This window comes from Pseudoclavibacter soli DSM 23366 (assembly GCF_000423505.1).
Taxonomy (GTDB): domain Bacteria; phylum Actinomycetota; class Actinomycetes; order Actinomycetales; family Microbacteriaceae; genus Pseudoclavibacter_A; species Pseudoclavibacter_A soli.
Genome location: NZ_AUIC01000003.1, coordinates 288,358 through 346,028 on the forward strand (window position 1 = coordinate 288,358; position 57,671 = coordinate 346,028).

At 65.6% G+C, this 57,671-nt stretch carries 46 protein-coding genes, 1 tRNA gene and 1 pseudogene (2 of these 48 only partly in view); 25 read left to right on the forward strand and 23 right to left on the reverse strand.

Features of this window, described 5'->3' with window-relative positions:
• The 9 genes from G557_RS0101355 to G557_RS0101390 all read right to left on the reverse strand — a co-directional run.
• Nucleotides 1–42 carry the beginning of an FAD:protein FMN transferase gene (locus G557_RS0101355; protein ID WP_036960259.1) on the reverse strand. Its footprint begins 927 nt before the window's first position, so the window shows 42 of its 969 coding nt (coding positions 1–42); the start codon lies at nucleotides 40–42; its stop codon lies off the left edge, out of view.
• Nucleotides 39–275, reverse strand: coding sequence for a ferredoxin (locus G557_RS0101360; protein WP_028244672.1), 237 nt, complete (start codon nucleotides 273–275; stop codon nucleotides 39–41). The genes G557_RS0101355 and G557_RS0101360 overlap by 4 nt, the downstream gene beginning before the upstream one ends.
• Complete coding sequence (locus G557_RS0101365) at nucleotides 262–1,428, reverse strand: NADH-ubiquinone oxidoreductase-F iron-sulfur binding region domain-containing protein (protein WP_028244673.1); 1,167 nt, start codon at nucleotides 1,426–1,428, stop codon at nucleotides 262–264. The genes G557_RS0101360 and G557_RS0101365 overlap by 14 nt, the downstream gene beginning before the upstream one ends.
• Entirely contained in the window at nucleotides 1,425–2,021 is a 597-nt protein-coding gene (locus tag G557_RS10895) for a ferric reductase-like transmembrane domain-containing protein (protein ID WP_084626895.1), read from the reverse strand. The genes G557_RS0101365 and G557_RS10895 overlap by 4 nt, the downstream gene beginning before the upstream one ends.
• Complete coding sequence (locus G557_RS13190; RefSeq protein ID WP_051224031.1) at nucleotides 2,018–2,404, reverse strand: hypothetical protein; 387 nt, start codon at nucleotides 2,402–2,404, stop codon at nucleotides 2,018–2,020. Before G557_RS13190 ends, G557_RS10895 begins: the two co-directional genes overlap by 4 nt.
• Nucleotides 2,405–2,626: 222 nt before the next feature.
• Nucleotides 2,627–3,892 (reverse strand): GmrSD restriction endonuclease domain-containing protein, encoded by a 1,266-nt coding sequence (locus G557_RS0101380; protein ID WP_084626896.1) that lies wholly within the window; start codon nucleotides 3,890–3,892, stop codon nucleotides 2,627–2,629.
• A gap of 354 nt (nucleotides 3,893–4,246) precedes the next feature.
• Nucleotides 4,247–4,435, reverse strand: coding sequence for a zinc-ribbon domain-containing protein (locus G557_RS14410; RefSeq protein ID WP_156877039.1), 189 nt, complete (start codon nucleotides 4,433–4,435; stop codon nucleotides 4,247–4,249).
• Between the two features lie 148 nt (nucleotides 4,436–4,583).
• The gene (locus G557_RS0101385; protein ID WP_245542740.1) at nucleotides 4,584–6,977 is read right to left on the reverse strand and encodes an AAA family ATPase; all 2,394 of its coding nucleotides are present in this window, start codon (nucleotides 6,975–6,977) and stop codon (nucleotides 4,584–4,586) included.
• 71 nt (nucleotides 6,978–7,048) lie between these two features.
• On the reverse strand, nucleotides 7,049–7,420 hold the full coding sequence (locus G557_RS0101390) for a PH domain-containing protein (protein WP_028244676.1): 372 nt from the start codon (nucleotides 7,418–7,420) through the stop codon (nucleotides 7,049–7,051).
• Between the two features lie 93 nt (nucleotides 7,421–7,513).
• Between G557_RS0101390 and G557_RS0101395 the strand changes: the two genes are divergently transcribed.
• Nucleotides 7,514–8,437, forward strand: a complete 924-nt coding sequence (locus G557_RS0101395) for a NaeI family type II restriction endonuclease (RefSeq protein WP_028244677.1) — start codon at nucleotides 7,514–7,516, stop codon at nucleotides 8,435–8,437.
• A gap of 178 nt (nucleotides 8,438–8,615) precedes the next feature.
• Nucleotides 8,616–9,472: pseudogene (locus G557_RS14065) on the forward strand (integrase core domain-containing protein).
• On the opposite strand, the gene G557_RS0101410 reads toward G557_RS14065, so the two are convergent.
• Nucleotides 9,469–10,464: a DNA cytosine methyltransferase gene (locus tag G557_RS0101410; RefSeq protein WP_028244678.1), complete on the reverse strand. Its 996-nt coding sequence runs from the start codon at nucleotides 10,462–10,464 to the stop codon at nucleotides 9,469–9,471. The pseudogene G557_RS14065 and the gene G557_RS0101410 sit on opposite strands and share 4 nt — an antisense overlap.
• Nucleotides 10,465–10,599: 135 nt before the next feature.
• On the opposite strand from G557_RS0101410, the gene G557_RS0101415 reads away from it, so the two are divergent.
• Nucleotides 10,600–11,607, forward strand: coding sequence for an HNH endonuclease (locus G557_RS0101415; protein WP_028244679.1), 1,008 nt, complete (start codon nucleotides 10,600–10,602; stop codon nucleotides 11,605–11,607).
• A gap of 398 nt (nucleotides 11,608–12,005) precedes the next feature.
• Here the strand turns inward: G557_RS0101415 and G557_RS0101420 are convergent, their stop codons facing one another.
• A complete protein-coding gene (locus tag G557_RS0101420) occupies nucleotides 12,006–13,277 on the reverse strand; it encodes a type II toxin-antitoxin system HipA family toxin (protein WP_028244680.1) in 1,272 nt (423 codons plus the stop codon).
• Nucleotides 13,270–13,563 (reverse strand): helix-turn-helix domain-containing protein, encoded by a 294-nt coding sequence (locus G557_RS14070; RefSeq protein ID WP_084626901.1) that lies wholly within the window; start codon nucleotides 13,561–13,563, stop codon nucleotides 13,270–13,272. Before G557_RS14070 ends, G557_RS0101420 begins: the two co-directional genes overlap by 8 nt.
• A 537-nt stretch (nucleotides 13,564–14,100) precedes the next feature.
• Here G557_RS14070 and G557_RS0101435 point away from each other — a divergent pair.
• Together G557_RS0101435 and G557_RS0101440 are read left to right on the forward strand one after the other, a co-directional pair.
• Nucleotides 14,101–15,054, forward strand: a complete 954-nt coding sequence (locus G557_RS0101435) for a GIY-YIG nuclease family protein (protein ID WP_028244681.1) — start codon at nucleotides 14,101–14,103, stop codon at nucleotides 15,052–15,054.
• Nucleotides 15,055–15,229: 175 nt separating this feature from the next.
• Nucleotides 15,230–15,586, forward strand: coding sequence for a DUF2200 domain-containing protein (locus tag G557_RS0101440; RefSeq protein ID WP_245542741.1), 357 nt, complete (start codon nucleotides 15,230–15,232; stop codon nucleotides 15,584–15,586).
• A 51-nt stretch (nucleotides 15,587–15,637) separates the two neighbouring features.
• Here G557_RS0101440 and G557_RS0101445 read toward each other — a convergent pair whose 3' ends face one another.
• On the reverse strand, nucleotides 15,638–16,942 hold the full coding sequence (locus G557_RS0101445; RefSeq protein ID WP_028244683.1) for a Fic family protein: 1,305 nt from the start codon (nucleotides 16,940–16,942) through the stop codon (nucleotides 15,638–15,640).
• A gap of 317 nt (nucleotides 16,943–17,259) precedes the next feature.
• Between G557_RS0101445 and G557_RS0101450 the strand changes: the two genes are divergently transcribed.
• The 4 genes from G557_RS0101450 to G557_RS0101465 are packed head-to-tail and all read left to right on the forward strand — an operon-like array spanning nucleotide 17,260 to nucleotide 24,080.
• Complete coding sequence (locus tag G557_RS0101450; RefSeq protein WP_028244684.1) at nucleotides 17,260–18,711, forward strand: DUF3375 domain-containing protein; 1,452 nt, start codon at nucleotides 17,260–17,262, stop codon at nucleotides 18,709–18,711.
• Nucleotides 18,708–19,427, forward strand: coding sequence for a DUF4194 domain-containing protein (locus G557_RS10910; protein WP_051224037.1), 720 nt, complete (start codon nucleotides 18,708–18,710; stop codon nucleotides 19,425–19,427). The genes G557_RS0101450 and G557_RS10910 overlap by 4 nt, the downstream gene beginning before the upstream one ends.
• Nucleotides 19,424–22,819 carry an ATP-binding protein gene (locus G557_RS0101460; RefSeq protein WP_051224039.1) on the forward strand — a complete coding sequence of 1,132 codons (3,396 nt, stop codon included), beginning with the start codon at nucleotides 19,424–19,426 and terminating at the stop codon, nucleotides 22,817–22,819. Before G557_RS10910 ends, G557_RS0101460 begins: the two co-directional genes overlap by 4 nt.
• Nucleotides 22,803–24,080: a Wadjet anti-phage system protein JetD domain-containing protein gene (locus G557_RS0101465; RefSeq protein WP_028244686.1), complete on the forward strand. Its 1,278-nt coding sequence runs from the start codon at nucleotides 22,803–22,805 to the stop codon at nucleotides 24,078–24,080. The genes G557_RS0101460 and G557_RS0101465 overlap by 17 nt, the downstream gene beginning before the upstream one ends.
• 90 nt (nucleotides 24,081–24,170) lie before the next feature.
• Here the strand turns inward: G557_RS0101465 and G557_RS10915 are convergent, their stop codons facing one another.
• Nucleotides 24,171–25,550, reverse strand: a complete 1,380-nt coding sequence (locus G557_RS10915; protein ID WP_425414026.1) for a phosphomethylpyrimidine synthase ThiC — start codon at nucleotides 25,548–25,550, stop codon at nucleotides 24,171–24,173.
• A 109-nt stretch (nucleotides 25,551–25,659) separates the two neighbouring features.
• On the opposite strand from G557_RS10915, the gene G557_RS14415 reads away from it, so the two are divergent.
• On the forward strand, nucleotides 25,660–25,944 hold the full coding sequence (locus tag G557_RS14415; RefSeq protein WP_425414028.1) for a transposase-like zinc-binding domain-containing protein: 285 nt from the start codon (nucleotides 25,660–25,662) through the stop codon (nucleotides 25,942–25,944).
• Here G557_RS14415 and G557_RS0101475 read toward each other — a convergent pair.
• Nucleotides 25,907–25,983 (reverse strand) — tRNA-Pro (locus G557_RS0101475). The genes G557_RS14415 and G557_RS0101475 overlap by 38 nt on opposite strands.
• 176 nt (nucleotides 25,984–26,159) lie before the next feature.
• Between G557_RS0101475 and G557_RS14180 the strand changes: the two genes are divergently transcribed.
• The 3 genes from G557_RS14180 to G557_RS10930 all read left to right on the forward strand — a co-directional run bounded on the left by G557_RS14180 (nucleotide 26,160) and on the right by G557_RS10930 (nucleotide 30,771).
• Entirely contained in the window at nucleotides 26,160–28,307 is a 2,148-nt protein-coding gene (locus G557_RS14180) for an AAA family ATPase (RefSeq protein WP_211220500.1), read from the forward strand.
• Nucleotides 28,267–29,193, forward strand: coding sequence for an SIS domain-containing protein (locus G557_RS14185; RefSeq protein ID WP_211220501.1), 927 nt, complete (start codon nucleotides 28,267–28,269; stop codon nucleotides 29,191–29,193). The genes G557_RS14180 and G557_RS14185 overlap by 41 nt, the downstream gene beginning before the upstream one ends.
• 93 nt (nucleotides 29,194–29,286) lie before the next feature.
• Nucleotides 29,287–30,771 (forward strand): polysaccharide deacetylase family protein, encoded by a 1,485-nt coding sequence (locus G557_RS10930; RefSeq protein WP_051224045.1) that lies wholly within the window; start codon nucleotides 29,287–29,289, stop codon nucleotides 30,769–30,771.
• Here the strand turns inward: G557_RS10930 and rraA are convergent.
• Together rraA and G557_RS0101505 are read right to left on the reverse strand one after the other, a co-directional pair.
• Nucleotides 30,753–31,265 carry a ribonuclease E activity regulator RraA gene (rraA, locus tag G557_RS10935; RefSeq protein WP_051224048.1) on the reverse strand — a complete coding sequence of 171 codons (513 nt, stop codon included), beginning with the start codon at nucleotides 31,263–31,265 and terminating at the stop codon, nucleotides 30,753–30,755. The two genes, G557_RS10930 and rraA, sit on opposite strands and share 19 nt — an antisense overlap.
• Before the next feature lie 70 nt (nucleotides 31,266–31,335).
• Complete coding sequence (locus G557_RS0101505) at nucleotides 31,336–32,832, reverse strand: helix-turn-helix domain-containing protein (RefSeq protein ID WP_051224050.1); 1,497 nt, start codon at nucleotides 32,830–32,832, stop codon at nucleotides 31,336–31,338.
• Between the two features lie 139 nt (nucleotides 32,833–32,971).
• On the opposite strand from G557_RS0101505, the gene aceA reads away from it, so the two are divergent.
• From aceA to G557_RS10955, 5 genes are read left to right on the forward strand one after another with little or no spacing between them, the layout of a single operon-like run.
• Nucleotides 32,972–34,282 carry an isocitrate lyase gene (aceA, locus tag G557_RS0101510; RefSeq protein WP_028244689.1) on the forward strand — a complete coding sequence of 437 codons (1,311 nt, stop codon included), beginning with the start codon at nucleotides 32,972–32,974 and terminating at the stop codon, nucleotides 34,280–34,282.
• A gap of 41 nt (nucleotides 34,283–34,323) precedes the next feature.
• Nucleotides 34,324–36,000 carry a malate synthase A gene (gene aceB / locus G557_RS10940; protein ID WP_051224053.1) on the forward strand — a complete coding sequence of 559 codons (1,677 nt, stop codon included), beginning with the start codon at nucleotides 34,324–34,326 and terminating at the stop codon, nucleotides 35,998–36,000.
• 1 nt (nucleotide 36,001) lies between these two features.
• A complete protein-coding gene (locus G557_RS10945) occupies nucleotides 36,002–37,429 on the forward strand; it encodes an MFS transporter (RefSeq protein ID WP_245542742.1) in 1,428 nt (475 codons plus the stop codon).
• The gene (locus tag G557_RS10950; protein WP_425414029.1) at nucleotides 37,374–38,441 is read left to right on the forward strand and encodes a cation:proton antiporter; all 1,068 of its coding nucleotides are present in this window, start codon (nucleotides 37,374–37,376) and stop codon (nucleotides 38,439–38,441) included. Before G557_RS10945 ends, G557_RS10950 begins: the two co-directional genes overlap by 56 nt.
• A 21-nt stretch (nucleotides 38,442–38,462) precedes the next feature.
• The gene (locus tag G557_RS10955) at nucleotides 38,463–39,431 is read left to right on the forward strand and encodes an acyl-CoA thioesterase (protein ID WP_036960679.1); all 969 of its coding nucleotides are present in this window, start codon (nucleotides 38,463–38,465) and stop codon (nucleotides 39,429–39,431) included.
• 4 nt (nucleotides 39,432–39,435) lie between these two features.
• Here G557_RS10955 and G557_RS0101535 read toward each other — a convergent pair whose 3' ends face one another.
• Nucleotides 39,436–40,284, reverse strand: coding sequence for a CPBP family intramembrane glutamic endopeptidase (locus G557_RS0101535; protein WP_084626902.1), 849 nt, complete (start codon nucleotides 40,282–40,284; stop codon nucleotides 39,436–39,438).
• A gap of 80 nt (nucleotides 40,285–40,364) precedes the next feature.
• Here G557_RS0101535 and G557_RS0101540 point away from each other — a divergent pair, with 80 nt between their 5' ends.
• Both G557_RS0101540 and ppsA read left to right on the forward strand, forming a co-directional pair.
• Nucleotides 40,365–41,186 (forward strand): pyruvate, water dikinase regulatory protein, encoded by an 822-nt coding sequence (locus G557_RS0101540; RefSeq protein WP_028244691.1) that lies wholly within the window; start codon nucleotides 40,365–40,367, stop codon nucleotides 41,184–41,186.
• 71 nt (nucleotides 41,187–41,257) lie between these two features.
• Nucleotides 41,258–43,642 (forward strand): phosphoenolpyruvate synthase, encoded by a 2,385-nt coding sequence (gene ppsA, locus G557_RS0101545; RefSeq protein ID WP_028244692.1) that lies wholly within the window; start codon nucleotides 41,258–41,260, stop codon nucleotides 43,640–43,642.
• Nucleotides 43,643–43,910: 268 nt separating this feature from the next.
• On the opposite strand, the gene G557_RS0101550 is transcribed toward ppsA, so the two are convergent.
• From G557_RS0101550 to G557_RS0101565, 4 genes are all read right to left on the reverse strand, one after another.
• The gene (locus G557_RS0101550; RefSeq protein ID WP_028244693.1) at nucleotides 43,911–44,753 is read right to left on the reverse strand and encodes an HpcH/HpaI aldolase/citrate lyase family protein; all 843 of its coding nucleotides are present in this window, start codon (nucleotides 44,751–44,753) and stop codon (nucleotides 43,911–43,913) included.
• Between the two features lie 126 nt (nucleotides 44,754–44,879).
• Nucleotides 44,880–47,120 (reverse strand): heavy metal translocating P-type ATPase, encoded by a 2,241-nt coding sequence (locus tag G557_RS0101555; protein ID WP_028244694.1) that lies wholly within the window; start codon nucleotides 47,118–47,120, stop codon nucleotides 44,880–44,882.
• Nucleotides 47,121–47,189: 69 nt separating this feature from the next.
• Nucleotides 47,190–49,727: a glycoside hydrolase family 65 protein gene (locus tag G557_RS0101560; RefSeq protein WP_051224059.1), complete on the reverse strand. Its 2,538-nt coding sequence runs from the start codon at nucleotides 49,725–49,727 to the stop codon at nucleotides 47,190–47,192.
• Entirely contained in the window at nucleotides 49,724–50,467 is a 744-nt protein-coding gene (locus tag G557_RS0101565; protein ID WP_028244696.1) for an HAD family hydrolase, read from the reverse strand. The genes G557_RS0101560 and G557_RS0101565 overlap by 4 nt, the downstream gene beginning before the upstream one ends.
• A 90-nt stretch (nucleotides 50,468–50,557) precedes the next feature.
• On the opposite strand from G557_RS0101565, the gene G557_RS10960 reads away from it, so the two are divergent.
• The 4 genes from G557_RS10960 to fdxA all read left to right on the forward strand — a co-directional run bounded on the left by G557_RS10960 (nucleotide 50,558) and on the right by fdxA (nucleotide 54,901).
• A complete protein-coding gene (locus G557_RS10960) occupies nucleotides 50,558–52,105 on the forward strand; it encodes a DEAD/DEAH box helicase (RefSeq protein ID WP_084626903.1) in 1,548 nt (515 codons plus the stop codon).
• 160 nt (nucleotides 52,106–52,265) lie between these two features.
• A complete protein-coding gene (locus G557_RS0101575) occupies nucleotides 52,266–53,849 on the forward strand; it encodes an MDR family MFS transporter (RefSeq protein ID WP_028244697.1) in 1,584 nt (527 codons plus the stop codon).
• Between the two features lie 10 nt (nucleotides 53,850–53,859).
• Nucleotides 53,860–54,528, forward strand: coding sequence for a TetR family transcriptional regulator (locus G557_RS13205; protein ID WP_156877043.1), 669 nt, complete (start codon nucleotides 53,860–53,862; stop codon nucleotides 54,526–54,528).
• 49 nt (nucleotides 54,529–54,577) lie between these two features.
• On the forward strand, nucleotides 54,578–54,901 hold the full coding sequence (gene fdxA / locus G557_RS0101585; protein WP_028244698.1) for a ferredoxin: 324 nt from the start codon (nucleotides 54,578–54,580) through the stop codon (nucleotides 54,899–54,901).
• Between the two features lie 2 nt (nucleotides 54,902–54,903).
• Here fdxA and G557_RS10970 read toward each other — a convergent pair whose 3' ends face one another.
• A complete protein-coding gene (locus G557_RS10970; RefSeq protein ID WP_084626904.1) occupies nucleotides 54,904–57,471 on the reverse strand; it encodes a DEAD/DEAH box helicase in 2,568 nt (855 codons plus the stop codon).
• Between the two features lie 39 nt (nucleotides 57,472–57,510).
• On the opposite strand from G557_RS10970, the gene G557_RS0101595 reads away from it, so the two are divergent.
• Nucleotides 57,511–57,671: the beginning of an NUDIX domain-containing protein gene (locus G557_RS0101595; RefSeq protein WP_051224064.1), read on the forward strand. 346 nt of this gene lie beyond the right edge of the window; 161 of the gene's 507 nt are visible here — the first part of the coding sequence; the start codon lies at nucleotides 57,511–57,513; its stop codon lies off the right edge, out of view.

Below are 57,671 nucleotides of genomic sequence, written 5' to 3' on the forward strand. Positions count from 1 at the left end.
GCTCCACTGCTGCCAGGCCTGTCGAGCGACGGGCGCGTTCATAGCCACCCCGCTGAACCGGTCACGATGAACGCGGCAAGCGGGCACTGCCGTTGGGCCTGCCTGGCGTCGTCGAGTTCATCAGCGCGCAGCGGCCCGGCGTCGTCGATGATGGCAAAGCCCCACGGATCGGCGCTCATGCGTGCGGCCAGAAGTTCATGGCAGATGCCGCGACCGCGGCATCTGGTCCAGTCGACCGCGATGCCTGCGGCGACCTCTCGTTCAGGCGCGCCCATGTGCACTGCACCTCCCCCGTGAGTGCAGAGCCCGCTCGTCGGCGAGATCGGCCATGGCGGTCAGGGCGAGCCGCACCGCACCATCGGGATGGTGACAGGCACCGCGCCCGGCGATCATGCGCGCCAGCCGACCGGTGGACCGATCGTTGCCGACCAGCGCATCCCCACGGAAGCTCTCGGCCAGTGCGGGCAGCCCGAACACGCACGGGCCGCACTGACCCGCCGCCTGTGCAGCCAGCCACTCAAGTATGCCCGCAGTGGCATGCAGTGGGCAGATGTCGGGCGAGAGCACATGCACGGCACCGCATCCCCACGTCACCGCCGGGTCAATCGGGGCATCGAGCCGCACCCAGCGACCGGTGAGGCCGCCGATCAGGGCGAGACGCGCATCCGTCATCTCGCGAAGCATACCCTGCAGTTGCCCAATGCCGCCCGAGACCTCCACCACAGCCGGTCGCCAGACCGCGCCGGTGATCGTCGCTAGTCGGGTCTCATCGCCTGGGCGCACCGTGACGCCATGGCTGGCGATCAGCGCGATGCACGCGAGGGTCTCGGCGTTGAGCACCAGCGTCGACGGATGTTCCTGGGTCAACGGGTGCAGATGGAACTGCGGCCGGGTGTCGCGCGAACCGGTGCGGGCGGTGCGAGCCACCGCAGAGGCCTCCCCGGAGGTGAACAGTGGACCCTCCTGGTGCACACGCACGCGTTGCCCACGTTTTCGGGCAATGTCGCGCATGCTCGGCACCAGGTCGGCTGCCGCCACCAGATGCGCATGACGGGCCCTCGTCGCGTTGCGCACGATCTCGAGCCCGTCGAGCACCAACTGCGGCACGTGGCGGGCGAGGGCGTGGTCCTTCGCGCTCCAGGGTTCCCCCTCGCTCAGGTTGCCGATCACGACCGGTGGCTGCGGCTGCCGCAGCACAGCGTCGAGCTTGCGCCACGTGGGAAACTCCGCCCCGCCGCGGCCACGCAGATCGGCGTCATGCAGCAGGCGCACAAGTGCTGTCGCGTCGTTGCGTGGCAGAGGCTGCCGAGGGGCACCGGCACCGTACAGTTTTCTTGAGCGTTCACCCAGCAGTGGCCCCGAAGAGAGGAGCGTTGTCGGTCGCTGCACCTGTAGGCGAAAGCCCTCGTTCAGCAGAGTCGTGTTCATCGCATGGTCCTTTCACTGGTATCAGGCAGACGTCGGGCGGGCAGGGGCTGCAGCCCTCCGCGCCAGGCAGCGGAACGCGCTTTCAGCACGAGCGAGCAGATCCATGCCCCGCCGCCGATGCCGATGACGGTCACGACCGCGGCCCACCCGTTCACATCGCTGCCGCTGCCGATGGCGTGTGCGGCCGCCACCGGCCATAGCGCATAGGTGGCCAGGTGGATGCTGTGGAATACTCGCGGCCCGATTCGTCGCCTTGCCAGCCCGGTCACCGCGAGCGCCACCAGCACGTCGAAGGCGACCGTGCCGAGCCCCACCCAGAAAGTATCCGCCTCCGCGCGAAAGGGCAGCACGACATCGGTGATGGTCAGCTGCGCATATGGGTCGAGCAGCAGGGCGATCACGTGCACCACGACGAGTGCGACCGACACCAGCGCGGCGTCACGGTGCATTGACTGCCAGGCGAATCTCGGCACCCCGAACAGCGCCCGCCCTGAAATGGCGACCACGCCGAGCAGCAGAGCGAGGGTCAGCAGTGCGAATCCGGTGAGTCCGGAGCCTCGCCCGAGCGCCCACATCAGCGAGTCGAGCATCATGACCCCTGTGTGCGTGCATGGGTACTGCCGCTTGAGCCGCGCCCCGACGAGGCATAGCCGCCACTGCTGGAGCTCGAGCCCCCCGAGCTGCTCGAGCCGGTGCTTCCCGAACTGCCCGAGCCGGAGTCGGTCCCGTCAGACGTCGTACCAGAGTCGGATGAGCTGGAGTCTTGGCTCGTATCTGCACCAGCATTGCCTGAGTCCACGGAGCCGACGTCATCGTCTGTCTGTTCCTGGCTGGAAGCGCTCACGGCATCCTGCTGATCGTGCACAATCGCTGCGGTGAGCACGCCGGTGCCGAGTACTCCGGTGGAGATCACAAGCCACGTACCGGCGTGCGACACGCGTCGCCCCAAAACCGAATGGCGCTGAGTTGACTTCATGCTGCGCCCCTTTCTCTCGAGCTGGTGACGCAACTCTCGTAGGCATGTTCTCAGAGTTGGCTCAGACCGTCCTTCACTGTGAGTGGGCACAGAAGATTCAGGGCAGGGGCACAGCACACCTCAGCCGCCCCCATTTCAACGCCATGCGCATGTTCTCGACACAACATGCCTGCCAGTGGTGAAATCCGGCACACACCTTGCGCGCGCCAACCGCACCCGTACCTACTCGCAGGCGACGCCGTCGCCGTCCCGGTCCAGCCGCGGGGTCGCATACCCCGGCTGGCCGGCGTACAGCGGGGCCTTGCCCGCAGCTCGCACCGCTTTGCAGTTCGCGTAGTACACGCTGCCGCCCGAGTCGCTCGAGCCTCCCGAGCTGTTCGAGGCAGTGCTCCTCCCCGAGCTGGCAGTCCCGCTGTCCGTGGAGCTGCTGCCGGCAGACCCGCTGCCCGTGGAGCTGCTGCCACTCGTGCTGGTACCCGAGCTGTCCGCCTGACTCGAGCCGGCATCCTCACTCGCCTGCGCCTGCGTGGCGACGCTGGCGACCGCCGTGTACGGCGACAGCGTGCTCTGGTACGACTGCTGGTCGGGGCAGGTCTCGAGCACACGGGTGATCGCGTCATGCTCGGCCTGCGTCACCCACAGGTCGTAGGCAGCCTTGACAGACACCTGTCGGGCGACATATTCGCACCGGTACCCCTTGTTCGGCGGCAGCCAGGTGGCGGCATCGCCGGCCCCCTTGGCCTGATTGGTGGGCCCATCCACCGACTGCAGATTGAGCGGGTCGTTGGCCAGCAGCTCGCGCTGATCGCTGCTCAACTGCTGCGCGCCGGTCTGCCAGGCGTTCGACAGGGCCACCACATGATCGATCTGCACCGCGCTCGAGGTCGTGTTGCCGCGCACGAAATCGATGGTGGTGGATGTGTACACGTCGGCAAGCCTGCCCGAGAGCACCTTGCAGCCGCCGCTGGTCACCACATCGGTGAGGTCGCGGGCGAGCATGTCGTTGCGGGCATCGCAGCCATTGCGGTCGGGGTCCTTCCATCCGTCACTGAACTGGTCGCGCGCATACCCGGTCTTCGCGGCCCTGCCCTTGATCTCGAGCGTGTCGAGCACCGCGAGGGCCGTCACCCCGGTCTCGGTACCGCTGACGGCACCGCTCGACACCGTGGCACCCACCCCAGACAGCTCCTCGGTGGTCGCCTCATCTTCGGCACTGTCAGATTCAGGGTCGGCCGCAGCGGCATCTTCGGCCGGGCTCGCGCTGGATGCGGCACTCGCGCCACCGGCACTGGTGCTGCTGGTCGTGGCGTTCTGTGCGGTTCCCCCGAAAACTCCTGCCACGACGATGCCGACCGCCAGCACCACCCCGGTGATCACCGTGGGCTTGGGCCAGCGCCGGTAGCAGGCGCGGATGCCGCTGAAGATCAGACTGTAGAGGGCGACGAGCCCGATGAGGATCGCCTTGAGCACCCGGCCGAATCTGTTCATAACCGTTCGAGCATACGCGCAACCCGACGCGCAGTAGGGGTGAAAGTGTGCTGTCGGGGTGATGCAGCTTCACCCTGAGTGCACATTTCGGGATTTCTTCACCCCCACGGCGCGAGCTACCCGGGCGGGGCTCCCCTCGGAAGCAGCCGCTCCTCTCAGTTTCACCCCCACGCACATGATTTCGCCGCGACAGTCGCGCAAATGGTGAAATCGTGCACGCACCGATGAAATCGTGCGCACTCCGTCAAAGCCACCTGCACTCACCACTCGACGACACTGACGGCCAGGCCACCGCGCGCACGACTGCATCCATGCTCTCCGGCTCATGCGCCGGGTCTCGGCTGGGAGCGACGATCAGGCGACCGCGTTACCGCACTGTGCGCAGAAGCCGGCGCCCTGCGCGAGTTCCGCGCTGCATGTCGGGCAGCAGCCGGCCTGAGCCGCCGGGGTGCCGCATTCCGGGCAGAATCTGGCATCGGATGGCATGCGCGCGCCGCACGAGGGGCAGCCGGCGCGAAGCTTCGCGGCGGGGTCGATGCCCACGGTCAGGAAGATACGCCGAGGGAAATTCCTCCGGACATGGCGTTCGCTCCCTCACGTTCATGGTGCTGCGAAGACAGAACGTGCCCCGTGCGCGTGAACGGCTGGTATCGGGCAGGTGTACCAGTGGGAGCAACCGCTCAGCCCAAGCTCACTCCCCTGCCCAGGCCAGAAACTCCTCTGCGGCGATCACTGGCTTGCCCCATTGTGCTGCCTTCTTCGCCTTGCCTGACTGCGTGCCGCGCTCGGCGACGACGAGCACGTCGGTCTTGGTCTTGGTCATGTTCTCAGACAGGGCAAGCCCATGCGCCAGGGCGATCTGCTCCATCTCGCCGCGACTGACCTCGCCACGGCCGGCCAGATTCACCGTGCCGGTGAAGCACACCCGCGCACCGGGGCACAGCACGGTGTGCAGGTCGAGTGAGGAGTCGGGCTCGAAACCCTCTGGCAGCACCGAGATGCCGAAGGATGCCTCGACCTCGCGCAGTCGCGAGACCACGCTCTCGTCACGGTCGACCACGCGATCCCATGCCGCACCCAATGCATCGGCGAGCACCTGTGCCGGATCGTCCTGAGGTGTCAGAGCCCCGCCGACGGTAAACCCGGCCGCATCGACTCGCCCCGTGGGCCCGGTCGTGCGGGTGAGCAGATATCCACGACCCCCGGCATTGGAGCCGAGCGCCACCCCGCCTTCAGCCGCCGGCGTCGCTGGGTCGGACTGCTGCATCCGGCCGCCGATGTCACGCAGGGCACGCGCGCGCTCGAGTGCGGTGGGCGCAGTCAGTGCTGTGCGGTCGGATGCCGTGAGCAGTTCCGGGGCGATCTCGGCTCCCAGCGGCATCTGCTGCACGACCCCGTTGCGCTTGAGCTCGGAGTCGATGAGCCCGAGCGTTCGGTCGATGTCGACACCGACCGGGATGCGCCCGGCCAGCAGCGGGGACAGCGCCGCCCACGCCTCGGTGAGCACGGGTGCCAGCTGCACGTCTCGCGTGGTGATGCCGAACTCTGCCTGGGCCGAGTAGAGGTCGCTGGTGGGGTTGACCACCGTGGTCGCCTCGTCGCCGTCGTCGGTGACCACGGCGATCTCGATGGGACGCGGCCGGTAGCGGTCTCCCTCGTTGCCGACGAACAGCGCCGAGAGATAGACGTGAGCCGGTGCTGCACCCGCTGGCGAGCCGGCGTTGAGAAACCGCCGTACGCGAATGTCGGTCTTCAGATCGCGCGGCAGCACCTCGCGTTTGAGCACCAACCCGTCGAGGTTGGTGCACCGGCTGAGCGCGACGTAGAGCTGCCCATTGGCGAAGGTACCACCGGTGAGATCGACGACCACATGGTCGAGCGTCTGCCCCTGGCTCTTGTGAATGGTGATCGCCCATGCGAGCTTCATGGGCAGCTGTGTGAACGTGCCGATCACCTGATGCGTCAGCGACCCGCCACGCACCTCGGGGCGGGTGATCTCCCACACGTGCCGGTGCACCTCGACGAGCCGACCGTCGCGCAGTCGCACGCCCACCACCGGGTCGTCGGCGTCAGCGTCGATGCGCTCGATGCGACCGATGCTTCCGTTGACCCAGCTGCCGTCGGCCTCGTTGTTCAGCAACATCACCTGGGCGCCCACCGCCAGGTGCAGGGTGTCGTCGGTGGGATGCTCGAACCCGTCGATCTCGCCGCTCACGGTGGCCTCGAACACGGTGGGGTGCTCGGTGATACGTGCGAGCATGGCTCGGTTGCGGGCGCGCACGATGCGGTTCGTGGTGGCCAGTGTCAGCCAGTACTCGTCGAGGTCGGGCTCGAAGTCTGGCACCGTGCGCCGATTCAGCTGCGCCCGAGCCTCGTCGAGCAGGGCGCCCTCGCGCACCGCGTTGAGCAGGTCGACCAGCTGGGTGTCGCCGATCTGGCGGAACACTGTGGTCAGCTCTCTGGTCGGGAACGCAGCCGCGTCGAAGCTGTGCGCCGAGAAGAAGTAGGGTGTGCCGTAGTGCTCGTCGATGAAGGCAGCCTCCGCCTCGGTGACCACCGGAGGCAGCTGATACAGGTCGCCGACGAGCACCATCTGCACACCGCCGAACGGCTCACCGGGCCTGGGCCCGAAGCGCTCGAGAGCGGCGACCATGGCATCGAACAGGTCGGCGCGCACCATTGACGCCTCGTCGACGATGAGTGTGTCGAGCTCGGCGAGCACCTTCGCAAATCGGCCCGGCCGGTAGCGGGGGCCGCGCACCATCTGCTCGTCGACGCCCATGGGGAATGAGAACAGCCGGTGGATCGTGTACCCATCGACGTTGAGCGCCGCGATGCCGGTGGGCGCGACCGTGATCGCGCGCCGGTCGGTGTGTGCGAGATACAGCCGGATCAGCGTCGACTTGCCGGTGCCTGCACGCCCCGTGAGAAACATGTTGCTGCCCTGCTCGAGCAGCTCAAGCGCCTCGGCGAACTCGTCAGTGAGCGTCAGTGACGCATGCGTGCTGGGGTCGGCGACGGTGGATACCCCACTCGGTTTGGCCTCGCCCTGCTGCAGAGCGTGCGGTGCGGCGTGTCTGCCCAATTCATCCCCCTTGTCTCGTGGCAATTGTCGCAGAGTCTGCAGCAGCTGCCCCGCGCTGTGAGCTGGAGTGCTCAGTGCGACGACAGCACCGCCCACGCGATCAGCGAGTCGATGCGCCGCACGTCGGCCTTTCTCGTGAGTTTGATCTTCACATGCCCGGCTCGGGTCCACAGCTCGATCTCGGAGTTGAAGTCGAGCGTGCCCGCATTCTCCGACGACCACATGTTGATCGACGAGTACGGCAGCGAGTACATCTCGACCTTGCGGCCGGTCATGCCCTGGGCGTCACGCACGATCAGGCGCCCGTCGGTGAACGTCGCCGAATCTCGGAAGGTGCGGAACGACGCGATCGCCCGCTCCCCGTTGATCAGCAGCGCTTGGATGTCGCTGGGCGTCGGAATCTCCTCCTGAAGCGTCCAGCTGAGAATGTTTTCTGTTTCCATGGTGCCATCATGGCACGAGCCACCGACACGGTTTGAGTCCCGCTGCTCAACTCGGAGCCCGTCTCAAGACGCCCGAATGGATATTATAGAGCTGTGACCGCATGTGAACTACCGACAGCGAAGGACGCCGACCGTGGTGCATTCGAAGTCGCGTCCGAGTTGTTACGGTTAGACCCCGACGGATCCCGCATGGCGAAGGTGTTCCGAGCCACTTTTGATCAGTTGTATGACGGCCAGCACACGGGCCGATACAGTGTTGATCAGCTTTTTAAAACGGAGAAGACACACTTCGGCACCTTGATCGAAATCAACCTGCAGCGAGAGCTGAACCTCAGCGATGGCGAGATTCTCGATTTCAAGATCGCCGGGCACGAAGTAGATTGCAAGTATTCTCACACTGGCGCTTGGATGCTTCCGATAGAGAGTTTCGGGCAACTCATCTTGGTTACTCAGGCCAGTGACCAAGAATCTGTCTGGAGTGTCGGAGTCGTTCGCGTGACGGAGGCCAATCGAAGAACCAGCGAAAACCGTGACAAGAAGACTGGCTTGAACGCCCATGGACGCTCTCAGATCATCTGGCTCTTCAAAGATGCCCCTATGCAGCCGAACGCTCTGCTCCAACTTCCGGAAGACGTGGTGACTGCGATAATGTTGGGCACGAGCGGCCAAGCACGAGTAAACGAGCTTTTCCGCCGAGCGACCAACCGCGTCCTGACGCGCAATATCATCGCGACCGTCGCACAACAGGATGATTATATGAAGCGTGTGCGTGACAATGGAGGCTCTCGCAGCGCGCTCAGGCCTGAAGGTATTCTAATATTGAGCGGCGACTACAGCGTTCAACGAAACATCGCAATCGAGCTCGGCGCTGCAGTACCATCACCCGGCGAGCTTGTAAGCATCCAGGTAGCTCCGGCAGGTGAGACGGACGGAGCTTATATCGCTGGAACCCGCTGGTGTATCGCTCCTTCTGGTGATGCCGTCACTTCCCCCGCTCCAGTAATACCAACGAAATGAGTACACCTACTGGTTCTGATACCGAGGCGTAATGATTCGGCGACATGGCCATGATGAGTTGAGAGGTGTGGACCTCCGATCGTGAAGTGGAGCTGTTCAGCTCAACCGTTTCACGAGTTACGAGACACTCACGTTCCCCACGCTCATAATGCCCTGAACTGTTGGCCCTCGTTTCCGGATGGCACGCCTGATCGTCGATGACGAATGCCCCGTCGCCATCGTCATCGCGGCGAAGCCGTTCATGTTCTCGCCGGTCACCGCCCGGATGCGGGCGGCTCAGCTGCGGTGGGAGTGTGGCCGGAATGGCGGATCCGCTCGATCCGTCCACAGTAATGCTGGAGAAGACGCCGCTGCCCTTGTCCAAGCGGACAGTGAAGCGAGGTCGCGACTTGGGCCAGTCCAGATCGCTGGCGTGCTCGGGCAATCAGCCTCGACGGCCCACTCGGTTCTAGTGTGTTGCCGCATCAATCCGCTGTACGAGATCGCCCCGGTCGTCAGCGAGACCGGCCGACGCTCCGAGCGCGACCGAGCTGGTTCGCTGATCCACGTGGATGGTCACCATTTTCGGCAACATCCTGACGGTGGCGACTGGGCACTACGTTCGTTCATATCGTCATCAACGACCACTCCCGCGTCGCCCACGCCAAGATCCACTCGGACGAGAAGAAAGCCACCGCGATCGATATCATGCACCATACCGTCACCTAGTTCGCCGAGCGTGGCGTCACCGTCGAACGCGTCCTCTCAGGCAACGGTTCCACACATAGGTTGCATGCCTGGCGATACGCCCCTGCACGGTGCCCGGGATCCGCCCAAGCATCCCCTACCAGCCCGCAGACTAACGGTAAGATCGAGCGGCCGTCAGCGCACCCTCGCTGACGGTTGGACCCACGCCCGCTTCTACGGATCGAGATCGAACGTCGAACAGCGGTTCCCGGCTGGATCCACCACCACAATCATCACAGACGCCACTCCGCAATCGGAGCCCCGCTCATCAGTAGAATCGAAAACAACCTCCCTGGACATTACATCTAGCTAACTACGCGGAGTTTAGAACGGGTAATCTTCCTCTGCGAGTCAACCGCACCTAGTGCTTCCGCGATCGAACTTCCAACTGCCTTGGCGACGGGCGGCGGGAAGGCATTGCCGATCTGTCGATACACGGATGTTTTTCGTCCGTAAAAATGCCATTCGGGTGCGAAGCCCTGCACTCTGGCAGCCATAGCATTAGTGAGACGTGGTACATAGTCAACGGGCGCTTCCGAGCCTGGAGCCTCGTCCGCGATGCCTCTGCCGTCAACACCGAGCCGAAGCCACGCCTGCTTCGCGCGGGTCGGGCCGAGGTCAGCTCCGCCGTGCTTCTTAGACCCCCCGACAAGTGTCGGAGCAATGTTGTTAGCCCCCCTAGCCCAGGTCTCGGCTCCAGCCCAGCCTCGGGCTCCCATCAACGGGCGCAGCGTCGAGCCAACCGTGGGTGGCGTGCCAATGGCACGAGGCCACTCGAATCTGCGGAAGTTGCGACGCCTCATCGCAACAAGAATGAACCGAGGCCGCAGCTGCGGAACTCCAAATTCGCTGGAGTTCAGCAGCTGCCAGTCGGCATCGTAACCCATGCCATCAAGTGCATCTAGGATTGATTGCCGATAGGGAGCAAACCGTGCAGATGCGAGCCCCTTGACATTTTCCAGCATGACCGCAGCTGGCCTGGCCTCTCGAACAAGACGAATCGCTTCGGGAAACAGATCGCGCTCGTCATCGGCACCAAGTTGCTTGCCAGCAATTGAGAATGGAGGGCAAGGGACTCCACCGGCAATGAGGTCAATCCCCTTGTAAGCACGCCCGCTTACCTCGCGGACATCTCCTTCATGCACATCCCAGCGGGGGCGGTTCAGTCGAAGCGTCGCGGCAGCGTCCTTGTCGATCTCGACAGCAAGGGAGTGACCAAACCCAGCCATCTCTAGTCCTGAAGACTGACCGCCTGCGCCGGCGCAGATTTCCAAAACACTGAGCCGCGAAGTATATGTCATGTAGTCAATCCTCTCATCTATTCAAGCCTGCTGGAAGTTGTTCCATCGGCGAAGCAGATTATGCTCGGCCCCTGTGACACTGTCCCCGGAAGGTGGAGTACGTCTGTCGCATTGGGCCTGGGATATCCTGGCATCATGCCCTACCCGCTCGACGCATACCTGCACCTGACGCAGGCTGATGCTCGGGCCCAGTTCGAGCGCGTTCTGGCACGCACCCCCACAGCCCCCGGCGGCCGCCAGGAGGCGTTCCTGCCCATCGAGACGCTGCTGTGCTTCGGCGCCAGCTTCCGCGTCAACGGGCACGGCTACGGCGGAGCGAACATCTCCAAGGCGCCGATGCCGATCCCGCAGCTGGCGCGACTGTTCCGGCGCTCGCCCGGAAGCATCATCCGCAAGATGTCGAACCTCGACGGGTCGAGCCCCAACGGCGCCAAGAACGACGTGCTTGTGGCCCTCGAGCTCACTCGCGACGTGACGGCATATCTCGCCATCTATCAGCAGCTCCTGCTCGCGGCCCGCGCGGCCGACATCACCGCGCAGCAGCTGCCCGACTTCCTCGATCTCGTGCCACACGACGAACCGTCCGATATCGGCACCTTCTTCGAGGTGGATCTCGTGCCAGATTGGCAGATGGAACAAGCCGTGCAGATCGAACTGGACGACTGGCACAAGAAAGCCCCCGACATCCCCACGGCCGAAACCGAACGGCTGGCGCTTGCCGGCCAGCGCATCGGCCAGCAGCGCTTCGCCAAGGATGTGCTGCGCAACTACCAGCGCACCTGTGCCTTCTGCGGGTTGAGCGCCGATGCCATCGCGCACAGCAGGCACTTGCTGATCGCCAGTCATGTGAAGCCGTGGAAAGACGCCACCGGACGCGAGCGCCTCGACCCGACCAACGGCATCGCCGCCTGCCCGACGCACGATGCGGCGTTCGATCAGGGCCTGGTCACCGTGGCCGATGATCTGTCGATCGTGCGTGCTCCGCACCTACAGGCTGCCGTGGCTGCTGATGCGCAGGTGGCGCACAACTTCGGGCCCGCAGGGATGCGCGATCACCTCCTCGTGCCCTCTCCCGCTTCATCACCGGGCGGCACGTACCTGAGATGGCATCGCGAACATGTCTGGGGTAGCATCCCGCGTTGACCACCGGGCCGCTGCCTGCACCTGTGCCTGCCCCGCGGCAAAACTTGCCAGTCAGCACGCTCACTCACCACAGCTGCGGCGTGTCGTGACCAACGAACGTGCAGAGTGGCAAGTTTTGCCACGGGGCTGCATCAGCGGCCGGCCAGCCCATGCAACGTGATCGACAAGATCGCTCTCTGACCATCTGAACGCCCAGACGCAAACCCGAGCAGCGGCAATGTGAAGGTACAGGCAGCGGCGAAACGCAAATCTCACAAGCGGCAGGATGAAAGTGTGAGTAGCGTCCAGCACGTCCTCACGTGCGCCCTGAAGAAGCTGGCCGTGTCGATCAGTGCGCTGCTGGAGGCTCAGTGGGCACGCGGAACGACCCTCGAATCGCACACCACGGTCAGCCCCCCTCAGCCGCGCGGCCGCTCGCCAATCTCATCGCCAGCGCGCAGCCGACTCACATTCCACTCGAGCTGCTCGATGAGCCCTGACGAGACCTGCTGCGGCGGCTGCACCGCACCGATCGCCTCTGCCACCGATGCAAGCGTGTGTGAGATCAGAGACTCGGCGCGTGAATCGCGAATCACCGCCCAGTCCGCGATCTCCGCGCGCAGGCGATCGACCGACATGCGTCGGTGATCGAACTCGCCGTCGACGGCTAGGGCCATGTTCCAGCTGACCAGCCCCTCTTGGAAGAAATTCGGGAGCGCGTCGTAGAGCTGTGCAAGCACCGTGCCCGATGGCTGGTGCATGAGCGCTACATTTTTCGCATGCGCATCGTTGTTGCCGATCGCAACGTGATAGGTGAGTTGGCGAATCCACTCCTCCACCACTGCGTCGCCACCCGGAATCTCTGCAAGCAGCTGACCGATGCGACGAGCGCTGGCCCGGGTGGTGGCACTCGGCCAGCTCGGATCCTGGAACTTGACGTCGGTGTCGCGCCAGTCGAGGTTGAGCGCCTGAGCCAGATCCTCTTGGTGGTGCAGGCGCACGTCGTCTCCATCGACATCGCGATCGAACCGTTGGATGGCGAGGTAGGTCATCGCACCTGCCTCACCGATCCAGCTGTCATAGCGTGAGAGCCCAACGCTTCGAGCCAGCTGATGGCTGTAATACTCGTCGAAGATGCGGTGCGGGCGAGATGGCACCTGGGGCTTCAAGATGTGTGTGGAGTGCGCACGACCGTGAGGGTACGCCCACTGCCCGTCGAATCGTGCGACGAGGAGCTTCGGCTGGTACCCGGGCAACGTCGAACGACTGTCGTCGGGGATGCCTTGGTCGCTGTCCCGCAGTGCCTGCTCAAGTCGCTGCGTCAAAACCTCTTCACTCAGGGATTCATATGACGGCCGACCCGGCCGTGCATCTGCGGGGGTTCGCAGCGTCACCGCTCCGGCGATGGAACCGCCGAACTCGGTGAGCAATGCGAAAAGGTCGTCCTTGCTCACATGACGTTTCGCGGCCATCCGCTCGCGATGGTTGCCCTCAGGCACGTAACCGCCCAAGAAGTTCGAGACGGCATTTGAGACGGCAGCGCGCCCGGGAAGCGCCGTGAACGACTCGCTCAGCAGCGTCTGCTGCCGATAGTCCCGGTCGATGTCGAGCATCACCCGCGACCGATCGCGACTCACTGGGCGCACGGTGCCCACATACTGGTCATGCAGGAAGAGCTCGAGCTCAGGCATTGGATTCAGCCTCGAGCTCAGTGCCTGCTGCTGCGGTTTCTGCGGTGTCGGCAGTTTGCACCTCATCCTCGTACTCCAGCGTGAGCCGGATGCCGAGCTCATGCAGGGTGCGGAAAAGTCGCGTCGTGTACAGCGTCGGCCTGGCCGCCTCAAGATCGGCCAGATAGTCACGTGAGAACGCCAGACGTTCGGCGAGCTCGGCCTGAGTGAGGCCCTCATCTTCACGCACCGCGCGGATGACCGCTGCAACATCTGAGAGCTTGCGCGCCTGAACGATTGTCATCATGCCTCCAAGTGATTGCGGAGTTTCCTCACGCTCGTCAATGTGGGAATATTCCCAGAATAGACCATATGGGGATATTCCCGCAATGGTGCGAGCCCTGCCCACCACCTCGAGATCAGCTGCGGTGGGCCTGAGGCGAGCCCTACGTCCAACTGCAGCCCTGCCCTCGTCGCGCCGCCACGCGCACACCCCGTGGCAAAACTTGCCACCCCGCGCGCTCACTCGCCACACCTGTGGCGTGTCGTGAGCAACGAACGACAAGTTGGCGAGATTCGCTGCACGCACTCTCTGCTTGGGCCAGTACCCAGCAGAACAGCCAGCGCCGGGTATTCCAGCACCCACCTCAAGCAGCAACCGCGGCGGCAGAGGCTCGCAATACGTCACCTCCGTGTCAGTGGGTGCCTGTAGCCTCCAATCAGGAGGGGCAAGACCTCACCTCACTGCAGCACATGGCCGAGAAACACGGGCAGCGCGAGCCACAGCATCACGCGCGCGCAGCCAGCCACGTCAATCGCAGCGAGCACGAGAGAAGGGGAACACATGCAGGCACTGCACTTCACACGCCACGACATGACCGAGCAGGGGTCGGCGAGCTCACTGTTCGCCGCCAAGGGCGCACCGCGCACGGGCATCTACGTGCCCGAGTTCGCCAACGACGAGCGCTACGTCGGGCAGACCGTCGACATCGTCGCCCGCTACGCCTCCCACCGCCGGCACCACGGCGACATCGCGGCTCTGAACTTCGCACCCTGCGCGCCCGAACTGCTCGACGAGGCCGAGCGCACCACCGTGCACGAGCAGGAGCAGCACCACCGGCTGCGCAACATCATGCTCACCGACCTACCTGGCGGTGATGACGACCTCACTCTCACCTTCGACGACGAGATCTCGGCCACGCTCCCCTGGCAGCGCGAGCGCCGCGCCACGGTCGCCGACGAGGCCAACAGCCGGCGCCAGCGCTCCTGGCAGCTGCAGGCGCACCCCGAGTGGCATCAGCTCGTGGCGGTCCTGGCCCGCTATGTCGACGAGACGGTGCCCGCACCCATCAGCACATCCGGCCAATTATGGACGCTGACCGCACTTCCCGGCACCGGCCGCCGTTCCGATGATCACCGGTTGATCACCCTGAACTGTGGTCAGATGGAGACCCTGTACATTCGCGAGGTCACCATCGAGGGAGAGCCGATCGTCGCCGCGAGCTTCAATCTGCTCACCACGCAGGAGGGCTTCGACGCCATCGCCGAACGGCTTGATGCTGCCAATGCTCCTTGGGAGGCATTCATCGGCAATTACCGCGCCGAACCAGATGCGGTGTCCATTCTCGTCGAAAACTGGGGCAGCATCCTGCAGGCGCTCGAGATCCCCGAGCTGCTCGACGGCTGCTACGACCTCAACGTGCGACTGATGCGCCGGGGCGTGAGCATGTTCCGGCGCAGCCACAACACGACCCTGGCTGGGCATGTGTTCGACCGCATCGGCGCCGGAGCCAGCTGAGGCTGCGCCGGCGGGCAGCTGCCCGCCGGCAGCCGCCAGCCGTGCACGATGTCAACGCCCTGGCAGTGATTTCGCCACCGACACCTCCGAAACGGTGAAATCACGCACACCTGGGTGAAAACAGGCACGTCACTTCCGGAGGTCACGCCCCGATCCTCTGCACTACGCTGGGCGCATGAGCGATCGCATGCAGAAGCTGTTCGATATGAGCGTCTCCGAGGTGTACCCGCTCTATGTCGCCAAGATCGAGCGCAAAGGGCGCACCGTCGCCGAGCTCGACGCGGTCATCTCCTGGCTGACCGGGTTCGACTCCGCCAACCTGCATGAACGCCTTCGATCAGCAGTGACTTTCAGAGAATTCTTCGCCTGTGCCACCGTTCCGGCCGAGGCGAGTCGCATCACCGGCATGATCTGCGGAGTGCGCGTCGAGCAGATCGAGCATCCACTGGCGCGAAGCATCCGACAGCTCGACAAGCTGATCGACGAACTCGCAAAAGGCCGCCCGCTCGAGAAGGTGCTGCGGCAGAGCTGAACCGTGTGCGCGAGCGTGAGGTGACGCTAGATGGCGCCCGCGCACCTTTCCTCACTCATGTTCGCCGTGCAGGCGCACCACGTCATCCGCGGGCGCGGCCGGGGCTCGTCGAGGCTGCACCACCGCAGTGTCCCGTCCGCCGGCCAGGTTCCGGCGCCCGACGAGAGCCACGAGCCCCAAGTGCGCATCGGAGGTGAACGCGACCGTGTTGCCGTGCTGGTCTTTGACGCGTTTCAGCACCCGGGCATCCTGCAGCTGGCCGAGTGCGCGGCCGGCCGCCACACGAGACACCCCGAAACGCTCCGAGATCGTTGCCGCCGTCACCACCGGTGCTTCGGCGAGGATGCCCAGGATGCTCCAGACCACGGCGTCGGTACGAGGCCTGACCGGGGTGAGCCCCGCAGCCTCGCGCCACGCGATGAGCCGCCGCCGCAGCTCACCGTCGAGATCGTTCACCTGCTGCGTCAGCAGCACCGCATTTCCCGCAGCGAGGGAGAGTGCCTCGGCAAAACCGGTGACCCAGTCATCCAATTGCTGGGGCTGCCCACGGAAGGCGGTGAGTCCGCTGACATAGGCATCCGTGTGCGCAGCAAAGACCGTCGACACCGGCACGATCAGATGCCGTGCCACGCCGGCCCGTCGCAGCAGGGCGTGGATGAGGGCGCGCCCAGTTCGCCCGTTTCCGTCGGCGAAGGGGTGGATGGTCTCGAACTGCGCATGTGCGACGGCTGCGCGAACCACCGGGTTCACCGCCGACGACGGGCCGGCCTCGGCATTGACGAATGCGAGCAGGTCATCAAGCAGCGGACGCACCCGCTCTGGCGGAGGAGGGACGAACTGCGCGCGCAGCGGACTGTAACCGGTGCCACCCACCCAGTTCTGCACATCTCGCACTCCCTGCAGCGCAGCCGGTGCCACCGATCGCTGCAACTGCTCGAGATCATCGATGGTGATCACATGCGCCGGGTCTCCCATCGTCGTCACCGCTGACTCGGTGGCTCGCACATTCCCCAGCACTGCCCGAGCCGCACTGCCTCCGCGGCCGAGCACCTCTGCCAGCGCCAGCCGCTTGGGAGTGACGTTGATGCCCTCGATGTACGAGGATGAGATCGACTCCGAGCGCACCAGCAGGTGGTGCAGAAAGGATGCCTGGGCTCCGACCCGCTCATCGGCTCGAGTCACAGCCTGCAGGGCTTGGTCGGCAGCGGCGAGCGTCGAGGATGACAGCTCGAACTCTCGATCGGCAATCGTGTCGGGGACGAACGCGCGATAGCGTCCGGCGCGACGATCCTTCTTCGAAAGGCCGCTCAACTCGTCGTCGGCCGGAGCCCAGAGGAGGTCGATGTATTCAGGCACAGAGTTCACCTCCTCCGCTTGTCATGAACTTTCCTGCAAGTAAAGTTTACGACAACAGTGAGCCGGGAACGTCCGGCGTGGGCGCAACGCGCAGGAACAGTCAGCTCAGCGTCTCATCGAGCAGGGTCCGCAGCCGTTGGGAGTCACGCTGCACCGTCGTCCAGACGGCCTCCTGATCGCCTCCGATCGCACGGGTCCCGCGAAGATGTCGGCGCTCCCCCGTAGACTTGCCGCGTGCACGCCGGCAGCGCACGCGGCACATCCTGAACGCGCTGGGCGACCAGCAGCCGACCGACGCCGACCGAGAGGGGGCCGTGATGTCCGCAGTCTCCCGTGCCCTCGAGCTGCGACGTCTGGTCGACGAGCACGCGTCGCTGCGCATGCTGCGCATGACCTCCCTGCCAGTGGCCGCCGCCGTGCTCGCCGAGCATATGAGCGCCACGACGCGCATGCCTGTCGATGACCTGCACGAGCTCGTCGACGCCGATCTCGATCGGCTGCGCGAGCACTTCCCCGAGCTCGCGCTCACCGGTCGGGCCTACTGCACTGAGTGGAGGCAGGCAGGTCTGCTGCGTCGGCGCCCGGCGGAGGCCGCACGCGGCGAGACCTATGAGCTGACCCCCGCCGCACTCAGTGCCCTGCGCTATCTCTCCGACCTGCAGGATCCTCGCACCACGGTCACCGAGTCACGTCTGGTCAGTCTCGCCGCCCAGCTGCACGGGCTCGCGCTCGAGACCGACCCGGACACCTCTCGCCGTATCGTCGCTCTCGAGCGTCAACGCGATGAGCTCGAGGAGCGCATCCAGCGCATCCGCCGTGGCGAGGAGCAGACGCTCGATGCCGAGCGGGCCCGCGAACGCGTCGACGACATCCTCCAGCAGGCGCAGGCGCTGCCGACCGACTTCGCCCGGGTGCGCGACCGGTTCGAGCAGTTGGGGCATGACCTGCGCGCCCGCATCCTCGACTCCGACGACGCCCAGCGCAGCGTGCTCGATGACATCTTCCACGGCGTCAACCTGATCGCCGACAGCGAGGCGGGTCGCACCTTCCAGGCGTTTGCCGCACTCGTGCTCGACCCGGAGCGCTCCGAGGCATTCGCCGACGACATCGACCAGGTGCTCTCGCGCGATTTCGCCGAGGGGCTCGAGCGTTCCAGTCGTCGCGAGCTGTCCGGTCTGCTGCGGCAGCTGAAGATCTCCAGCCGAGACGTGCACCGTGCGCTGACCGATTTCGCACGGGGGCTGCGCCGCTTCGTGCAGTCGCAGGAGTTCCAGCGCGAACGCGAGATGCGCATCCTGCTGCGCCAGGCGCTGGCCGAGGCGGTGCCCGCGCTGGGTGCCGTGTCGCCGTTGCACAGCATGGGTGAGCTGTCGCTGACCGGCATGACCTTTTCGAGCATCAGCCAGCCGCGCGTGCACGATCCGAGTGTGGCCGTGGCCTCGACTCCGCTGGCTGAGAACGCGGCCAGCCCACTTGACCTGGCCGAGCTGCGGGCACTGGTGCGCGAGTCCGAGATCGACTTCGCTGAGCTCATCACCGATGTCAACGACAGCCTGGCCGCTGCGGGCGCGCCGGTGTCGGTCGGCGAGGTGCTGGCACGACATCCGGCCACGCAAGGGCTGGCCAGTGTGGTCGGCCTGCTGACGCTGGCCGTGGGGCAGGGCGTGGTCGATCGCACGGCCAGCGAGCATGTCGGATGGTCGGGGCAGGATGGTTGCCAACGCACGGCGACCGTCGTGCGGCACGAGTTCCATGGGAGGGTGCGATGAGCGACGAGACACGACCGGGCCCGACTGAGGCCGTGCCCGAGGGCGCGGAGCACGCACCGGCCTGTATCGGGCTGTGGCCGGGTGATTCGGGCACGCTGGCACCCGACTCGCGCCGTGCGCTGGCGACGCTACTGGCCGGCCCCTATCTGTCGGCGACCACTCGCCGCAATCAGTGGTTGGCGCTGCTGGCCGACGAGCACGCCATCCGTTCGAGGCTGAACGACCTGTTCGTCGAGCTGGTCATCGACCACGACGCCGAGGTGGCGTTCGTGCGTCAGGTCCGCTCAGACGAGATCGAGGTGCCGACGGTGCTGCGCAGCACCTCGCTGAACGTGATCGACACCGCGATGCTGCTCGTGCTGCGTCAGATGCTGCTGACCAGCAATGAGCGGCGAGTCATCGTCGACGCCGACGAGGTGTTCGAGCAGCTCGAGGTGTATCGCGATGACACCGACGAGCCGATCTGGCGCAAACGCGTGCACGCCTCCTGGGATCGCATGCGCAACCGGCTGCGCGTGCTGCACGACGCCGGAGACGATCGGGCCGAGATCTCACCGGTGATCCGATATCTGATCGACGATGACCGGGTGCGGGCGCTCACCGAGCAGTACCGCGAACTCGCCCGCACCGGAAGGCTTTCGAGCAGCGAGCCCGACACAGGAGCAGACGCCGAACCACAGCCAGACACCGCCACCGACGTGCAGGAGGCCCGATGAGCACCGACACTCCCCTGTTCACCGACCCCGCGCTGGTCGAGCACACGCAGGATCCTGTGTCGGCGACCCTCGGCCAGTGGCGGCTGTCCGAGGTGCAGCTGGTCAACTGGGGCACCTTTCAGGGGTTCACCACGCTGCCCGTCGCCCGCCGAGGTCATCTGTTCACCGGCCCCTCCGGATCGGGCAAGTCGTCGCTGCTCGACGGCATCGCCACGGTACTCACCCCGGTGACCTCGCTGCGCTTCAACCTCGCCGCCCAAGGCAGTCGTGACCGAGACGACCAGCGCTCCCTGATCAGCTACGTGCGCGGCGCCTGGTCGCGCACCACCGACGACACCCAGGATCGCATCGTGTCGGCTTACCTGAGGCCCGACACCACGTGGAGTGCCGTCGCACTGCGCTTCGACGACGGGCAAGGCGCGTCGATCACCCTGGCTCGACTGTTCTTCTTGACCGGCACCGGCACAGCCGCCAGCGACCTCAAGCAGCAGTACCTGATCTGCCGCGACGCCCTCGACCTGCACGAGATCGCCCCGGCAGCAGAGCAGAATCTCGATCTGCGCGCCATGAAACGACTCGTCCCCGGGCTCGACTCCTACAAACCCGGGGAATACTTCGCCCGGCTGCGCACATTGTTCGGCATCGAACAGGAGAACGCCCTCCGGCTGCTGCACCGTACGCAGTCGGCCAAGAACCTCGACAGCCTCGATCAGCTGTTCCGCGACTACATGCTCGACATCCCCAGCACGTTCGACCGGGCAGACGAGGCGGTCCAGCAGTTCACCGAACTCGACGCGAGTTATCAGGCCGTGGTGCAGCTGCGCCTGCAGCGCGACCACCTCGTGCTGCTGCGCGGGCAGTCGGAGGTCTACGATGCAGCCGAGGCGGGCATCCACCGGCTCACCGCACTCGAGGCCGCACTGCCGGCGTATCAGCGCCGGCTGCAGCTCGACCTGCTCGAGACGCAGCGGCAGGCACTGGTGCCCGAGATCGCACGACTGCAGGGTGAGACGACCGCGCTCCAGGGGCGTGTGTCCGCAGCCGACGAACTCGTCGCCGCGACGACGCGCCGAGCCGCTGAACTCGGTGACGGTGATCTGCAACAGCTGCAGCATCGCATCGATGAGGCGACCCAACGGCTGCAGCAGGTCGAACAGCGACGCCAGGTACTGCAACGCCAACTCGGCGAGGTGGGCATCTCGACCGTGCCTGCCACTGCCGAGGAGTTCGCCGAGCTGCGCGAAACGATCACCCGAGAACTCGCCGAGCTTGATGGGTCCACGGCCGACGGCGGCGCAGCCGACCGCACCTACGACGTCTTCGATGCCGCGTCCAGGGCGATTCGCGACCACAAAGAGGTGCTGCACCAGATCGAGATGCTCAAGAGCGAGCAGAGCACCATGCCCACGCAGCTGCTGGAGGTGCGCCGTCTGCTGGCCGAGCATCTGTCGACCACCCCGCGGGCGCTGCCCTTCGCAGCCGAACTGCTCGAAGTGCGCGACGAGCACGCCCCCTGGACCGGTGCGATCGAACGGGTGCTGCGACCGCTGTCGCTGACCCTGCTGGTGCGAGACGAGCACCTGGCCCAGGTGCGCACCTGGGTCGACGGGCATCATCTGGGCACGCGGCTGGTCTATCAGGCGGTGCCGACGACTGCTCCAGAGCCCCGCCCGGTCTCCGACGAGCGATCCCTGGTGGCCCGGGTGCGCGTGGCCGACGGGCCATTCGCCCAATGGCTGCGCTGGCGACTGGGCGAGGCCTACGACTTCACCTGCGTCGATTCCCCGGCCGAGCTGGGCGATCATGCGCGTGCGATGACGATCACCGGCCAGCAGCACAGCGGCCATGGGCGCTATGAGAAGAACGACCGACTGCGTGTGGATGACCGACTGCAGTGGGTGCTCGGCGACCGTCGCCGCAAACTCGACCTGCTGCTCGAACGCGCCGCCGAACTGCGCGAGCGTCGTCGGGTTGCCGAGCTGACCCGCAATGCCGCGCAGCAGGCGATCGAGCACCGGGCCCGCCGAGCCGGAACACTGTCGACGCTGCGCGACCTGCGCTTCGACGACCATGATCTGGCCTCGGCCGAGAGTACGGTGGCGCACTTGCACCAGCAGTACGACGAGCGGGTGCGCCCAGACTCGCAGCTCGCCGAGGCGGTGCAGCGCCGGCGTTCAGCCGAGCTCGACCGCGACCGGCTGCGCGCTCACCACGCCGACACGCTGGCGAAGCTCTCCACGGCACGACACGACCTCGACGGTGTCGAACAGCGCATCGCCCGACTCGCCCGGGCGGCAGCCTCGGCAGAGGCGGACGGCTCCGATACCCAGACCGGCGGCGGGGTGCCCGACGAGGCCACCGTGGCCGAGCTGCACCGACGATTCCATGCACGCCAGCGCCGGCTCGACGCCGATCAAGTCGCCGACACCGGGGCGCAGATCGCCAGGCAGCTGCGCGGTGAGATCGACGCCGAGCAGAGCACTGCCGCCAAGGCGGCAGAGCGCATCGTGGCCCTCGAATCGGAGTTCCGGCAGCGGTGGCCCGATGCCGCCGCAGATCTCACCGTCACCGTCGAAGACCGTGCCGGGTATCTGAACCGACTCGACGACATCATCGCTCGGGGGCTTCCCGAGCATGAGCGCGACTTCCTCGAACTGCTGCACCAGCGGTCCACCGAGCTGATGGGGTTCCTGCGCGACGAGATCCGCAGCGCCCCCGACGAGATCCGCCTGCGCGTCGATCCGGTCAATGAGGCCCTGGCGCATTCCGAGTTCGACCACGACCGCCACCTGCGCATCCGCGTCAAGCCCCGTCGCACCCAGGCAGCCGCAGACTTCCTCACCGATCTCGATGAGGTGCTCGGCCAATCATGGGTCGACGACACCATGGAACTCGCCGAGCACCGCTTCGCAAAGCTTGCCGGGCTGATCCGCCGGTTCGCATCCAGCGAGCACATTGACCGTGTCTGGCGCACCCAGTGCCTCGACACCCGGCAGCACGTGAGTTTTCTCGCCGAGGAGGTCGACGCCGCCGGCCAGGCACAGGCCACCTACGACTCGGGCGGGGCGATGTCGGGCGGGCAGCAGCAGAAACTCGCCATCTTCGCGCTGGCCGCGGCGCTGCGCTACCAGCTCTCCGGTGCTGATGGGGCGTTGCCGAGCTATGGCACCGTCGTGCTCGACGAGGCCTTCGACAAGGCCGACAGCAGCTACACGCGCATGGCACTCGACGTGTTCCAGACGTTCGGGTTCCACATGGTGCTGGCCACTCCGAACAAGCTAGTGACCACGATCGAGCCCTATATCGGCGGGGCGACCGTGCTGGCCAACCCCACCCGACAGCAGACGGTCTTCAGCGAACTGACCTGGGAGCACGATGCGCAGTCTGAGTGAGGCCCGAGGCCTGGTGCGTGAGCGGCTGACCCGTAACCTGACGAAGTGGGCAGCCGCCCTGGCGCAGGAGGGTGCGGCGTTGAGCGTGCACGTCGCACTGCAGCCGCCAACCGAGGCACAGGCCCGTGACGACGCCGCAGCAGCCGCTGCATGGGCGCGCGAATGGGCTCAGGCCGAGACACAGCTGCCTGCAGGTGCGACCCTGCACTGGACGACACGCACCTGGCGCCGGCTCGGCACCCAGCGCATCCCCACCGCACTCGATCTCGTCGGCCGCGACACCATCGGCGCGTTCGTCGGCGCCGCACCGCAGCGAGACCTCAGAGCCCTTGTCGAGCGCGATGCCGCGCTGCGCAGCCTGCTCGAGGAGTTCAGCGCCGCGACGGCTGAACCACAGACACCCCTTGCCCTTCACGAGCAGCAGCGCAATGGCGCGCCCGAGGGCGGGCGGCCCCGGCCAGGCGCTGGTGAAGACACCAGGACAGTGACCACGGTGCTGCAGCGGGTCGGCTCAAGTGTGCTCGCTCTGGACGACGACGACTTCGGCCGTCTGCGCGAGGTGGTCGCCTGGCTGCTGGAGCATCCGGGCACGGCGCTTCGCCCACGGCAGCTGCCGGTGCGCGGGGTCGACACCAAGTGGTTCGGACGTCACCGCGGCACGGTGGCAAAGCTGGTCGAGGTCATGCACCCCGGGCCTTTGCCCATCGTCGACGCCGACCCGCGCATCCGACTGCGCGTGCTCGACGATGCGGTGATCGGCTCGCAGCTGGTCGCATCCGCGCTGCCGCACGATCTGGCCGCACCGCCCGACGAGCTCGCCCGACTGCCACTGCACCCCCAGGTGGCCTTCGTGTTCGAGAACCTCGAGAGCGTGCTGGCCATGCCCGCATGGGCTGGAGCCGTGGTGGTCCACGGCGGCGGGTACGCGGTCGATCTGCTCGACCGGCTGCCCTGGCTGCACCGCACGCCCATCGTCTACTGGGGCGATCTCGACTCCCATGGGCTGGCCATCCTCAACCGACTGCGGCAGCACCTGCCGCAGGTCCGAAGTGTGTTGATGGATGCCGACACGCTGCGCACCCATCGTGACCTGTGGGTGCCGGAGCCCACGCCATCCACCGCCACGCTTGAGCACCTGACCGATGCCGAGCTGGGCGCACTGCAGGTGCTGCACGACGAGGGCGACGTGCGCCTCGAGCAGGAGCGCATTCCGTGGCGGCTCGCGTTGGAGGCGCTGCAGATGGCGGCTGATCGCGGCTGATCGCGCACGATCTCAACACTCTGGCAGTGATTTCGCCACCCACACCCCCAAAGCGGTGAAATCCTGCACGCTTGGGTGAAATCGTGCACGTCACCCGCACACCACCGGGTCGGGCAGATACACCTGCCCACCCGCGGCCAGGAACTCGCGACTCTTGGCCTGCATCCCCGCGATCGCCGCCTGCTCGTCGGCACTGCCGTAGGTGTCGCGGATGTCCTGCGAGATGCGCATCGAACAGAACTTCGGTCCGCACATCGAGCAGAAGTGGGCGGTCTTCGCCGGCTCTGTCGGCAGCGTCTCGTCATGAAAGCGCTCGGCCGTCTCCGGGTCGAGACCCAGCGCGAATTGGTCGCGCCACCGAAACTCAAAGCGAGCCTTCGACAACGCATCGTCCCGACGCTGCGCACCCGGATGTCCTTTCGCCAGATCTGCCGCATGTGCCGCGATCTTGTAGGTGGTCACCCCAGTTTTCACGTCATCGCGGTCGGGCAGCCCGAGGTGCTCTTTGGGAGTGACGTAGCAGAGCATCGCGGTGCCATAACGGGCGATCTCGGTGGCGCCGATCGCTGAGGTGATGTGGTCGTAGCCAGGTGCGATATCGGTGACCAGCGGCCCCAGCGTATAGAAGGGTGCACCGTCGCACATGCGCTGCTGGCGTTCGACGTTCTCGCGCACCAGGTGCAGCGGGATGTGTCCCGGGCCTTCGACCATCACCTGCACGTCATGCTCCCATGCGCGATGAGTCAGCTCGGCGAGCGTGTCAAGCTGGGCGAACTGCGCAGCATCATTGGCGTCGGCGATCGAGCTGGTCACTGCGGAGTTGCCGATGTTGGCGTTGATTTTTACCGAGAAGGCTCGGCCGATGATCATCGGCTCGCTCTCGGGGTGATTGATGTTGTTGGGGATGATCGCGCGCCCGCTGGCCAGCTCGCTGCGCACGAGTTCGACGTCGCAGCCCTCGCGCAGCGCGACGAAGCGCATTTCGGGGGTGATTTCACCGCGGCGGGCATAGTGCATCTGCGTGACAGTGTGGCCGGGCTTCGCTCGCAGTGGCTGATGCGTGCGGCCGTGCCACTGCAGCGAGGGTGAACCTCTGCGCACAGCAGATCGGCCGTCGTCGACCAGCTGACTGCCGTGCTCGACATGCGGCTCGACGTCACCGCGTGCGTCGATCCAGGGCTGACGCTGTGGCGCGAGACCTACCTCGGGCACGCTGCCGGGGCCCGCCGTGCGGTAGACATCGAGTGGGGCGTTCGGTCTGCCCTGGGCATCGTCGCTCAGCGTGATGCGGGTGACCGGAACGCGGATGCCGTGCTCGGCATCCTCAAGCCAAGCCAGCGAATGCGTGTGGAACTGCTCGGTTCCCGCCGCCTGCTGGGATGTGTCGGCAACCCTCGCCGTGCTCGCGGGTTCTGCCCACTTACTGCTGGTCAGCGCGGTGCCGCTGGAGGCAAGGCGGGCTATAGGCAAGAATGTGTGGATGGGATTCTGATCTAGCCCCGTAGTGGCGGGGTAAAACGGGGATCGTTATGCCCCGGCACTTTTAACTGTGCCAAACGCCCTGAATACCACCCATTGTGTGATATGTAGCACTAAGCTCGTGAAGAACGGGAGAACTACCGCGGGAACGCAACGCTGGAGGTGCCCGACCTGCGGGGCATCATCCAGTCGAAGACGTGCTGATGTCTCCCGCCGCGCCCTGCTCGATCGGTTTCTCGCGTGGATCCTCGGGAAGCATTCAGAGGCCTATAGGCAGGCAAAGGAACGTGCACGCAAACACAAAGCCGCCCCGCTCCCAGTATCTATATGGGAACGAGGCGGCTCTCTGGTCGGGCTGACAGGATTTGAACCTGCGACCCCTTGACCCCCAGTCAAGTGCGCTACCAAGCTGCGCCACAGCCCGTGAACACGGTCGCACGAGGCGACCGCGGCTCAACCTGATCTATAGTACACGTCTTCAGGCGTTCTCCCAGTCGCTGCACAACGCGGCACTTTGCCGTGTCGCCACCGGCATGGTTGACTGAGTGCAGCAAGGCAGATGTCACTGCCGACATCTGCCATGACGCCGTGAGGAACACCATGGGGGATCAACCGCTGTACAGGACGCAACCCGATGGGCCTGAGACGCCCGTCGAGCGGCTGGTTGCGGCCATGCCCGCCTCCGCAGCGCACGGCATCGTCGTCACCGGAGAGCCCGGCTCCGGCAAATCCCACCTGCTGCGTGCCTTCGAACAGGCCCTCGCCCCATCCGCCATGCTGTCCCATATCGACGTCGACCCAGACGCCGCACCCCACACCCTCTCCACCTGCGTGCAGCTGCTGCAGGCGCTCGATCTCCACGACGCCCCTGAGCTGCATCCCACGTTGCAGGCTCTGGCGGCCATCCAGATGAACGACAACACGAACCGTCCATCCTCGGCCGCTCAGTCGCCGGTGCACCTGCGACGACTGCGGCTGCTGCACCAACTCTCCCAGACCCTGCGCACACTGATCACGCCGCGGGCCAGCGCGCCGACGCATATCATGATCGACGACGCCGACCAGGCAGACGAACTCAGCCAACGCTTTCTCCGCGTGCTCTGCGGCCAGCTGGACGGCACGAACATCTTCTTGGTGCTCTCCGCTACGCGTATCCGCACGGATGACCCCCTGAAGTCCCTGCCCATCCATCGCCTCGCACCATTCACACGCACCGCACTCGAAGCGGTCGCTGCCAGCGCAGCCGTGCGCACTGCTTTGGGCACCCGTGCAGCACTTGCCTCGATCGCCGGCGGCAGCCCGGGCACACTCATGCGCATGCTGGCACTGCTCGACGAGCGCGAGCGCATGGGAGCGCTGCCACTGAACGTGCCACCGTCAGTCACCACTACACCTGACGCGCTGGCTCAGACCATGCTCGGTCGGGGGTTCACCGACGCCGAGATGCAGGCGCTGCAGATACTGTCTTGCGCGCGCGAGGTGTCGCTTCACGCATTGCCCAACGACGAGGTGCGCAGCGCGGTGCACCAATTGGCCGAAGAAGCCGTCGTCGCTGTCACTGCACAGTGCGCAGCGATTCCGCTGCAGGCGTTGCGCAGTGCAGTGCACTGGAGCATGGGCGTCGACGAGCGCCGCCGCATCCATGCGCAGCTTGCCCGGGCGACCGCAGCGACCGAGCCAGCCGATTCGCTCTTTATAGATTGGCACGCGGCACACAGCGGTGCTCCATCTGCAGAGATTCTGCAGCGCCTATTGGCGCATGCCACCACCAGCGCCACCGAAGGCGACTACCCGCTCGCTGTGGAAGTCGCCGAATGCGCGTGCAGTCTGACCGCTGACGCTCAGCGGCTCGGCGATGCTCTGCTGAACCTCATCGATGGTCTGCAACGACTCGAATACCGTGGCTACGACTCCACCGGAGTCACCCTGCACTCTCCCAACGCCGGAGCCACCACCTGTCGCACAACCGGCCGCGTCGCAGCGCTCAACGCGCTGCTCGATGACGCATGGTCAACGGCTGACCGCGGCATTGGCCACACCAGGTGGGCGACGCACGGCGAGGTCAATGAGGCCAATGCACACCCGCATCGCGATGACACTGACCGAGTGGGCGTCGTGCACAACGGCATCATCGACAACGCCGACGCACTGCGCGACGAGCTGATTATCAATGGTCACCATTTTGCGTCTGATGTCGACAGCGAGGTGATTGCACATCTCGTCGCCGATGCTCTGCAGGCCAGCGGCACCGATCTGGCCAGCGCTGTGTCGGCAGCCACCGAACGCTTACAAGGCACGTGGGCCATCGCGGCGCTCGATACCCAAACGGGAGCAATCGTGGTGACTGCCCACCGTTCGCCCCTGTTGATCGCGGTGTCAGACGACGGTGTGTTCGCCGCCAGCGACAGCAGCGCGATGCGTGAAGTCGCAGAGACTTTCACAGTGCTCGAAGATCGGGAGATCGTGGCGCTCGATGCCGTGGCCATACAACCGACAGCAGGTGCACGTGACGGGCTTCATCGCAGTTCATTCACCGTGGCAGTCGGTCACCCCAAGTTCTGCAGATGCTGCGGAGTTCGAAGACCACATGAATCACGAAATCCGCGAACAGCCGCTGGTCGCGCGCCGCGTGCTCGATGCGTATGCTCCTGCTCTGCTCGATGCACACTCGCCTTGGTCATCGCTTGCCCTGCCGACATTTCGGCGTGTGGCGATCATCGGGTGTGGCACATCGCTGAACGCTGGTGAGACCATTGCCTCGACTTTCAGCCGTCTCGGCGCAACCCCGACCAGCCTGGTAGTGGCCAGCGAATCTCAGGGAACCGTCCTCGAAGACGACACCTTGGTCATCGCTATGAGCCAGTCAGGTGAAACCGCAGACGTGCTGAGAGCCATCGACGACCTGAACCTTCGCCATGGCCATCTCGTCGCGATCACCAACACGGCCCACTCTTCACTGGCACGCCGAGCCGACGTCGTGCTCGACCGCTTGGCAGGCGAAGAGATCGGCGTCGCAGCCACCAAGACCTTCACTGCCCAAGTGGTCACAGGTATCACGTTCGCCATCTCCGCGCTTCACGCACGCGGCACCGTTCCCCGGTCGATCGTCCTGCGGTTGCTCAACGAGCTGTACGAGCTGCCAGACCACATCGAGCAGGCCATTTCGGCGGCAGAGTCCGCCGTCCCATCTGTGCTCGACTCGTTGTCTGAACACTCCGGCATGCTGTTGCTCGGCCGTGGAACCGGCGTGCCATATGCACGCGAAGGAGCGCTCAAGATCAAAGAACTCACGTATCGATGGGCAGAGGCTTTTCCTGCCGGCGGGCTTAAACACGGCCCTCTCGCCCTGATAGAGAAGGGCACTCCGGTCATCGTCGTCGACCACAGCGATCCACGTCTGCCACGAAACATCGCCGAGGTTCAGGCACGCGGGGCGAATGTGCTGCGCATCGGCGGCGCTGGCAGCAATATCCCGGCGGTGGCCGATGCCACACTCAACAATCTGGGTAGACAGCTCTGGGGCCCTCTCGAGGCTGCTGTTCCGCTCCAAGTCATCTCGAGACTGCTCGCCCGTCGACTCGGCACTGAAGTCGACCGCCCGCGCAATCTCGCCAAAGCCGTCACCGTCGAGTGACACCCCACGGCGTGCCGTCGGTTTCCCCCTAGATCGGCGGCACGCCCCCTCGTATCCCATGCACTCCCACCCGAATCAGAGTCAGGAGCCATCATGACCGCCCAAGCCACTGCCCGGGAACGCGCCACCAGGCGAGCACGCTGGTGGATCATCTTCGCCCTCGGCACCTGCGTCGCACTCGCCATCTCAGTGATCACCCTGCCGCAGTTCACCCCCGTGGGTGCGGCATCCACACCGCAGGCGGTCGCCGAGCAGCATGACGATGGAGAGGTCACGCCCCACATCTCCGCCGAGAAGCTCAACACCCCTGTTGTTGCAGCCGATTCCCGCACCAACACCACGGCGGCCCCTGTGCTCAGCATCACCTTCGACGACGGCACGCATGATCAAATCAGCGCGGCGAACATTCTGAGCGCACGAGGTCTGACGGCGACGTTCTTCGTGATCAGCGGCTACATCGATCAGTCCGGGTTCCTCACTCGTGAAGACCTCACCGGGCTCGAGGCCAATGGCAACGAGATCGGTGGCCACACCATCGAGCACTACGACCTCGCCGAAATGACCACAACCGAAATGGTGCGCGCCATTTGCGCCGACCGAGCCAACCTCATTAGTTGGGGACACCAAGTGCGCAGCCTTGCCTATCCATATGCCTCTTCGAATCGCCAAGTTCAAGAGGCGGCATCCGAATGCGGATATTCTTCGGCCCGGGGCCTCGGCCAGGTAGTCTCGCCTTTGGCCAAATGTGATTGGGAGTGTGCCCGAGCTGAGTCGTTGACCCCGCAGAATGCGCTCCTCACGCAAGCGCCAGCCATGTACACGAACACGCAGACGCTGACCGATCTGCAAGACATCGTGCGCCAAGGTCAGACGCAGGGCGCCGGCTGGACGCAACTCACCTTCCACGGCTTCTGCGAAGACGACGATGACCCGTGTTCGTCGATCGGCGTGAGTCGCACGACCTTTACACAGTTCGCCGACTGGGTTGCCGCCGAGGTCGACGCCGGGCGCCTCTCCGTGCGCAATGTCGGCAATGTGATCGGCGGAGATGCCAAAGCTGTTCCCCTGGTGAGCCGCCCTGCACCTGCTGCGGAGAGCGTCAACGCGGCACCAAACGCCACGCTCACGGCTCTCGATGACGATGGCGTCACCCCGCGATGCTGGCGCAAATACGCCTACGGCAGCAACGCCAGCGGGGTACGCTTCAGCACCCATAACGGAGTAACTGAGGCGACCGTCGCTGTCTCAGCGGCAAGTTCGGGCGATGCCAAGCTGCTCATCGCTCTCGATCAAGGCGACTGCTCCCCCAGCGTGCGCGACGGGCACCGATACCGTCTGCAGGCAACCTATCGATCAGATGTGCCGACACAGTTCGTGGTCTATGCACGTGGCAAAACCGGCGCCTGGCGATACCTGACGGCCAGCACCTGGTATGAGGCAAGTGCAGACGATCGCGCCATCGAATGGACCACTGATCAGCTGCCCGAGGGCGTCGAGGCGATCAGCTTCGGGCTCAACGTCTTCACTGATGGCTCGATCACGACGAAAAACTACGGTCTCTACGATGCCGGCAGCTGAGCAGCCCACTCGGCAAAGCGATCGGCCGGCAGAAACAGCACGCCATCTTCATCTGAGACGACCCAGTCACCGGCAGCAACCTCGACCTCGAGAAAGCGAATGGGCTCTCCCACCGTGCCGAAGCCACGTTTGACGGTGGGCACGGGCTGCGTGCCCAATGCCTTGATGTGCACCTGAGCCTGCGACAGCTCGACCGAATCGCGCACCGCTCCGGCAACCAGAATGCCCGCCCATCCATTCGCCGCCGCCAGCTCGCCGAGGTTGCCGCCGACGACCGCCCGGCGCAGCGAAGCACCTGCATCGATCACGAGCACGCGCCCCTCGCCGGGCTCGCCCAACTGCTGCCTGATCACGGTGTTGTCTTCGAACACCTGCACCGTTTGCACCGGCCCGTGCACGCGAGGTCGGGCGCCGTACTGGCGCAGCTGGGTTGCCACGGTGCGCAGCGGCAGGCTCTGGTCGTCTGCTACATCAGCGGTCAGGTAGTCGTTCATTCGTTCTCCTTTGTCAGTCGTCTCACTCAGAAAATTCACATCACGCAGGCCCGTAAACCGCACACCTCGATCATCGCTGATCGTCGGTATCGCCGTCGTGGGGCGCGTGGCGATCCAAGAATTCGTACACCGCAGTGGTGTCGACCCCCGGAAACGCCCCCTGCGGCAGCGTCGCGATCAGGTTCACGTTCGGGCGCGCTGCAGGCCAGCAGTGATCGTGCCAGCGCTCGCTGAGATCGTGCGGCGGAATGCGGCAGCACCGCTCGTCTGGGCACGTCGAGACCGCTCGGTTCGAGGTGTTGCCACCACGCATCCACCTCGCATGGGTGAAGTCGGTGCCGACCGACACCGAGACGGGGCCATTGGCAGACGCGAGCACCCGCGACGTGCACCAGAACGTGCCGGTTGGCGTATCGGTGTACTGATAAAACGGGCTGAAGTGGTCGGTCTCGCGAAACACCAGCATGCTGGTCCACTGGCGGCAGCACATCTGCCCTTCGATGGCGCCCATGCTGTCGGTCGGAAAGCACACGTCGTCGTTCTCATAGGCCTTCCAAATAGTGCCCGACTCGTGCACTTTCACGAAGTGCACCGGCAGATCGAGAAATTCGGTGGCAAGATTCGTGAACCGATGCGCCGCCATCTCGTAGCTGACCGCGAAAGTGTCACGGAAATCTTCGATCGACAGATCTTTGTGCTGCTTGGCCACGCTGAGCAACTCGATGCTCGCATCGCGCGGCATAAGCATCGCCCCCGCAAAGTAGTTGCTCTCGATGCGCTGATGCAGAAACTGCGCGTAATCGGTGGGCTCAGTGTGCCCCAGCACCTTGCTCGCGAGCGCTTGCAGCACTGCGGCGCGCGCATCGATCGACCCGATCACCGACTGCGGCAGGTAGACGCGCCCATTGCGCTCGTCGAGCACTGAGCGGGCCGAGCTAGGCAGGTCGGCAGCATAGTGGATGTCGAAACCCAGGTATTCGGCGACCGCTGCGGTCAGGCGCTGCGGCAGCGGCCCACCCGTGTAGCCGACTGCTGCGAGCAGATCGTGTGCCTCCTGCTCGATGTGGGCGAAGTGATTGCTGCGTTCGCGCATGTCAGAGCGAAGTTCGGCGTTGGCGCGCCGCGCTTCTTCAGGGGTGGCCTGGCGTTCGTCGCGCAGTTGCTCGATCTTGCGGTAGAGCCCCACGATCGTTGCCAGCGCATCATCACCCAGCCGTGGACCAACCCGTACTTTCGGCAGCCCGAGCGAGGCGAATCCGATCGAGCGCTGGATGCGTTCGAGCTCGATCTCGTGCTGTGCCCGCTCGTCGGGTGCCTGATCGGCGATGAGCTCTTCGACGGTGGTGCCGAGTGCTGTGGCTACTCGGCGAAGTGTCGCGACCTTGGGCTCACGTCGCCCGTTTTCGAGCGCCGATACCTGACTGGGTGCGCGCTCGATGGCCGCGGCTAACGACTCGAGCGTCATGCCGCGCTCTTTACGGATGCTGCGGATGCGTCGCCCGATGATCAGCGCGTCAATGCTCGCTGAGTCCTCAGTGCCCAACCCGCTCCATTGCGTGGTGGTCATGCACACATCATGGCACATGAGAAATTCTCGCTGCGCAGAAAAAGCGGAAAATTTCTCCACCGCTTTGGTCATTGGCGCTGGTCAGGGTGGCGCAGAGTTGTTGCACGACCACCGACGGTCCTGATCAAAGGAGATCACAATGTCAGAGTTCACACCCCGCCCCGGCGACCAGACGCAGACGGCAGAGCAGCTGCAGTTCGAGTGGGACAACGACCCGCGCTGGCAGGGCGTGCGTCGTGACTACACCGCCGAAGACGTCATCCGCATCCGCGGCGGTCTGCGCGAAGAGCACACCCTGGCACGACGTGGTGCCGAGAAGCTCTGGGAGCTGCTGCACGAAGACGGCGACGACTGGGTTCGCGCACTCGGTGCGCTGACCGGCAACCAGGCAGTGCAGCAGGTGCGTGCCGGGCTGCGCGCCATCTACCTCTCGGGCTGGCAGGTTGCCGCCGACGCGAATCTCTCGTCGCAGACCTACCCCGACCAGAGCCTCTACCCTGCCAACTCGGTGCCCGCCGTCGTGCGTCGCATCAACAACGCACTGCTGCGCGCTCACCAGGTCGAGTTCGGCGAGTCGGGCCCTGAGGGAGTCACCCGCGACTGGCTGGCTCCAATCGTGGCCGATGCTGAGGCTGGTTTCGGCGGCCCGCTCAACGCGTTCGAACTGCAGTCGGCAATGATCGCCGCCGGTGCGGCGGGCGTGCACTGGGAAGACCAGCTGGCCAGCGAGAAAAAGTGCGGTCACCTGGGTGGCAAGGTGCTCATCCCGACCAAGCAGCACATCCGCACCCTGCAGTCGGCCCGGTTGGCCTCGGATGTCGCGGGCGTGCCGACTATTGTGATCGCACGCACGGATGCGCTGGCCGCTGACCTGCTGACCAGCGACGTCGACGAGCGCGACCGGCAGTACACCACCGGCGAGCGCACCGATGAGGGGTTCTACCGGGTGCGCAACGGCATCGAGCCGGTGATCACTCGCGGCCTGGCGTTCGCCGAGTACGCCGACCTGCTCTGGGTCGAGACCGGCGAGCCCGACATCGAGCTGGCTCGCGAGTTCGCCAACGCGATTCACGAGAAGTTCCCCGACAAGCTGCTGGCATACAACTGCTCGCCGTCGTTCAACTGGAAGGCGCACCTCAGCGATGAGCAGATCGCCTCGTTCCAGCGTGAGCTCTCCGAGCTGGGTTACAAGTTCCAGTTCATCACGCTGGCTGGCTTCCACGCGCTGAACTACTCGATGTTCGATCTGGCTCAGGGCTACCTCGACAACCAGATGAGCGCCTACGTCGACCTGCAGGAGCGCGAGTTCGCCGCCGAGGCACGTGGCTACACCGCGACACGCCACCAGCGCGAGGTTGGCACCGGCTACTTCGATCTGATCTCGACCGCGCTCAACCCCGATAGCGCCACACTGGCGCTGGTCGGCTCCACTGAAGAAGCACAGTTCTGATTCGCGAGCCTCGCGGCCGCTACCACGAATGGGAGATCATCATGCATACCACCACAGCATTCCGACGCCCGACGAAGCCCGTGATCCGCGTCGCCGGTGAGCTGCACGATCGCTACGAAGAAATCCTCACCCCTGAGGCACTCGAGTTTCTCGCAGCCCTGCACCACCGGTTCTCGTCTCGCCGCAGCGATCTGCTCGCCCGGCGCGCAAAACGACTGAAGGCATTCTCGCTCGGCGAGAATCCCGACTTCCTGCCCGGCACCGCCGCCGTGCGTGCAGACCCGAGCTGGCGTGTCGCCGGCCCGGGCCCCGGGCTCGAAGATCGTCGCGTCGAGATCACCGGCCCCACTGATCGCAAGATGACGATCAACGCCCTGAACTCGTCGGCGAAGGTCTGGCTCGCCGACTACGAAGATGCGACCAGCCCCACCTGGGCGAACATCATCGAGGGGCAGATCAATCTGCATGACGCGATCCGCGGGCACATCGAGTACACCAGCCCCGAGGGCAAGCAGTACACGGTGCGGGATGCCCCGCTTCGTGATCTTCCCACCATCGTGGTGCGGCCGCGCGGCTGGCACCTTCCCGAAAAGCACTTGGTGTTCACTGACGACAACAACCGCACCGAAGATGCTTCGGGCAGTCTGGTCGATTTCGGGCTGCACTTTCTGCACAACGCGCAGGCGCTGATCGATGCGGGTCTCGGCCCGTACTTCTACATTCCGAAGCTCGAGAACCATCTCGAGGCGAGGCTGTGGGATGAGGTGTTCACTTTCGCCGAGAAGTACTTGGGTCTGCCCCACGGCACCATCCGCGCAACGGTGCTCATCGAGACCCTGCCCGCGGCCTTCGAGATGGAGGAGATTCTCTACGAGCTGCGCGACCATATCGCTGGCATCAACGCCGGGCGCTGGGATTACATTTTCAGCACCATCAAGGTCTTCCGCGAGCGCGGTGAGAAGAACGTGCTGCCCGACCGCTCGCAGATCACCATGGAGGTGCCGTTCACCAAGGCGTACGCGCAGCTGCTGGTGAAGACGGCGCACAAGCGCGGGGCGTACGCGATCGGCGGCATGAGCGCGTTCATTCCGAACCGGCGCGACCCAGAGGTCACTGAGCGGGCCTTCGAGAAGGTGCGTGCCGACAAGCGTCGCGAGGCGACCGGCGGGTACGACGGCACGTGGGTGGCGCATCCTGATCTGATCGCCGACGCTCAGGCCGAGTTCGACGCAGTGCTCGGCGACCGCCCCAACCAGGTCGATCGCCAGCTCGACGACGTCGTGGTCACGCAGAGCGATCTGCTGAACTTCCAGGCCACGCCGGGCGAGGTCACCGACGCGGGTCTGCGTGACAACATCTCGGTCGGGCTGCGCTACATCGAGTCGTGGCTGCGCGGCGTCGGGGCGGCTGCCATCGACAATCTGATGGAGGATGCCGCCACCGCAGAGATCTCGCGCACCCAGATCTGGCAGTGGCTGCACTACGGCACCGTCACCGCCGAAGGGCAGACCATCACCCGCGAGCATGTGCAGCAGGTGCTCGACGAGGTCGTCGCCGGGCTGCCCCGCTTCGACGGCGACCGGCTCGATGACGCCATCGCGGTGTTCACCGAGGTCGCTCTCGAAAAACCGTTCCAGGCCTTCCTCACCACGCAGGCCTACGAACGCTACCTGGCCACCGATGTGGTGGCCCCCGCCCCACTCGAACAGCGGGGCTGACATGGGCACCAGCACCGGCCGCGCGACGATCTCGCGCGGCCGGGCCTGGCTTCCGGTCGCGTCGGCACTGTTCGCCGTGGCTTGGGCAGGCAACGAGTTCACACCACTGCTGGTCATGTACCAGATGCACAGCGGGTTCAGCACGCTCGAGGTCAACGTGCTGTTCGGCGGCTACGTGCTGGGCATCATCCCGGCGCTGCTGATCGGCGGGCCGGTGGCCGACCGCATCGGTCGCCGCCCGGTGATGGCTCCGGGGCCGGTGCTGGCCATCGTCGGCAGTCTTGTGCTGTCGTTCGGAGCAGAGAGCCTGGTCGCCCTGTTCGTCGGGAGGCTGCTGTGCGGTTTGGCCCTCGGACTGGCCATGGCCGTGGGCACCACGTGGATCAAAGAGCTGTCGGCTGCACCCTTCGACCCCACGGCTGATGCCGGGGCAGGTGCCCGTCGCGCATCCATCACGCTCAGCGTCGGCTTCGGCGTGGGCGCTGCCGTCGCCGGCGCCGTCGCCCAATGGGGCCCAGCCGCCACGATGCTGCCCTATCTGGTCAACGTCGCGGTGCTGATCCCCGCGACACTTTGGATGCTCTCCAGCCCTGAGACGCAGGTACGCGCGGTGCTCTCGACCGCCACCAGGCGGGGCCATTCCAGGTTCGCGCTGCTGGCCGAAGACGGCCTCGACCCGCGTGCCCGCAGCGCATTTCTGCGCGTCGTCGCTCCCGCAGCGCCTTGGGTCTTCGGCTGTGCCGGCAGCGCCTACGCCATTCTGCCCACGCAGATGCGTCCGCTGGCTCCCGGGCTCGAGATCGGCTTCAGCGCACTGATGTGCGTGGTCGGGCTGGGCTTCGGCGTCGGCGTGCAGCCCCTGATCAAGCGCCTGGAACGCCCGGGTTCACCGCGCACACTACTGCTCGGTCTGGCCATCGCAACCGTCGGCATGGCTCTGGCCGCCGTCGCTCTGCAGGCGGGCAGTCTGTGGTTGGGCGTGATCGCCGCAGCCGTGCTCGGCACCGCCTATGGCACGGTGCTGGTCGCTGGCCTGCAATACGTGCAGCGCATCGCACCGGAGGGTCGCCTCGCGGCATTCACTGCGGTGTTCTACAGCCTGACCTATCTCGGTTTCTTCATGCCAGCCGTGCTCTCCGCGACCACAATGCTGGCACCGCAGCTGACGCATCCTCGCTTGTTCGTCGTCGGTGCCGTGCTCGCCACCGTCAGCGCAGCGCTGGTGGCCTGGGGCGCGCGACATGTACGCCGGTATGCCGCCAATGCTGCGGTAGCGTTGCCTCATGAGCCTGCCGACCCTGTTGATCATCACCGTGATCGCCTTGCTCGGCCCGGTGCTGAGCTGGGCCAGTCAGTGGCGCACGCCGGTGCTGGTGGGGCAGATTCTCGGCGGGGTGCTGATCGGATCGTCGGGGCTGCGCCTCATTGATCCGACCGAGCCGGCACTGACGCTGCTGGCCGATCTGGGCTTCGCGCTGACCATGTTCGTCGCGGGCAGTCAGATTCCGCTGCACTCCGACCAGCTGCGCGCGCAGTTAGGCCGCGCAGTGGCTCGCGCTGCGCTGGTGGCGGTATGTGCGCTCGGTGTCGGTGGCGTCATCGGTTGGATGCTGCACTCACCAAACTGGCTCATCTACGCGGTGGTGCTCGGCTCGTCGTCTGCGGCGCTGGCTCTGCCAGCGATACAACAGGGGCGGCTCGGTGGCCCACCCGTCACCGCGACCATTGCCCAGATCGCCCTGGCCGACACCTTTTCGATGATCGCGCTGCCGCTGGTGATCGGCACCGATCATGCCCTGCTCACCGCTGGAGGGGCGTTGGCTCTGGTGTTGTTAGCCACGATCGCCGTGCTCACGCTGCGGTGGGCGCGGCGCCGCGGGCTGCTCACACGAGTGCATCATGTCAGTCACCGAGAGCATCTCGCCCTGGAGCTGCGCGGCACGCTGATCGTGCTGCTGCTGTTCGCCACGCTTGCCGTGCAGTCATCGGTGTCGATCATGCTCGCCGGCTTCGCCGCCGGGGTGATCGTGGCCGCAATCGGCGAGACGCGCCGCCTCGCCCGCCAGGTGTTCGCCCTCTCTGACGGATTCTTCTCGCCCCTGTTCTACGTCTGGCTCGGCGCGTCGCTGTCGCTCGGCGAACTCTGGAACACGCCTGAGCACCTGGTGCTCGGCATCAGTCTGGCCGCCGGCGGCATCCTCGTGCACCTCGCCGGTTGTGCGTTGGGCCAGCCAGCGAGTCTCGCAATGCTCGCCGGCGCTCAGCTCGGCGTGCCGGTGGCCGCCGCCACGATCGGCACGCAGACCGGCGCGCTCAGTGCCGCGGAGTCGGCTGCGCTGGTCGTGTCTGCACTGCTCAGCGTGATCGCGCTGGCGGCAACCGTGCCGCTCGCCGCCCGCCGATTCGCGACCCACGCGCGCACGGCATCCACCAGCGCGTGACCATGCCCTATGCTGGTGCGCATGTCTGAGACCCCACCAGATCGCATCACTCTGCGCTTCATGGCGCTTCCCCAAGAGGTCACCAAATCGGGCACCTCGATCGCCGAGGGCCGCGTGCTCGAATGGATCGACCGCGCCGGCTACGCCTGTGCCGTCGGCTGGGCCTCCACCTACTGTGTCACCGCGTATGTCGGCAACGTGCACTTCACCCGCGCCATCGACCCGGGCAGCATCATCGCCGCGCACGCCCGCATCATTCACACCGGGTCGACCAGCATGCACGTGCTGGTGCGTGTCGAAAGCGCCGACGTCCGCGAGCGCGAATACCGCCATGCCTGCGACTGCATTCTCATCTTCGTGGCCGTCGGTGACGACGGTCGACCCACCCGCGTGCCTGAGTGGGTGCCCGACGATGCCATCGATGAGCGACTGCACGAAGCGGCGCTCGAGCGCATTGAGCCCCGGCGCGACATCCGCGACGCCATGGCCGCCGCCTCCTACACCGAGGCCGGCACCGCGCCCGAGTCACTCTTCCGGTTCTTGGCGGCACCCCAGCACGCGAACTGGGGCGGCAAAACCCACGGCGGCACGGTGATGCGCTGGATCGGCGAGACCGCCAACGCCTGCGGGGCCAGTTGGGCGAAGGCCAACGTGGTCGGCGTCTACTCCGGCGGCATTCACTTTCTCAACCCGATTCCGATTGGCAATATCGTCGAGATTCGCTCGCGCCTGGTGCTCACCACCCAGCACAGCATGCACGTGGCCACCCATGTGCACACCGCTGCCCCCGAAACGCCAGACGATCTGCGCCTGACCACCCGCTGCATGAGTGTATTGGTCAACGTGGGCCCCGATGGCCACGCCGCCGAGGTACCGACGTGGCGCCCCCACAGCGACGAAGACCAGCAGCTGCAAGAGCATGCCCGCGAGCTGATCAGCATGCGTCACCGCATGCATGCACTGCCGCTTGAGCTGCTCGGCGTTGACTGAGCGTTCAGCCGAGCAGACCGCTTGAGGTCAGCCAGCCGCCGGCGAGCTGCCAGCCCACAAAGGCGACTGCGTCGATCGTGAAGTGCCCGATGATCAACGTGGCCACTCCACCCCAGCGTCTGGCGAACCACACGAACACCAGCCCCATCACAACGTTGCCCACGAACGGCCCGATGCCCTGGTATAGGTGGTACGACCCGCGCAGCAGCGCAGTGGCGGCGAACACGGCAGGCCATCCCCAGGCCAGTTGCCGCAGTCGGATCACCAGCCAGCCGGCCACCACCGTCTCTTCGGAGAGCGCCGCGGCCGCAGCCGACCCCAACAGCACGATGAGGTTCCACCACGACCCATCGAGCCCCGATGGCACCACGTTGACCGTGATGCCGAGCGCGCGCCCGGCGGCGTACAGCGCAAGCCCGGGGATGCCGATCACTGCGGCCAGCCCCAGCCCGCGAACCAGCGTGCGCGGTCGGCACAACTGATCGAGGCCCAGCAGCCGTGCCCCTTGGGCCATGCCGCTGCCCGAAGCTGCCCTCCCCGCACTCGCTCCCAGCAACCAGATCACCAGGGCCACCGGAACTAGGTCGAAGGCGATGCCGGTGACCTGCACGATCGCGTCGAACCACAGCTTGGCCGAGACGGACTGGTTGAGTGTGGTCGAGGATGCTGACAGGCCACCCTCGTTGGTGGCCTTGTTGATCAGCGAGAGCAGCGCATACACCCCGGACTGTCCGAAGGTCAGCGCGAGCACGATCCAGACTTCGGCGCGCAGTCGTGCGCGCAACGGCGGATGCGCGGGTGCGGCCTCGGGCCAGCCCCGGTTCGTCGCGGTCTTCGAAAGTGCGTCTCCCATGACTGCCACCCTAGCCCGACGGCGCCGCTCAACCCGGCCATCCGTGCGGTATCGTGGAGGCACACAGACGGGAGGCCCGAATGGCTGCTGAGAACGAGGCACACTCTGTCTTCTTCATCTCTGATGGCACGGGCATCACCGCCGAGACACTCGGCAACACCCTGCTCACCCAGTTTCCCGAGCAGCGATTCGTGAGAGCGACCATTCCGTTCGTCAACAGCGTCGACTACGCGCGCAGCGTGGTGCGCCACATCGACTCGCTGTCGGTGACCCAGCCCACGCCGCTGGTGTTCTCGACCGTGGTGTCTGATGAGATTCGTGCCGAGCTGCTCAAATCGAAGGCGCTGGTGATCGATCTGCTCGGCGAGCACACGCACAAGCTCGAGCAGACCCTGCACGCCAATGCCTCACACTCACCGGGCCGTGCGCACGGCCAAGGCGATCTCGAGCGCTACAACACCCGCATGCACGCGGTAGAGTTCGCCATCGAGCACGATGACGGGCAGAGCCTGCGCGCACTCGACCGGGCCGACGTGATTCTGATCGCCCCGTCGCGCTGCGGCAAGACCCCCACGACGATGTATCTCGCGCTGCAGCACGGGGTGTTCGTGGCCAACTACCCGCTGATCCACGAAGACTTTCTCACCCAAGATCTGCCGGCTCCGCTCACCGGGCTCACCGGCAAGTGCTTCGGGTTGCTGTCGAACCCGCAACGGCTCAGTGAGATTCGCTCGCAGCGGCGGCCGAACTCCAAATACGCGTCGATCGAGCAGTGCCGCTTCGAACTGCGCAATGCTGAAGAGATGTACTTGAGGTATGAGATCCCGTTCGTGAACTCGGCGAACAAGTCGATCGAAGAGATGTCGTCAGTCATTCTGCACAGCATGAGCCTCAAGAAATAGAAAGATATCGTCGCTATACTTTTTTACGCACCGGCGACGAGTGTGTCGCCTCGAACCTCCAAAGGAGTCTTGTGTCTGAAAACGTGCTGTGGTTCACCGAGGCTGGCCTCGATGACATCGACAAAGTGGGCGGCAAGAACGCCTCACTCGGCGAGCTGATCCAGAATCTCTCGTCGGCCGGGGTGAACGTGCCGGAGGGCTTCGCCACCACCGCCGAGGCGTTCCACACTTTCCTCGAGAAGTCGGGCGTGCGCGACTACATCTTTGCGACCCTCGCTGATCTCGATGCCGACGATGTGGTGGCTCTGGCCGCTGCGGGCAAAGATATCCGCCAGAAGGTGCGCGACACCCCATTCCCCGACGATCTCGAGGCTGACATCCGCAGCGCCTTCGAGAAGCTCACCGGCTCATACCCTGACCCGGCGGCGATCTCATTCGCGGTGCGCTCATCGGCCACCGCCGAAGACTTGCCCGACGCCTCATTCGCCGGCCAACAAGAGACCTTCTTGAATGTGCGCGGTATCGACAACGTGCTCGCCGCGATCAAAGAGGTGTTTGCCTCGTTGTACAACGATCGCGCGATCGCCTACCGCGTGCACAACCACTACAGCCACGAAGATGTTGCGCTCTCTGCGGGCATTCAGCGCATGGTGCGTTCCGACATCGGCTCTTCCGGCGTGATGTTCACCCTCGACACCGAGTCGGGCTTCTCCGACGCAGTGTTCATCACCAGCGCGTTCGGCCTGGGCGAGGGCGTCGTGCAGGGTGCGGTCAACCCCGACGAGTTCTACGTGTACAAGCCCGCGCTGCGTGAGGGGCGCCCGGCCATCCTCAAGCGTTCGGTCGGCGAAAAGGCACTCAAGATGGTCTACACCGACGATCAGTCGGTCGGCCGTTCGACCGAGTTCGTCGATGTCGACCCGGCACAGCGCCGTCTGCTCAGCCTGACCGACGACGAGGTGCAAGAGCTGGCCCGCCACGCGCTGGCCATCGAGGCGCACTACGGCCGCCCGATGGACATCGAGTGGGGCAAAGACGGTGTCGACGGTCGCATCTATGTGCTGCAGGCTCGCCCCGAGACCGTGCGTTCACGCGAAACCGATGCCTCGCAGCTCGAGCGCTTCAGCATCAGCGGCAAGCGCGCCGACGTGCTCATCGAGGGTCGTGCCATCGGCCAGCGCATCGGCGCCGGCCCGGTGCGCGTGCTCAGCTCACTCGACCAGATGGCTGACTTCGCCGAGGGCGACGTGCTCGTCGCCGACATCACCGACCCCGACTGGGAACCCATCATGAAGCGCGCGAGCGCGATCATCACCAACCGTGGCGGTCGCACCTGCCACGCGGCGATCATTGCCCGCGAGCTGGGCATCCCCGCGGTCGTCGGCACCGGTGACGCCACCGTTGCGCTGGCCGAGGGCACCCCGGTCACCGTTTCCTGCGCTGAGGGCGAGACCGGCTTCGTCTACGACGGCCTGGTCGACTTCGATCTGCAGAAGACCGAGCTCGATCACATGCCCGAGATCCCGGTCAAGATTCTGATGAACGTGGGCACGCCCGACCAGGCGTTCACTTTCGCTAAGCTGCCGAACGCAGGTGTCGGTCTGGCACGCCTCGAGTTCATCATCAACCGTCAGGTGGCCATCCACCCGCGCGCCTTGCTCGAGCTCGATGACCAAGAGCCCGAGCTCAAGGCAGAGATTGAGCAGCGCATTGCCGCCTACGACAGCCCGCGTGACTACTTCGTCAAGCGCGTTGCCGAAGGTGTCTCGATGATTGCCGCTGCCTTCGCTCCCAAGCCGGTCGTGGTGCGTCTGAGTGACTTCAAGTCGAACGAATACGCCAACCTTATTGGCGGCCCGCGCTACGAACCGCACGAAGAGAACCCGATGCTTGGCTGGCGCGGCGCGTCGCGCTACGTCTCTGACGATTTCAAGGCCTGCTTCGAGCTCGAGTGCGAGGCCATGAAATACGTGCGCGATGAGATCGGGCTGACCAACGTCAAGCTGATGATTCCGTTTGTGCGCACGGTTGACGAGGCCAAGGCCGTCATCGATCTGATGGCAGAGAACGGTCTGGTGCGTGGCGAGAACGGCCTCGAGGTCTACATGATGTGCGAGATCCCGAGCAACGCACTGCTGGCCGATCAGTTCTTGGAGCACTTCGACGGTTTCTCGATCGGCTCGAACGACATGACTCAGCTGACCCTCGGCCTCGACCGCGACTCGTCGCTGGTGGCCAACGAGTTCGACGAGCGCAACCCCGCCGTCAAGCAGCTGCTGAGCTTGGCCATCAACGCCGCGAACAAGGCTGGCAAATACGTCGGCATCTGCGGGCAGGGCCCGAGCGATCACCCTGATCTGGCCGAGTGGCTGGTCGACCAGCACATTCAGACCATCTCGCTGAACCCCGACACTGTGGTTGACACCTGGCTGCAGATCGCCGAGCATCAGCGCTGAGCCTCAGCTCGACAGAGAACGCTCGGCTGCCCGCCTGTGAAAGACGGTGCAGCCGTGCGTTCTCTGCATATGGTTCAGGCTACGACGTGACGGGCGGCCAACTCCCCAAACCTCCGGGGCTTCACCCAGACCGCATCAGCACTGCTGCCGCCCCGGTTCAGGTGTCACCAAATGCGACTACGCACAGACATAACCGCACTTTGCGACACTTCTGCGACGCTTCAACACCTTCGAAGCGCTCTGCGACCCTTCAACACCTTCGAAGCACTCAGCGGTTCCAGAGCCCGTACGACTCCGCCAGCCGCGACACCTTCTTAGCACGCGACAGACGCGGGAGGTAGCTGCCGTCGCCGCCTCCGGCGCCTTGGGCATCCTTGGTGAGCAGATCGCGCGCCCAGGCGATCTCTGACGCGCTCGGCGAGAGGTGCTCGTTGATCTGCGGCGCCTGCGAGGTGCCCAGCGTGAGCTTGCCAGTCATGCCCATCTCGACAGTGACCTGGCAGGCCGTGCCGATGATGCCCGGGTCATCGCTGAGCACCGGCCCGTCGATGGGGCCGGGCAGCTCGCCCACACGCGAGGCGACCACCAGCCGCGAGCGCGCATATGCCAGCGCCAGCGGAGTGCTGCCGGCGCCGGTATCGCGCCGAAAGTCGCCGGTGCCGAACGCCAGCCGAAATGTGCCCTGTGCCTTGGCGATAAATGGTGCGTTCTCGATGCCGAGCCCCGACTCGAGCAGGGCCACCACCGGGGTGCCCGGCGTCAGTGCCTGCCCCGTTGCCGCGACCTGCTCAGGGGTCTCGGTCTTGGCGAGCATCACCCCGCGCAGCCCCTGCGAGCCGTTGAGCGCCTCGACGTCTTCACGCCACAGATCGGTGCCCGCCGGGTTGATGCGCACCCACCCAGAGAGGCCGTTGTTCAGTGCCGTGGCGACCAGTTCGCGCGCCTGTGCCTTGTCATCGTCTGGAATGCCGTCCTCGATGTCGAACACGACTGAATCGGCCTCACTGGCCAGCGCGTCGAGCATCACCTGTTCGCTGTGCGGTGCGGCGAGCAGCCAGCTGCGTGAGAGCTTGGCCGGCAGGTTCGCGGCACGTTCGTTCCTGATTCCCATGCCGCCCATGGTAGTCGCGAGCGGCACCGGTGAGCCGAGTGCGTCGCCTGCGTATACGAATTGCGCAGGATGCCCACTCGACTGCACGACCCGCTCTTCGCCGCCCGAGATGACTGCGCTTGGCAGTCAGCGCACCCGACGCAGCAGCAGGCTGTTGCCCACCACGAACACGCTCGAGAACGCCATGGCCGCGCCGGCGACCATCGGGGTCAGCAGCCCGAACGCCGCCAGCGGGATGGCTGCGACATTGTATGCAAAGGCCCAGAACAGGTTGCCGCGAATGGTGCCCAGTGTGCGCTTCGACAGCCTGAGTGCGCGCGGCACCTGTGCCAGATCGTCGGTGAGCACGGTGATGTCGGCGGATTCGATGGCGATGTCGGTGCCGCTGGCCAACGCAATGCCCAAGTCTGCCTGCGCCAGGGCCGCTGCGTCGTTGATGCCGTCGCCGACCATGGCCACGTGATGCCCGGCCTGCTGCAGCTCGGCGATGACTCGCGCCTTGTCGGCCGGTGCCACCTCGGCACGCACCTGCCCCGCGGCGATGCCGAGTCGACGGCCCACGGCTTCGGCTGCTGGCTGCCGGTCGCCAGACAACAGAATCACGTTGAGCCCGGCCTGCTGCAGCTCGCGCACCGCGCCCGCAGCTGACTCACGCACGTCATCGGTCAGGCCGATGCCAGCGCGCACCCGCCCGCCCCAGCCCACCCAGACCTCAGTCATCGCCTCGGTCTGCGCAAAGTCGTCGGCGTCACGCTGCCATGCCTCATCGAAGCCCCGCGGTGAGGCGACGAGCACGGCTTGGCCGTCGACGCTGCCGCGCACGCCAAGCCCGGCGAGCACCGTGCGATCATCGACTTGCGCGACCGTGGCGTCATCGCCCAGCACGTCGCGGGCGTGGGTGATCAGCGCCTGACCGACCGGATGCCCAGTGCCAGCCTCGAGGGCGAGCACCGCGCGCCAGACTTGTGCCCGTTCGGCAGGGTCGGCCAGGTGAGTGTCGGCCACCCGCATGCGCCCGGTGGTCAGTGTGCCCGTCTTGTCGAATACCACAGTATCGACCGTGCGGGTGGTCTCGAGCACCTGCGGCCCTCTGATCAGAATGCCCAGCTGGGCAGCTCGACTGGTGCCGACCAACAGAGCGGTCGGCGTGGCAAGGCCCAGCGCACACGGGCAGGCGATGATCAGCACCGCAACTGCCGCGCTGAAGGAGCGCGCCGGGTCTCCGGTGAGAACCAGCCAGGCGATCAGCGTGATCACCGACAGCACCAGCACCACCGGCACGAACACCTGCGAGACTCGGTCGACCATACGCTGCACCGGAGCCTTGCCGGCCTGGGCCTGCTCGACGAGGTGCACCATCTGCCCCAGCTGGGTCTGCTCCCCAACCGCCGTGGCTCGCACCACAATGCGCTGCTCGAGGTTCACAGTCGCGCCCACAACGGCGTCGCCCACCCCCACTCGAGTCGGCTGGGTCTCGCCGGTGACCGCCTGCGTATCGATGGCCGTTACGCCCGATTCAACCACGCCATCGGTGGCGATCGGCTTGCCCGGGGCCACCACGAAGCGTTCACCCACCTGCAGGCTGTCGGCTGCGATGGTGACCGGGGCATCCTGCGCGCCCCTGAGCACCGTGACCTGCTGCGGGGCCAGCGCGATCAGCTGGCGTAGCGCCTCACCTGCCTGGCGCCTGGCGCGACGCTCGGCGTAGCGGCCGGCCAGCACCAGCGTGGTGACCCCAGCCGCCGCCTCGAGGTAGATGCTGTGGCCGGGCGACATGGTCGAGGCCTGCCACGGCCACTCGTGCATGGCGGGCATGTCACCGGCGCCGCCGAGAAACAGCGCGTACAGCGACCAGGCGAACGAGGCGATGGTGCCGAGCGACACCAGGGTGTCCATCGTCATGGTGCCGTGACGCAGGTTCAGCCAGGCAGAACGGTGGAACGGCCACCCGCCCCACACCACGACTGGTGATGCCAAGGTCAGGGCCAGCCACTGCCAGTGCGTGAATTGCAGTGCCGGCACCATCGACAGCAGCACGACAGGCACAGTCAGCCAGGCCGAGACGATCAGACGCTGCCGCAGCTGGGCCAGCGCCGCCTGCTGCGGGTCTGGTGCGGCAGCAGTGTCATCGGTGGATGCCCGGCGTGCGTCGGCGTGCACACTCGCGTGATAGCCCTGGTCTTCGACAGCCGCGATCAGACTCTCAACGCTGACACCGTCGGCCAGTGAGAGGTGCGCCTGCTCGGTAGCGAGGTTGACACTCGCCTCGACGCCGTCGACTTTGTTGAGTGCGCGCTCGACACGCCCCACGCATGAGGCGCAGGTCATGCCGGTGACGTCGAGTGTGAGCTGCTGCTGTGTGTCCATCGCTCCTCCGAGATCTCTCTCAGAGTACCCCATGGGGGTATCAGCGACAAGTGCGCGCAGCCGACGCGCTCACGCCTCAGCGACCGTGTGCGGCAGCGGAATCGAGCCGGTCTGCACCGGAATCGAGGTGGTCAGCAGTGTGCCGTCTTCGCGACGCAGCTCGCCCAGCTGCGAGATATCTGGTTCGCCGGGCAGCACTGGCCCCTGCCCGTCAAGCGGCACGACGCACAGCTGGCCGGCACGCACCTCGTAGGGTCGGCCCCGCACCGTGAAGCGCACCCGGTCGCCCACCTCAACCTCGGCCCGCAGCGCATCGCGGGTCACGGTGAAACGCACCCGAGTGCTCTGTACCGTCAGCGGAAACGACAGCTCGCTCCAGCGTTCGGGCAGCCGCGGGTCGAAGGCGAGTTCGCCGGTGACGTCGCGCAGCCCGCCGAATCCAGACACCAATGCGCTCCAGAGCACCCCGGCACAGGCCATATGCAGCCCGTCGTCGGTATTGCGGTGCAGGTTGTCGAGATCGGTGAACAGTGCGTTGACGAAGTAGTCGTACGCAAGCTCCTGATACCCCACCTCAGCGGCCACGATCGACTGCACTCCGCCCGACAGTGTCGAGTCGCCCGTGGTGATCGGGTCGTAGTACTCGAAGTCGGCGAGCTTCTCATGGGCGGTGAAGGCATCGCTGCGCAGGTACAGTGCCAGCACAGTGTCAGCCTGCTTGATCACCTGGAACCGGTAGATCACCAGCGGATGGAAGTGCAGCAGCAGCGGCCGCTTGTCGAGCGGCGTGCCCGCCAGATCCCAGACCTCGCGATCGAGAAACTGCTCGTCTTGCGGATGAATGCCGAAGTGCTCGTTGAACGGAATCTCCATGTGCGCTGCCTGCTGCGCCCACCGCTCCACTTCGTCATCGGTGATGTGCAGCCGGGTGCGGGCCAGCGCGGCATCGTCTGGATGCTTGAGAGCGATCTCGGCCAGCGCATCCACCGCATACTGCAGGTTGAACTGCGCCATCACATTCGTGAACAGGTTGTTGTTGACCACCGTCGTGTACTCGTCGGGGCCGGTCACGCCGTGAATATTGAAGGTGCGCCGCCCGTTGAACCCGCGCCAGAAGCCGAGGGATGCCCACATGCGCGCCGTCTCGACCACCACGTCGATCGCCTCGCGAGCGAGAAACTCGGTGTCGCCGGTGGCTCGCACATACTTCGCGATGGCGTAGGTGATGTCGGCATCGATGTGGTACTGCGCGGTGCCGGCGGCGTAATACGCCGACGACTCCTCGCCGTTGATAGTGCGCCACGGAAACAGCGCCCCGTCGACGCTGAGCTCAACGGCTCGAGCGCGCGCCTGGTCGAGCATCTGCACGCGGGTGCGCAGCGCGTTGCGGGCAACTTCGGGGTTGCTGTAGACGAGGAACGGCAGGATGAAGATCTCGCCATCCCAGAAGTAATGCCCGTTGTACCCCGAACCGGTGAGGCCTTTCGCGGGTATGCCGCGCTGTTCAGCCCGAGCAGAGGCCTGAATCACCTGAAAGAGATTGAAGCGCACCGCCTGCTGAATCTCGGGCTGATCGGCAACGCGCACATCGGAGCGTTCCCAGAACTCATCGAGCCAGGCCCGCTGCTGGCGGCGGATTTCTTCGGCACCATCGGCCATCGCACGATCGAGCGTGCGCCCGCAGCGGTCGACCAGCTCTTGCACTGGGTAGCCATTGGAGGTGTGGTACGCCACGTATTTTGTGACCGTGGTGGGCACGCCTTCACGCGCTTCGATCTCGAACACGTTGCGCGCGCGATCGTCAGAGATCGTGCCGCTGGTCTGGTATTCGTTGCCGGTCTCGATGCGGTGATCCGCCGCAACGGCAACGGTCATGCCCGACTTCGCGACACGGTAGCCGAGCACACTGCGCAGCCCCTGCTGATCGCGGTACCGGGGTTCGAACACTCGGTGCGAGAAGGCCGCAGCCTTGCGCGGCTCGATACCTTTGCCCAGCGAGTGCTGCACCACACCGAATTCGTCTTCGCCATCTTGCCGGTTGAGAATCTGGCACGAAAGTGCGATGGGGGCATCCCCCTCGACCATGGTGACGGTGAGACGCATCAGCGCGAGATGCCGTTGCGTGAATGAGACCAGTCGCGATGACTGGATCGAGACCAGCTTGCCCTCGGGCGTGCGCCACAAGATCTCCCGGGTCAGCTCGCCACTGCGAAAGTCGAGCCGGCGGTGGTAGTCGAGAATCTCGGCCTTATCGGGGATGAACGGCTCGTCGTCGACGTACAGGCGCATGGGGCGGGCGTCGGGAGCGTTGACCATCGACTGGCCGACGGTGGCAAAGCCGAAGGCGTCTTCGGCGTGATGAATCTGCCAGGTCTCGTGCAGACCACTGACGTAGCTGCCCTGCTCGTGATTGGAGCGGCCCTCTTCATAGTTGCCGCGAAAGCCGATATAGCCGTTTGACACGGTGAACAGCGCCTCGGTGTGGCCGAAGTCGCGCTCGTCGAAGCGGTCTTCCCGCAGGCTCCACTCATCAACGGTGAAGCGGGTGCGGTCAATGTCTTCGGGGTTCCACTCCCGCCCCAAGGCCAGTCTTCCTGAGGTGCTCATGCGTCTCCCTTCGACAACGGTGCAACGTCAGCCAGCTCGGCCAGATCGTCGACCACCAGATCGGCCCCCGCGGCCAGCAGCTCGGCGCTGCCGGCACCACGGTCAACGCCGATGACCGGGGCGAAGCCGCCGGCTGCGCCGGAGGCAACGCCCGAGAGCGCGTCTTCGACCACCGCGGTATTCTCCGGGCGCACGCCCAACAGCTTTGCCGCATGCAGGTAGGTATCGGGCGCTGGCTTGCCGGCGAGCCCGAGCTGCGCGGCGACCAGCCCGTCGACCACGACCTCGAATCGATCAGCGAGCCCGGCAGCCTCGAGCACCGCGGCGGCATTGCGCGAAGAGCTGACCACTGCGACCGGCACGCCGTGCACCGCGAGCACGTCGAGCAGCGCGACCGACCCCGGGTATGGGGTCACCCCTTCGGCATCGAGCGTGCGGCGAAACAGGTCGTTCTTCAGGTTGCCGAGGCCGCACACGGTGTTGAGCGACGCCGGGTCATCAGGTGACCCCTCTGGCAGACTCACCCCGCGATCAGCCAGCACGGCGGCGACGCCGGCAAACCGGGGCCGCCCGTCGACGTGGGCCAGGTAGTCGGCCTGGGTATAGGGGCGCGCCACCCTAAAATGGTCGAAGGCCTGCTCGAAGAGAGCTCGCCAGGCGCGCTCATGCACCTCGGCAGTCGGGGTGAGCACACCATCGAGGTCGAACAGCACGGCCTGGGCCGTCACAAGACTCGTCACGGCATCTACTGTACGGCCTGTCAGATTGCCGCGGTGTGAACCATGACGCCCCCGCCTGCGGCACGCTCACGCTGATAGAATCGCCCTCTCATGTCCTCTTCTCGCCCCGCCTCAGACCTTCCCACCTTCCAGCAGTTGGGCGTGCCCAACCCGCTGGTCAAGGTGCTGGCCCGGCAGGGCATTGCGCAGGCGTTCGCCATTCAGGCTGACAGCCTGCGCGATTCGCTTGCCGGTCACGATCTGCTGGGTCGTGCGAGCACCGGATCAGGCAAGACCCTCGCCTTCGCCATCCCGCTGGTCGCCCGGCTGGGCGTCGACACCAGAGCCGACCGTGGCCACGGCCGCCCCGTCGGTCTCGTGCTCGCCCCCACCCGTGAGCTGGCCACGCAGATCGCCGAAGTCGTGTCTCCTCTGGCTCAGGCCTACGGGCTCAAAATCACCACCATCTTCGGTGGAGTCGCCCAGCGCCCACAGGAGCGCGCGCTGCAGCGCGGCGTCGACATCGTCGTCGCCTGCCCCGGGCGACTCGAAGACCTCATGGGCCAGGGCCTGCTGCGCCTCGACGAGGTCGAAGTCACTGTGCTCGACGAGGCCGATTTCATGGCCGATCTGGGGTTTCTGCCAGCAGTCACCCGCATCTTGCGCGCGACGCCCGCCCACGGCCAACGGATGCTCTTCTCAGCCACCCTCGACGGTGGCGTCGATCAGTTGGTCGCCGAGTTCCTTCACGACCCGCGCGAACACGCGGTCAACGATCTGACCGATCGCGTCGCCGGCATGACCCACCACGTGCTGCAGGTCGAGTCGTTCCAACAGAAGAAGCCGTTGGTAACCGCGCTGGCCGGTGGGCGCGGCCAATCGGTATTGTTCGTGCGCACACGACACGGGGCGGTACGCCTCGCCCAGACGCTGCGCCGCGCGGGCATCCCAGCGGTCGATCTGCAGGGCGACCTCTCGCAGGCCACCCGTGACGACCACCTCGCCAGATTCGCCAGCGGTCGTGCCCGTGTGCTGGTCGCCACCGACGTGGCAGCTCGCGGCGTCGACGTGCCCGGCGTCGGGCTCGTCGTGCACGTCGACCCAGCGGCCGATGCGAAAACATACTTGCATCGCTCGGGGCGCACCGCGCGCGCTGGGCGCGCCGGTCACGTAGTCAGTGTGATCTTAGGCGGGCAGGCCGGTGATCTTCGTCGCGTGATAGCCACCGCCGGTGTTGACGCCGAGATCATGCCGGCCACCGCCGATTCAGCGGTCGTCGCCGAAATCGCTGGCCCGCCCGCGCCACGACGCGACGAGGTGGCCGAACGCGCACGGCACGAGCCTGAGGCTCAGCAGAGCGAGGGCAGGCAGCCGAAGCATCTCGGCGCCGAACGCCAGCTCGAAGCCGAGGCTGACCGTGCTGCGCAGGCCACGCACACCAAACCGCAGTCGAAGCGCTCCGAGTCGAAACGCACCGATGTCAACACCGCTGGCGGCAAGCACTCCGAGGCCAAACGCACTGGCAGAAAACGCGCCAACGAATCGGGCAAACGCAGCAGAGGCCGGTCTGCGCAAGGCGACAAGCATGGCCACACCCCACCACGTGGCCAGGCGAAAAAGCGCCCATCGCGCGGTAAGAAGCCCCGAGGCCACCGCTGAACCACGGCGCCAGCGAGCCAGCAGCGCTCGTGCGCACCGCATCCAAAATGTGAACCAGCTGTGCGATCACGCGCCAATTTGATTTTGCAGTGACTGCAAGTTTATAGTTACTGAAGTTTTTGGGCACCGTTCGCCCGATCCCCCAACTGTAAGGACCCCAATGTCTGTGGCTTCGCCCGCGCCAGAAGCGCCCCACACCGACGCACCCGCACTGCCTCAACGCCAGATCACCCTGATCTTCGTGGCGCTGATCATCGTGATGCTGCTCAGCTCGCTCGACCAGATGATCTTCTCAACTGCCCTGCCAACCATCGTCGGCGAGCTCGACGGCGTCGACCACATGCTCTGGGTGTCGACCGCCTATATTCTGGCGGCGACGATCATGATGCCCATCTACGGCAAAGTCGGTGACCTGATCGGCCGCAAGTCGATCATCATCGGCGCCGTCGTCTTCTTCTTGATCGGCTCTGTGATCGGCGGCCTCACTCAAGACATGACCTGGCTCATCATCGGCCGCGCGGTGCAGGGCATTGGCGGCGGCGGCCTGATGATCTTGTCACAGGCGGTCATCGCCGATGTGGTGCCGCCGAAAGATCGCGGCAAATACATGGGCCCGATGGGGGCCGTCTTCGGGCTGTCTGCCGTAGCCGGGCCGCTGCTCGGCGGCTGGTTCACCGACTCGGTGGGCTGGCGCTGGGCGTTCTGGATGAACGTGCCCCTCGCACTGCTCGCCATCTTCGCCCTGGCGACGCTGCTGCACCTGCCTAAGCACACCCGCTCGAGCGTGCGCCCCGACGTGCTCGGCACTGCGCTGATGGCGATCTGGGTCACCTGCTTGGTGCTCGCCACCGCTTGGGGCGGCAGCACCTACGACTGGAACTCTTGGCAGATCATCGGGCTGTTCGCAGCTACCGCAGTGTTCCTCGTGGGCTTTCTGTTCGCCGAGCATCGTGCGCAGAGCCCGATCATCCCGCTGCACCTGTTCCGCAACCGCAACTTCAACCTGACCACGGCTGCCGGGCTGGCCATCGGCATCGCCATGTTCGGCACCATGGCCTACCTGCCGACGTACATTCAGGTGGTGCACGACACCGGTGCCACCGAATCTGGTCTGCTGCTGCTGCCGATGGTCTTCGGCATCATGATCACCTCGATTACCTCCGGCCAGCTCGCCAGCCGCACCCCGCACTACAAATGGATGCCCCTGGCCAGCATGCTGGTGACCAGCGTCGGGCTGTACCTGCTGTCGAAACTCACCGTCGACTCTTCACTGTGGTTCCTCGGCACCGGGGTGTTCGTCATCGGCGCCGGCATCGGTCTCGGCATGCAGATTCTCGTGCTCGTGGTGCAGAATGAGTTCTCGTCGCGCGAGGTGGGCACTGCCACAGGTGCGAACAACTTCTTCCGTGAGATCGGGGCCACACTCGGCTCGTCGATCGTGGGGTCGATGTTCACCTCAGCGCTGTCGACAAACCTCGCCGACCGCGTCGCGGCTTCTCCTGACGCCGCCATGCAGGTCGCGCAGGGTGGCGATGCGTTCTCGTCATTCACCCCGCAGATCGTGGGGTTGCTGCCCGAGCCGCTGCACGGCATTGTGCTCGGCGCCTACAACGATGCACTGACGCCGATCTTCCTGTGGCTGATCCCGCTGCTGCTGGTGGCGTTCGTGCTGCTGCTGTTCGTCGTCGAGCATCCGCTGTCGACCTCGCTCGAACGTGAGGCGATCGGCGAGACGGCAGAGTAATCTCGTGTCGATGACCGATCACTCCCCAGCTGAAGCACCACGGGCTGCCGGGCTGCGCGAGCGAAAGCAGCGCGCGCTCCGCGCCCGGGTCGAGCAGGTTGCCGTGAATCTGGTCTACGAGCGGGGCTTCGACGAAGTCTCGGTCGATGAGATCTGCGCCGCCTGCGAGATCTCACAGCGCACGTTTTTCAACCACTTCGGCACCAAAGAGAATGCCGTCATCGGCAACGTGTTTCTGCAGCTCGACGCCGAACGCCTGCAGCGCGGGCTCGCCGGCGACGACGACCCTCTCGAGGTGATCTTCGCGCTGGTGGCCAGCGCCGACCGCACGTTCGCCGAGTCTGGTGCACTGCGGGAGCGCCGCATCGCGATTCTGCAGCGCAATCGCGAGCTCTTCGCCTCGGTCACTGCCCGCATGGAGGCCTTCCGCCGCGAGTTCATCGAGCTGATCAGCGCCCGTCTGGCTCGCGACCGCGGGCTCTCCGCATTCGACGAGACAGTGCGTCTCGACGCCGATCTCGAGTTCTCGCTGGTGATCTCGCTGGCCAAGCACGTGATGCACATCCGGCTGCAGGGTGATGTCGGCGGAGAGCAGCAGATCGTAGCCGCGCTGCGCTCGGCGCGGGTGCGCGCTGCTCGGCTGCTAGGTGAGGCGCGCCTGCCTTTCGCTGACGAATGAGCCGAGTATCGTTGACCATGCATTCTGCTGATCTGTGATGGAGTGAGAAATGACCTACGTGATCGCCCTGCCCTGTGTCGATGTGAAAGACCGGGCGTGCGTCGACGAATGCCCCGTCGACTGCATCTACGAGGGTGACCGCTCGCTCTACATTCACCCCGATGAGTGCATCGACTGCGGCGCCTGCGAGCCAGTCTGCCCGGTCGAGGCGATCTACTACGAAGACGATCTGCCCGAAGAGTGGGAGCAGTACCTCACGATCAACGCCGAGTTCTTCCAGGAGATCGGCTCGCCCGGCGGCGCTCAGAAGGTCGGCCCCACCGGCACCGACCCGGCGGCCATCACCGCGCTCGAGCCCCGCGGCGAAGACTAGTCTCAGTCGCGAGCGCTGACCGGCGCGAACGCCAGCGTGCGCAGCACTGCGTCACCCTCGTCGTTCGAGGCCGCGATGTCGACGAGAGCGGTGATCTCCCAGTCGAGGTCGTCCTCGGGGTCGACCACGCGCTGACGCACCTGCCACGCTGCAGCATCGGCCCGATCGATCTCAACGAGCCGGGGGCTGCGGGCCTGCGCATCGAAGCCGATTGCGGCGTGCTCTTGGTGATACTGCTCGAGAGCTGCCGACCAGGCTGCCGCATCCATACCGCCCACCTCGGCGTCGAGTGCCGCGAGCGCATCGACGCGGTCGAACGCGGCCAGTTGCACGCGACGGAACAGCTCGTTGCGAATGAGAATCTCGAACCCGCGCCGATCGTCGCTGAGCTTTGGCGGGTTGGGCGGCAGCAGCCGATCGTCGGCATGTGCATGCGCTTCGAGTTCGGCGGTGTCGGGGTTGATCAGCTCGGCCCATTCGTCGAGCAGGCTCGAATCGACCTGGCGCACGAGCACGCCCAGCCATTCGATGATGGTGCGCAGCTCGTCGGTCTTCTTGGCGTCGGGCACGGTGTGGGCGAGGGCGCGATAGGCGTCAGAGAGGTAGCGCAGCACCACACCCTCAGAGCGTGCGATGCCATAGAACCCGATGAGATCGCGAAAGTCCATCGCGCGCTCGAACATGTCGCGCACCACCGACTTCGGGCGCAGCTGCTCGTCGGCGGCCCAGGGCACCTCGCGAAGGTACTGTTCGAATGCTGCCTGCAGCAGCTCGTCGAGCGGCTTCGGCCATTCGACGGTCTCGACGATCTCCATGCGCTCGTCGTATTCGACGCCCTCGGCCTTCAACTGCGCGATGACCTCGCCGCGTTCGCGTTTCTGCTGCGCAAACAGCACGGGGCGAGGATCTTCGAGGGTCGCCTCGACCACCGAGATGACGTCGAGTGCATATGACTCCGACTCGGGGTCGAGCAGCTCGACTGCGGCGAGCGCGAACGGCGACAGCGGCTGGTTCAGCGCGATCTGATCGTCGACACCTGTTGCCAGCCGAATGATGACGCGGCCGTCATCAAAACCGCGCTGCTCGACCACTTGTGCTGCGCGCAGCGTGCGGTAGATCTGCAGGGCACGGCGAGCCATGGCCAGCTGCGCCGGCCATGTGTCATGCGAGGTGAAGATGAGATCGCGCACCCGGGTGAAGACGTCGCCTCCGTGAGCGATCGCATTGAGCAGAATGCTGTGGGTGATGCGCATTTGTGGGCGCAGCGGCTCGGGCTCGGCCGCGATGAGCTTCTGAAAGCTCGGCTCGCCCCAAGAGACCTGCCCGGCGGGCGCCTTCTTGCGCAGCGCCTTGCGCTTTTTGTTGGGGTCGGCGGCAAACTTCTTGGCGAGCTTCGCGTTCTCGATCTCGTGTTCGGGCGCCTGCGCAACCACATCGCCTTCGGTGTCGAACCCGGCGCGCCCGGCTCGCCCGGCGATCTGGTGAAACTCGCGCGCGCTCAGATGGCGCTGCCGGGTGCCGTCGAATTTAGTCAGTGCGGTCAATAGCACGGTGTGAATGGGCACGTTGATGCCGATGCCGAGAGTGTCGGTGCCGCAGATGATCGGCAGCAGCCCCTGCTGAGCCAACTGCTCGACCAGGCGTCGATAGCGCGGCAGCAGCCCGGCGTGGTGCACACCGATACCGGCCCGAACCAGGCGTGAAAGCGTCTTGCCAAACCCGGTGGTGAAGCGGAATCCGCCGATTGCCTCAGCGATGCGGTCGCGACGCTCACGTGACACCAGCCCCGCACTGATCAGTGCCTGAGCAGTCTCAACGGCAGACGCCTGCGAGAAATGCACGATGTACACCGGGTCGCGCCGAGCGTGAACCAATTCACCGACCAACTCTTGCAGCGGGGTCAGGGAGTATTCGAAGTGCAGCGGCACTGGCCGGGTGACGCTGGTCACCAGCGCCACCTCGCGCTCGGTTCGTCGGGCGAGGTCGCTCTGGATACAGCTCACATCGCCCAAGGTGGCCGACATCAGCAGAAAGCGGCTGTCGCGCAGCAGCAACAGCGGCACCTGCCATGCCCAGCCGCGCTCGGGGTCGCCGTAATAATGGAATTCGTCCATGACAATCACCGCGAGTTCAGCGGCATCGCCATCACGCAGTGCCTGATTGGCCACGATCTCGGCCGTCGCACACACCACGTCGGCACTGCCGTTGACAGACGAGTCGCCGGTAACCATGCCCACCCGCTGAGCGCCGAACAGCTCGACCATGTCGAAGAACTTCTCGCTGACAAGCGCCTTGATCGGAGCAGTGTAGGCGGCCCGCTCACCGCGCCAGAGCGCGAAGAACACCGCGCCGAGAGCCACCAGCGACTTGCCTGAGCCGGTGGGGGTGGCCAGAATCACATGCGACCCGGCGGCGAGCTCGAGCAGTGCCTCCTGCTGCGCGTCATATGGCTCAATGCCCTGCGCGCCAACCCACTGCATGAACGCGTCGAAGGCGGCATCTGCGTCATCGGCATCGTGATCGACGTCGAGCAGCGCACCGAGCGCAGGCTGCCGGTCGTCGAGAGTCATGCCTTCAGTGTAGACGGGTCGGCTGGCTAGACTGAGGCCATGAGTGACAACCAGTACCTGCACCCTGCTCCCGATCAGTACGCTGTGCGTGACGCCGGCGATGCCTGGGTCGAGGGGCCCGACGGCACCAAATACTGGGGCCGCTTCGGCGCCGCAGGGCTGCTCGCCCACGACACCGACCGCGGTGTGCTGCTGCAGCA

Excerpts from the sequence above, each read along its gene's own strand:
- G557_RS0101360 (WP_028244672.1), bottom strand. The coding sequence starts at position 275 with ATGGGCGCGCCTGAACGAGAGGTCGCCGCAGGCATCGCGGTCGACTGG.
- G557_RS0101365 (WP_028244673.1), bottom strand. The coding sequence starts at position 1,428 with ATGAACACGACTCTGCTGAACGAGGGCTTTCGCCTACAGGTGCAGCGA.
- G557_RS10895 (WP_084626895.1), bottom strand. The coding sequence starts at position 2,021 with ATGATGCTCGACTCGCTGATGTGGGCGCTCGGGCGAGGCTCCGGACTC.
- G557_RS13190 (WP_051224031.1), bottom strand. The coding sequence starts at position 2,404 with ATGAAGTCAACTCAGCGCCATTCGGTTTTGGGGCGACGCGTGTCGCAC.
- G557_RS0101380 (WP_084626896.1), bottom strand. The coding sequence starts at position 3,892 with ATGAACAGATTCGGCCGGGTGCTCAAGGCGATCCTCATCGGGCTCGTC.
- G557_RS0101390 (WP_028244676.1), bottom strand. The coding sequence starts at position 7,420 with ATGGAAACAGAAAACATTCTCAGCTGGACGCTTCAGGAGGAGATTCCG.
- G557_RS0101410 (WP_028244678.1), bottom strand. The coding sequence starts at position 10,464 with ATGACATATACTTCGCGGCTCAGTGTTTTGGAAATCTGCGCCGGCGCA.
- G557_RS0101415 (WP_028244679.1), top strand. The coding sequence starts at position 10,600 with ATGCCCTACCCGCTCGACGCATACCTGCACCTGACGCAGGCTGATGCT.
- G557_RS0101420 (WP_028244680.1), bottom strand. The coding sequence starts at position 13,277 with ATGCCTGAGCTCGAGCTCTTCCTGCATGACCAGTATGTGGGCACCGTG.
- G557_RS14070 (WP_084626901.1), bottom strand. The coding sequence starts at position 13,563 with ATGATGACAATCGTTCAGGCGCGCAAGCTCTCAGATGTTGCAGCGGTC.
- G557_RS0101435 (WP_028244681.1), top strand. The coding sequence starts at position 14,101 with ATGCAGGCACTGCACTTCACACGCCACGACATGACCGAGCAGGGGTCG.
- G557_RS0101440 (WP_245542741.1), top strand. The coding sequence starts at position 15,230 with ATGAGCGATCGCATGCAGAAGCTGTTCGATATGAGCGTCTCCGAGGTG.
- G557_RS0101450 (WP_028244684.1), top strand. The coding sequence starts at position 17,260 with ATGTCCGCAGTCTCCCGTGCCCTCGAGCTGCGACGTCTGGTCGACGAG.
- G557_RS10910 (WP_051224037.1), top strand. The coding sequence starts at position 18,708 with ATGAGCGACGAGACACGACCGGGCCCGACTGAGGCCGTGCCCGAGGGC.
- G557_RS0101460 (WP_051224039.1), top strand. The coding sequence starts at position 19,424 with ATGAGCACCGACACTCCCCTGTTCACCGACCCCGCGCTGGTCGAGCAC.
- G557_RS0101465 (WP_028244686.1), top strand. The coding sequence starts at position 22,803 with ATGCGCAGTCTGAGTGAGGCCCGAGGCCTGGTGCGTGAGCGGCTGACC.
- G557_RS14180 (WP_211220500.1), top strand. The coding sequence starts at position 26,160 with ATGGGGGATCAACCGCTGTACAGGACGCAACCCGATGGGCCTGAGACG.
- G557_RS10930 (WP_051224045.1), top strand. The coding sequence starts at position 29,287 with ATGACCGCCCAAGCCACTGCCCGGGAACGCGCCACCAGGCGAGCACGC.
- rraA (WP_051224048.1), bottom strand. The coding sequence starts at position 31,265 with ATGAACGACTACCTGACCGCTGATGTAGCAGACGACCAGAGCCTGCCG.
- G557_RS0101505 (WP_051224050.1), bottom strand. The coding sequence starts at position 32,832 with ATGACCACCACGCAATGGAGCGGGTTGGGCACTGAGGACTCAGCGAGC.
- aceA (WP_028244689.1), top strand. The coding sequence starts at position 32,972 with ATGTCAGAGTTCACACCCCGCCCCGGCGACCAGACGCAGACGGCAGAG.
- aceB (WP_051224053.1), top strand. The coding sequence starts at position 34,324 with ATGCATACCACCACAGCATTCCGACGCCCGACGAAGCCCGTGATCCGC.
- G557_RS10945 (WP_245542742.1), top strand. The coding sequence starts at position 36,002 with ATGGGCACCAGCACCGGCCGCGCGACGATCTCGCGCGGCCGGGCCTGG.
- G557_RS10955 (WP_036960679.1), top strand. The coding sequence starts at position 38,463 with ATGTCTGAGACCCCACCAGATCGCATCACTCTGCGCTTCATGGCGCTT.
- G557_RS0101535 (WP_084626902.1), bottom strand. The coding sequence starts at position 40,284 with ATGGGAGACGCACTTTCGAAGACCGCGACGAACCGGGGCTGGCCCGAG.
- G557_RS0101540 (WP_028244691.1), top strand. The coding sequence starts at position 40,365 with ATGGCTGCTGAGAACGAGGCACACTCTGTCTTCTTCATCTCTGATGGC.
- G557_RS0101550 (WP_028244693.1), bottom strand. The coding sequence starts at position 44,753 with ATGGGAATCAGGAACGAACGTGCCGCGAACCTGCCGGCCAAGCTCTCA.
- G557_RS0101555 (WP_028244694.1), bottom strand. The coding sequence starts at position 47,120 with ATGGACACACAGCAGCAGCTCACACTCGACGTCACCGGCATGACCTGC.
- G557_RS0101560 (WP_051224059.1), bottom strand. The coding sequence starts at position 49,727 with ATGAGCACCTCAGGAAGACTGGCCTTGGGGCGGGAGTGGAACCCCGAA.
- G557_RS10960 (WP_084626903.1), top strand. The coding sequence starts at position 50,558 with ATGTCCTCTTCTCGCCCCGCCTCAGACCTTCCCACCTTCCAGCAGTTG.
- G557_RS0101575 (WP_028244697.1), top strand. The coding sequence starts at position 52,266 with ATGTCTGTGGCTTCGCCCGCGCCAGAAGCGCCCCACACCGACGCACCC.
- G557_RS13205 (WP_156877043.1), top strand. The coding sequence starts at position 53,860 with ATGACCGATCACTCCCCAGCTGAAGCACCACGGGCTGCCGGGCTGCGC.
- fdxA (WP_028244698.1), top strand. The coding sequence starts at position 54,578 with ATGACCTACGTGATCGCCCTGCCCTGTGTCGATGTGAAAGACCGGGCG.
- G557_RS10970 (WP_084626904.1), bottom strand. The coding sequence starts at position 57,471 with ATGACTCTCGACGACCGGCAGCCTGCGCTCGGTGCGCTGCTCGACGTC.